This window comes from Leclercia barmai (assembly GCF_049312895.1).
GTDB lineage: Bacteria > Pseudomonadota > Gammaproteobacteria > Enterobacterales > Enterobacteriaceae > Enterobacter > Enterobacter barmai.
The window spans coordinates 170,471-226,706 of sequence record NZ_JBMNWZ010000004.1; the positions used below are offsets into that span (position 1 = coordinate 170,471).

A 56,236-nucleotide genomic window follows, 5' to 3' on the forward strand; every position below is an offset into this window, starting at 1 on the left:
GCGGAAAAAACCCGCGTAGAGTACCGGAAAGTACATTTTTTATCATTAACTAAAACGGCCATTATAGGGAGGGCACCGGGTGGCCAGTATAACCACTCTTTTTCTCTATATTTTTCAATCGGATAATTAATCAGTTTTATCGTTAAGAACAATAACTAAAAGAGGTTAGTCCATTTGGTTATTTATTATTTCCATCCCTTCTTTAATTGTTATGATCCGCGCCGTTAACCTTACACTCTGTTCTGTCTTTCAGATAAAAATTCAGCTTTGCTACTGGAACATAACGACGCATGACAACACAGGCCCCACCTTCAAATTTGCTTCCCCTGAACCCGGAGCAACTGGCACGCCTGCAGGCGGCCACCACTGATTTCTCGCCCACCCAGCTTGCCTGGGTATCCGGTTATTTCTGGGGAATGCTCAATCAACAGCCGGGGGCTGTGGCGAGTGCACCGGCTGCGGCCGTTGAGATCCCGGCGATTACGCTTATCTCCGCCTCGCAAACCGGCAATGCCCGCCGCGTGGCTGAAGCCCTGCGTGACGATCTGCTCGCAGCCAAACTGAACGTGAACCTGGTGAACGCCGGGGATTATAAATTTAAGCAAATCGCGTCAGAAAAACTGGTTGTCGTTGTGACCTCTACCCAGGGCGAAGGTGAGCCGCCTGAAGAAGCGGTTGCGCTGCATAAGTTCCTGTTCTCGAAAAAGGCGCCAAAACTGGCGGGCACCGCCTTTGCGGTCTTCGGCCTGGGCGACTCCTCCTACGAATTCTTCTGCCAGTCGGGCAAAGATTTTGACAACAAGCTGGCCGAACTGGGCGCTGAACGCCTGCTGGATCGCGTTGATACCGACGTTGAATACCAGACCGCGGCGGCCGAATGGCGCGCACGTATTGTCGATGTGCTGAAAGCCCGCGTTCCGACCGAGACGCCAGCCCAGGCGGCAGCCACTGCCACTGGCGTGGTCAACGACATTCACACCAGCCCGTACACCAAAGAAGCCCCGCTGACGGCGAGCCTGTCGGTGAACCAGAAAATCACCGGTCGTGATTCTGAAAAAGACGTGCGCCACATCGAAATCGATCTGGGCGACTCCGGCCTGCGCTACCAGCCGGGCGATGCCCTGGGTGTCTGGTACCAGAACGATCCGGCCCTGGTGAAAGAGCTGGTTGAGCTGCTGTGGCTGAAAGGCGACGAGCAGGTCACCCTGGACGGCAAAACGCTGCCGCTCTCTGAAGCGCTGCAGTGGCATTTCGAGCTGACCGTGAATACCGCGAACATCGTGGAGAATTACGCCACCCTGACCCGCAGCGAATCCCTGCTGCCGCTGGTGGGCGACAAAGCCAAACTGCAACACTACGCAGCCACGACGCCCATCGTCGATATGGTTCGTTTCTCGCCAGCCCAGCTGGATGCTGAGGCGTTAACCAGCCTGCTGCGTCCGCTGACGCCGCGTCTGTACTCTATCGCCTCCGCGCAGGCCGAGGTGGAAAGCGAAGTTCACGTCACCGTAGGGGTGGTGCGTTACGACATCGAAGGGCGTGCCCGTGCCGGTGGCGCATCAAGCTTCCTGGCGGATCGCGTGGAAGAAGAGGGCGAAGTGCGGGTCTTTATCGAGCACAACGATAACTTCCGTCTGCCTGCCAACCCGGAAACCCCGGTCATTATGATTGGTCCGGGCACCGGCATCGCGCCGTTCCGCGCCTTTATGCAGCAGCGTGCTGCCGACGAAGCGCCGGGCAAAAACTGGCTGTTCTTCGGCAACCCGCACTTCACCGAAGATTTCCTCTATCAGGTGGAGTGGCAGCGCTACGTTAAAGAGGGCGTGCTGAGCCGTATCGATCTGGCCTGGTCCCGCGATCAAAAAGAAAAAATCTACGTACAAGACAAACTGCGCGAACAGGGCGCAGAGCTGTGGCGCTGGATCAATGACGGTGCCCACATTTATGTCTGCGGCGACGCCAATCGCATGGCGAAAGACGTTGAGCAGGCTTTGCTGGAAGTGATTGCTGAATTCGGTGGCATGGATACTGAATCGGCGGATGAATATTTAAGTGAGCTGCGCGTCGAGCGCCGTTATCAGCGAGATGTCTACTAATGAGCGAAAAACATCCTGGCCCTCTGGTGGTCGAAGGCAAACTGTCTGATGCCGAGCGCATGAAGGTTGAGAGTAACTACCTGCGCGGCACCATTGCCGAAGATTTAAATGACGGTCTGACCGGCGGTTTTAAAGGCGACAACTTCCTGCTGATCCGTTTCCACGGTATGTACCAGCAGGACGATCGCGATATTCGCGCCGAGCGTGCTGAACAGAAGCTGGAGCCGCGTCATGCGATGCTGCTGCGCTGCCGTCTGCCGGGTGGGATCATCACCACCAAACAGTGGCAGGCGATCGACAAGTTCGCCCATGACAACACTATCTACGGCAGCATCCGTCTGACCAACCGTCAGACCTTCCAGTTTCACGGCATCCTGAAGAAGAACGTGAAGCCGGTACACCAGATGCTGCACTCCGTCGGGCTGGACGCGCTGGCAACCGCCAACGACATGAACCGTAACGTGCTCTGCACCTCCAACCCGTACGAGTCCGAGCTGCACGCTGAAGCCTACGAGTGGGCGAAGAAGATCTCCGAGCATCTGCTGCCGCGTACCCGCGCCTATGCTGAGATCTGGCTCGACCAGGAGAAGGTCGCGACCACGGACGAAGAGCCGATCCTCGGTCAGACTTACCTGCCGCGTAAGTTCAAAACGACGGTGGTGATCCCGCCGCAGAACGATATCGATCTGCACGCCAACGACATGAACTTTGTGGCGATTGCCGAGAACGGCAAGCTGGTGGGCTTTAACCTGCTGGTGGGCGGCGGTCTCTCTATTGAGCACGGGAACAAGAACACTTACGCCCGTACCGCGAGCGAGTTTGGTTATCTGCCGCTGGAGCACACCCTGGCGGTGGCGGAAGCGGTCGTCACTACCCAGCGCGACTGGGGTAACCGTACCGATCGTAAAAACGCCAAGACCAAATACACCCTCGAGCGCGTGGGCGTTGAGACCTTCAAAGCCGAAGTGGAGCGTCGCGCCGGCATTAAGTTTGAGCCGATCCGTCCGTACGAATTCACCGGTCGCGGGGATCGCATCGGCTGGGTTAAAGGTATCGACAATAAATGGCACCTGACGCTGTTTATTGAAAACGGCCGTATCCTGGATTATCCGGGCCGTCCGCTGAAAACCGGCCTGCTGGAGATCGCGAAGATCCACAAAGGTGAATTCCGTATCACCGCCAACCAGAACCTGATTATTGCCGGCGTGCCGGAAAGCCAGAAGGCGAAGATCGAGAAGCTGGCGCGGGATCATGCCCTGATGGACGCAGTGAAGCCGCAGCGTGAAAACTCCATGGCCTGCGTGTCGTTCCCGACCTGTCCGCTGGCGATGGCCGAAGCCGAACGCTTCCTGCCGTCATTTACTGACAAAGTGGAAGCGATTCTGGAAAAACACGGCATTCCGGATGAGCATATCGTGATGCGCATCACCGGCTGCCCGAACGGCTGTGGCCGCGCGATGCTGGCCGAGCTGGGTCTGGTGGGTAAAGCGCCGGGTCGTTACAACCTGCACCTGGGGGGTAACCGCAGCGGAACGCGTATCCCGCGTATGTATCGCGAGAACATCACGGAACCTGAAATTCTCAACTCAATTGATGAGTTAGTCGGGCGCTGGGCGAAAGAGCGCGAAGCGGGTGAAGGCTTCGGCGACTTTACGGTGCGTGCGGGCATCATTCGCCCGGTGCTCGATCCCGCCCGGGATTTCTGGGAGTAATACCGCACGGGTTTTGTAGGCCGGGCAAACGCAGTGCCGCCCGGCAAAACAGGCAAATGAGGTTCCTATGTCCGTACTCGATCTAAACGCCCTTAACGATCTGCCAAAAGTCGAACGCATTCTGGCGCTGGCCGAAACCAACGCGCAGCTGGAGAAGCTGGACGCCGAAGGGCGCGTCGCCTGGGCGTTGGAAAACCTGCCGGGTGAACACGTGCTCTCGTCGAGCTTTGGTATTCAGGCGGCGGTCAGCCTGCATCTGGTGAATAAGATCCGCCCGGACATTCCGGTGATCCTCACCGATACCGGCTACCTGTTCCCGGAAACCTACCAGTTTATTGATGAGCTGACGGACAAGCTCAGGCTGAATCTGAAGGTCTATCGCGCAGAGCAGAGCCCGGCCTGGCAGGAGGCGCGCTATGGTAAGCTGTGGGAGCAGGGCGTTGAGGGCATTGAGAAATATAACGCCATCAACAAAGTCGAGCCGATGAACCGGGCGCTTTCTGAACTCAACGCCAAAACCTGGTTTGCCGGTTTGCGCCGGGATCAGTCCGGTAGCCGGGCGTCACTGCCGGTGCTGGCGATCCAGCGTGGCGTATTTAAAGTGCTGCCGATTATCGACTGGGACAACCGTACCGTTTACCAGTACCTTCAGCAGCATGGCCTTAAGTATCACCCGCTGTGGGATCAGGGCTATCTGTCGGTGGGCGATACCCATACCACCCGTAAATGGGAGCCGGGTATGGCAGAAGAAGAGACCCGCTTCTTTGGCCTCAAGCGCGAGTGCGGATTGCACGAAGGGTGATTGTTGTGCCCGGTGGCGGCTACGCCTTACCGGGCCTACATTCGAGCTCCCTGTAGGCCCGGTAAGCGCAGCGCCACCGGGCAAAAGACCTCAGGCCTTCCCCGCCTTCGCCAATTCCTTCACCAGCGGCAGCATCACCCGCACCACGTCCCGGCTGCGGTGTTCAATCCGCTTCGGCAGTGCCTGGTCGATGTGTTGCAGATTATCCAGCCTGACGTCATGCCAGCTGGTTCCTTCCGGAAACGCCTTCGATTTTGCCCGCTGCTGATAACCATCCTTTTTGCCCAGGGACCAGTTGGTCGCTTCGACATACAGCACCGGGATCCCGGCTTTGTCGAACACCTCGCCATCATTGCAGCAGCCGGTTCCTTTCGGATACGCGGCGTTGCCGCCCGGGTTGGTGGCAGCATAGATGCCGTGGGCGCGGGCAATGGCCAGTGCCCGGTCGCGGGTTAGCTTGCGCACCGGCCCGGGCGTGGTTTTGCCGCTGTTGAAATAGAGCTTATCCCCCACGATTAAGTTATCGAGGTTGATCACCAGCAGGGTGTTTTTCTTCTCTGCCGCGCTCATGCGTTTGAGGACATTCTCGGCGCCCAGCCGCCCCTCTTCTTCGCCGCTGGTGGCGATAAAGCGGATGCTGTACTGGGTGGGAATATCTTTCAGCTGGTCGGCCAGCTCCAGCATCACCCCGACGCCAGCGGCGTTGTCATCAATACCCTGTAAGGTCAGGCCGCCGAGGTTGTTGTCGGCATCGCTGTCGCTCATCGGGGCGTAAGTATCGAGATGCGCCAGAATAATAATCTGCTGGGCGGCTTTACCTTCGTGGGCAGCAATCACGGTGCTGCCGGTCACGTTGTGCCAGTTCTTGCTCAGATTACGGGAGGTATAGATGTAGCGGCTCTGAAAGGTGCGGATATCGCTCTGGTAGCCCATACCGGCGAACTGCTGGCGCACATAGTCAGCGGAGAGCATTTCAGCGGGGGTGCCGGTCATCCGACCCGGGAAAAAGGTGGCAATATGACGCGCCTGCGTCGCGGCAACTTCGCCCAGAGGCTGGGTCTTAGCCTGAACCGTTCCGATTAAGCAAACGCCGAGCGCCAGGGCAACGTATCGGTGGCGCATTGCGGAAAACATAGTGAGTCCTTAAAAAAATAACGCAAAATTTTAACGCGCTTAGTATGAAACTGTGACTGCGCTTACACAATTTGATTTGCTCTTAAATGCCCGGAATCACGCGCGTTAAGCACTTTTTGATATGAGCTTTTCCAGGGCGTTATTCCATTGAGTAACTACTCATTCCAATTCGTAATTTCATTCGCCCGTAGTCGCCCCCTATAGTCCCACTATTCCTGGTTGTTAGCGAGTTGTAGCATTGTGGATTACCTTCCTTTATTCGCTGCCGTAAAAGACCGCCCGGTGCTGGTTGTCGGCACCGGCGAAATCGCTGAGCGCAAAATTGCCTTTTTACACCGGGCTGGCGCGCGCGTGCAGGTTGTCGCCGAAGCGGATTTTGCTGAGTCGCAAATCGACAATGTGGTGCTGGTCATTGCCGCCACCGATAACCGGGCTCTCAACCAGCGCGTCTCGGATGCTGCCCATGCTCGTCACCGTCTGGTGAACGTGGTGGACGACCAGCCGCTTTGCTCCTTTATCTTTCCGTCTATTGTGGACCGCTCGCCGCTGCTGGTGGCTATCTCCTCTGGCGGCACAGCTCCGGTGCTGGCCCGCGTACTGCGGGAAAAAATCGAAGCGCTGCTGCCGACAAGCCTGGGCCGGATGGCCGAGAAGGCCAGCTACTGGCGCAACCACCTGAAAACCCGCCTGACCAGCGTGACGGAACGCCGTCGCTTCTGGGAGCGCGTGTTTCGCGGGCGCTTTGCCAGCCTGATGCAGGCCGGTAATGAGACGGCGGCGCAGCAAATTCTCGAAGACGAGCTGGATAACCCGGGCAGCACCAGCGGGGAGATCATCCTCGTCGGTGCGGGGCCGGGTGATGCTGGCCTCCTGACCCTGCGCGGTTTGCAGGTGTTGCAGGATGCGGACGTGGTGTTCTATGACCATCTGGTGAGCGACGGCGTGCGCGAGTTGATTCGTCGCGACGCTGAGCAGATCTGCGTAGGCAAACGCGCGGGCGGACACGCTGTTCCCCAGCACGACACCAACCAGATGCTGATTGCGGCGGCCAGAGAGGGCAAAACCGTGGTGCGCCTGAAAGGGGGCGATCCCTTTATCTTTGGTCGCGGCGGCGAAGAGCTGCAGGCGGCAGCCGAAGCGGGTGTGCCTTTCCAGGTTGTGCCGGGGATCACCGCAGCCTCGGCGGTCACGGCCTATGCCGGTATTCCGCTCACGCACCGCGATTACGCCCAGAGCGTCACCTTTGTCACCGGCCACTACAAGGCCGACAGCACCCCGTTTGACTGGACGCATCTGGCGCAAAGCCGTCAGACCCTCGCCATCTACATGGGCACCATGAAAGCGGCGGAAATTAGCGAACAACTGATTCGCCACGGGCGCGATGCGACTACGCCTGTGGCGGTGATATCCCGCGGCACGCGCGTCGATCAGCACGTGACCACCGGAACACTACAACACCTTGCAAGCCTCGCGAAAGACGCCCCGATGCCCGCCCTGATTGTGGTGGGGGAAGTGGTGCAGCTGCACAGCACGCTCGCCTGGTTTCAAAACACTACCGACACCGAAGGGTTTGGCTCTTCGGTCGTAAATTTGGCTTAAGGAACGGTTATGGATCAAAAACGACTGACGCACTTGCGGCAACTGGAAGCGGAAAGTATTCATATTATCCGCGAAGTGGCCGCTGAGTTTGCTAATCCGGTAATGATGTACTCCATCGGGAAAGACTCCAGCGTGATGCTGCACCTGGCGCGTAAAGCGTTTTACCCGGGCACGCTGCCGTTCCCGTTGCTGCATGTGGATACCGGCTGGAAATTCCGCGAGATGTATGAGTTCCGTGACCGCACCGCCAAAGCGTACGGCTGCGAACTGCTGGTGCATAAAAACCCGGAAGGGGTGGCGATGGGCATTAACCCGTTCGTGCACGGCAGCGGTAAACACACCGATATCATGAAAACCGAAGGGCTGAAGCAGGCGCTGAACAAATACGGCTTTGATGCCGCGTTCGGCGGCGCCCGCCGCGATGAAGAGAAATCCCGCGCCAAGGAGCGTATCTACTCCTTCCGCGATCGCTTCCATCGCTGGGATCCAAAAAACCAGCGTCCGGAGCTGTGGCACAACTACAACGGCCAGATTAACAAAGGCGAAAGCATTCGCGTGTTCCCGCTCTCCAACTGGACCGAGCTGGATATCTGGCAGTACATCTATCTGGAAAATATCGAGATCGTTCCTCTGTATCTGGCGGCTGAACGCCCGGTGCTGGAGCGCGACGGCATGCTGATGATGGTGGATGACGATCGTATCGATCTGCAGCCTGGCGAAGTGATCAAAAAGCGGATGGTGCGTTTCCGTACCCTCGGCTGCTGGCCGCTGACCGGCGCGGTGGAGTCTGACGCGCAGACGCTGCCTTCGATCATTGAAGAGATGCTGGTCTCAACCACCAGCGAGCGACAGGGGCGCGTGATTGACCGCGACCAGGCAGGCTCGATGGAGCTGAAGAAACGTCAGGGTTATTTCTAAGGAGCCGCCATGAATACCACTATTGCTCAACAGATTGCCAATGAAGGCGGCGTCGAAGCCTACCTGCACGCCCAGCAGCACAAAAGTTTGCTGCGTTTCCTGACCTGCGGCAGCGTGGACGACGGGAAAAGCACCCTGATTGGCCGTCTGCTGCACGATACCCGTCAGATCTATGAAGATCAGCTCTCATCACTGCACAACGACAGCAAGCGTCACGGCACCCAGGGTGAGAAACTCGATCTGGCCCTGCTGGTGGATGGCCTGCAGGCGGAGCGCGAGCAGGGCATCACCATCGACGTGGCCTATCGCTATTTCTCCACCGAGAAGCGTAAATTTATTATCGCCGACACCCCAGGGCATGAGCAGTACACCCGCAATATGGCGACCGGCGCCTCCACCTGCGACCTGGCGATCCTGCTGATCGACGCCCGTAAAGGTGTGCTGGATCAGACCCGTCGCCACAGCTTTATTTCCACGCTGCTTGGGATCAAACACCTGGTGGTGGCGGTCAACAAGATGGACCTGGTCAACTTCAGCGAAGAGAAGTTTAACGAGATCCGCGAAAGCTACCTCACCTTTGCCGAGCAGCTGCCGGGCAACCTCGACATCCGCTTTGTGCCGCTGTCGGCGCTGGAAGGGGATAACGTGGCGTCCCAGAGCGTCAGCATGCCGTGGTACAGCGGCCCGACGCTGCTGGAAGTGCTGGAGACCGTTGAGATCCAGCGCAGCGTGGAAACGCAGCCGATGCGCTTCCCGGTGCAGTACGTGAACCGCCCGAACCTCGATTTCCGTGGCTTCTCCGGCACTATTGCCTCCGGCAACGTGCAGGTCGGCCAGCGCGTGAAAGTCCTGCCATCCGGCGTGGAATCAGCGATTACCCGTATCGTTACCTTTGACGGCGATCTGCAGGAAGCCGGGGCAGGGGAAGCGGTAACGCTGGTGCTGAAAGACGAAATTGATATCAGTCGCGGCGACCTGCTGGTAGATGCGCAGGAGACGCTGCCTGCGGTGCAAAGCGCCTCCGTGGATGTGGTGTGGATGGCTGAACAGCCGCTGAGCCCGGGCCAGAGCTACGACATCAAGATTGCCGGCAAGAAAACCCGCGCCCGCGTGGACGGCGTTCAGTACCAGGTCGACATCAACAACCTGGCGCAGCACAGCGTCACTGAACTGCCGCTGAACGGCATCGGGCTGGTGGATTTCACCTTCGACGAACCGCTGGTGCTGGATCGGTATCAGCAGAACCCGGTGACCGGGGGCTTAATCATTATCGACCGTCTGACCAACGTCACCGTTGGCGCAGGAATGGTGCGCGAGCCTAAATCGCAGGCGAGCGCGGTGCCGTCGGAATTCAGCGCCTTTGAGCTGGAGCTGAACGCGCTGGTACGTAAACACTTCCCGCACTGGGGCGCGCGCGATCTGCTGGGAGGCAAGTAATGGCGCTGCATGATGAGAACGTCGTCTGGCATCCTCATCCGGTCACGGTGGCCGAACGCGAACAACTCCACGGTCATCGTGGGGTTGTGCTGTGGTTTACCGGGCTCTCGGGCTCCGGTAAGTCCACCGTCGCGGGCGCGCTGGAAGAGGCGCTGCACAAACTTGGCGTCAGCACCTATCTGTTGGATGGCGACAACGTGCGCCACGGGCTGTGCAGCGATCTCGGCTTTAGCGATACGGATCGCAAAGAGAACATCCGTCGGGTGGGCGAAGTGGCCAGCCTGATGGCCGATGCCGGGCTGGTGGTGTTAACCGCCTTTATCTCACCGCATCGCGCCGAGCGGCAGATGGTGCGTGAGCGGGTGGGTAACAGCCGCTTCATTGAAGTGTTTGTTGATACCCCGCTGGAAATCTGCGAACAGCGCGATCCGAAAGGGCTCTACAAAAAGGCCCGCGCCGGCGAGCTGAAGAATTTCACCGGCATCGATGCGGTCTACGAAGCGCCGGAAACCCCGGATATCCACCTTGAAGGTCAACAATTGGTAACAAATTTAGTAGGCCAATTATTAGACCTGCTCCGGCAGGGCGATATTATCAGATCCTGAGATGGTATTGAGGGGAGCGAATAACTCCCGTCAATATGTCACGGTCACAGGATCAGCTATGCGGAACAGCGAAAACTACATCATCACCGGGTCGGACACAGTATCGGCAAATGACGAGACGACCTGGTCTTTTCCTGGGGCGTTTGTCGGCTTTGCGTCATGGCTGATGGCACTGGGGATCCCTTTCCTGTTTTACGGCAGCAACACGCTGTTTTTCTTCCTTTATACCTGGCCTTTCTTCCTTGCACTGATGCCCGTTGCCGTTGTGGTGGGGATCGCGCTGCACTCTCTGCTTAACGGCAAGCTGCTCTACAGTTCGCTTTGCACCGTGATGACGGTGGTGGCAATGGTCGGACTGTTATTTTTGTGGCTCATGGGATAAGTTCATCCATAATTCAAACCGTAACCAACTATGTGACATTGTTGGCTTGCGCGAATCTGCAAAAAAAATGTGGTACATTTGCCCGCAATGTTGCGGCATCTCTGTAGCCCCGATGTAGAGTCGTGGGGAAAGTTATGGGATGATGATGCCGTTTTTCAGGGGGCAGGATGGGTAAACTTACGCTGCTGTTGCTGGCTCTGCTGGTCTGGCTTCAGTATTCGCTGTGGTTCGGTAAGAACGGCCTTCACGATTACAGTCGCGTCAGCGATGACGTGACGGCGCAGCAGGCTACAAACGGCAAACTTAAAGCGCGAAACGATCAACTGTTTGCGGAAATTGACGATCTCAATGGCGGCCAGGAAGCCATTGAAGAGCGCGCGCGCAACGAACTCAGCATGACTAAGCCGGGCGAAACCTTCTATCGTCTGGTGCCGGATGCGTCTAAACGCAACCAGGGCTCAGTACAAAACACTCGATAATCAGGCCCAGGATTACGCCATGGCAGTAACTTTTTCGAACGTATGCGCCGTTGTGCCAGCCGCCGGGTTTGGCCGGCGCATGCAGACTGAATGTCCTAAACAATACCTTTCAATTGGCGATAAAACGATCCTTGAGCACACCGTGGCGGCGCTGCTGGCGAACCCACGCGTGACGCGGGTCGTTATCGCTATCAGCCCGGGCGACGCCCGCTTTGCCGCGCTACCGCTCGCAGCTCACCCGCAGGTGACCGTGGTTGACGGCGGCGCAGAGCGTGCCGATTCGGTGCTGGCGGGATTGCAGGCCGCCGGTGACGCGCAGTGGGTGCTGGTGCATGATGCGGCGCGTCCGTGTCTGCATCAGGACGATCTGGCGCGGCTGCTGGCGATCAGCGAAACCAGCCGCGTGGGCGGCATTCTGGCGACGCCGGTTCGCGATACCATGAAACGCGGCGAGCCGGGGCTGCAGGCCATCGCGCACACCGTGGAGCGCGTCGATCTCTGGCATGCGCTCACGCCGCAATTTTTCCCCCGCGAGCTGCTGCACGCCTGCTTAACCCGTGCGCTGAACGAAGGCGCAACTATCACCGACGAAGCTTCGGCGCTGGAGTACTGCGGTTTTCACCCGGAACTGATTGAAGGGCGCGCAGATAATATAAAAGTGACGCGCCCCGAAGATTTACAGCTGGCAGAATTTTATCTTACCCGTTCGACCCATCAGGAGAAGGCATAATGCGAATTGGACATGGTTTTGACGTACACGCCTTTGGCGGCGAGGGCCCAATTATCATTGGCGGCGTACGCATCCCTTATGAAAAAGGACTGCTGGCGCATTCTGATGGCGATGTTGCCCTGCACGCGTTAACCGACGCGCTGCTGGGTGCGGCGGCGCTGGGCGATATCGGCAAGCTGTTCCCGGACACCGATCCGGCCTTTAAGGGCGCCGACAGCCGTGAGCTGCTGCGCGAAGCCTGGCGCCGTATTCAGGCCAAAGGCTACACCCTCGGCAACGTGGACGTGACCATTATTGCCCAGGCCCCGAAAATGCTGCCGCACATCCCCCAGATGCGCGTGTTTATTGCCGAAGATCTCGGCTGCCATATGGACGATGTCAACGTCAAAGCGACCACTACCGAGAAGCTCGGCTTTACCGGTCGCGGTGAAGGCATTGCCTGTGAAGCCGTGGCGCTGCTGGTGAAGGCGGCCAAATGATCGACTTCGACAACCTGACGTACCTGCACGGTAAACCGCAGGGCACGGGCCTGCTGAAGGCCAATCCGGAAGATTTCGTGGTGGTAGAAGATCTGGGCTTTGAGCCGGACGGCGAGGGCGAGCACATTCTGGTGCGGATCCTGAAAAACGGCTGCAACACCCGTTTTGTCGCCGAGGCGCTGGCAAAGTTTCTGAAAATTCACGCCCGTGAAGTGAGCTTTGCCGGCCAGAAAGACAAACACGCCGTCACGGAACAGTGGCTCTGCGCCCGGGTACCGGGTAATGGGATGCCCGATTTAAGCCAGTTCCAGCTTGAAGGCTGTCAGGTGCTGGAATACGCCCGTCACAAGCGCAAATTGCGTCTCGGAGCGCTTAAGGGCAACGCCTTTACCCTGGTGCTGCGCGAGGTGAGCAACCGCGATGAGGTTGAACAGCGTCTGACGGCAATCAACGAGCAGGGCGTGCCGAACTATTTCGGCGCACAGCGTTTTGGCATTGGCGGCAGTAACCTGCAGGGCGCCCTGCGCTGGGCGCAAAGCAATGCCCCGGTGCGGGATCGCAATAAACGCAGTTTTTGGTTGTCGGCAGCCCGCAGCGCGTTGTTTAATCAAATCGTCAGCGAGCGGCTGAAAAAAACAGACGCGAATCAAGTTGTTGTCGGCGATGCGCTACAATTAGCGGGACGCGGCAGCTGGTTTGTCGCCACTGATGAAGAAATGAGCGATGTGCAGGCGCGCGTCAATGCGAAAACTCTGCTGATCACTGCGGCCCTGCCGGGTACCGGCGACTGGGGTCCGCAGGGTGATGCGCTGCGTTTTGAGCAGGCTGCCATCGCCGATGAAACAGAGTTATGCTCACTGCTGGTGCGGGAAAAAGTCGAAGCGGCACGCCGGGCGATGCTGCTCTATCCGCAACAGTTGAGCTGGAACTGGTGGGATGACGTAACCGTCGAGCTACGTTTCTGGCTGCCGGCTGGCAGCTTTGCCACCAGTGTTGTCAGGGAACTTATCAACACTTCGGGTGACTATGCGAATATTGCTGAGTAACGATGACGGGATCCATGCGCCAGGCATTCAGACGCTGGCTAAAGCGCTACGTGAGTTCGCCGAGGTGCAGGTGGTGGCTCCCGATCGTAACCGCAGCGGTGCCTCTAACTCGTTAACCCTCGAGTCGTCTCTTCGCACCTTTACCTTCGACAATGGCGATATCGCCGTTCAGATGGGCACTCCAACCGACTGTGTCTTTCTGGGCGTCAATGCGCTGATGCGTCCCCGCCCGGACGTGGTGGTCTCCGGCATCAATGCCGGACCCAACCTGGGCGATGACGTGATCTACTCCGGAACGGTAGCCGCCGCAATGGAAGGACGCCACCTTGGCTTTCCTGCCCTGGCTGTCTCGCTCAACGGCCATCAGCACTATGACACCGCCGCCGCAGTCACCTGCGCCATTCTGCGGGCCCTGAGCCGCGAGCCGCTGCGCACCGGACGCATCCTCAATATCAACGTGCCGGATCTGCCGCTGGATGAAATCAAAGGCATCCGCGTGACGCGCTGTGGCAGCCGCCACCCGGCGGATAAAGTGATCCCGCAGGAAGATCCGCGCGGCAACACGCTGTACTGGATTGGCCCGCCGGGCGAAAAACACGATGCCGGGCCGGATACTGATTTTGCCGCCGTGGATGAAGGCTACGTTTCCGTCACCCCGCTGCACGTAGATTTGACCGCGCATAACGCGCAGGATGTGGTTTCAGGCTGGCTGGATCGTGCCGGGGTGAGCTCGCAATGGTAAGCAATCGTGTACAAACTCTTCTGAATCAATTACGCAGTCAGGGTATTGCTGACGAGCGGGTGCTGGACGCCATCTCGCGGGTGCCGCGGGAAAAGTTCGTGGATGAGGCGTTTGAGCACAAAGCATGGGAAAACGTCGCGTTACCGATAGGGCAGGGGCAAACTATCTCCCAGCCGTATATGGTGGCGCGCATGACAGAGCTGCTGGAGCTGACCCCGGACTCGCGGGTGCTGGAGATTGGCACCGGTTCGGGATACCAGACCGCCATTCTGGCGCACCTGGTGCATCATGTCTGCTCGGTTGAACGCATCAAAGGGCTGCAGTGGCAGGCGCGCCGTCGCCTGAAGCAGCTCGATTTACACAATGTTTCTACCCGTCACGGGGATGGCTGGCAGGGCTGGAAGGCACGTGGCCCGTTTGATGCCATTATCGTGACGGCTGCACCGCCTGAGATCCCGGATGCGCTGATGGCGCAGCTGGATGACGGCGGGATCCTCGTTTTACCGGTGGGCGATGAACATCAGCTGTTGAAGCGTGTTCGTCGACGGGGCAACGAGTTCATCATCGATACCGTAGAAGCCGTACGTTTCGTGCCTCTGGTGAAAGGAGAGCTGGCCTGAGACTCGGATTATTCCAGGGTTTTTCAGGCAAATTCAGCGTATGGTGTGGCGCAAAACGTTGTGACACTACGGTAATTTTAAGTCACTGGTAACTAAAAATAATCCTGGGGGATAAATGAGCGCGGGAAGCCCAAAATTCACCATCAGCCGTGTTGCGGCATTGTCACTGGTTTCCATCTGGCTGGCCGGTTGTACATCGAATAATGCCCCTGCGCCTGTCAGTTCGGTTGGCGGCAGCAATGGTACCAGTACGGGCAATCCATCCGGCGGCATGCTGATCACCCCTCCACCGAAGATGGGTACCCCGGCGGCACAGCAAACTCCGCAAATCCAGCCTGTTCAGACACCGGTTACCCAGCCAACTCAGATTCAGCCAGTGGATCAGCCTGTTCAGACCGAAAATGGCCGCATTGTGTATAACCGTAAGTATGGGAACATTCCGAAAGGAAGCTATACCGGCGGTAGCACGTACACCGTAAAACGCGGCGATACCCTCTTCTATATTGCCTGGATCACCGGGAACGATTTCCGTGACCTTGCGCAACGAAATAACGTCCAGGCCCCGTATGGCCTGGAAGTTGGCCAGACGCTGCAGGTGGGTAACGCAACGGGTAAACCGCTCACGCCTGGCAACACCGTTTCTGCGGCTGACGTAACGGCGCAAAATAACAGTGTGATGCCTGTGCAAAAATCAAGCACAGTGGTTGCGTCGCAACCGACAATTACGTATTCTGAGGATTCAGGTGAACAGAGTGCTAACAAGATGTTGCCGAATAATAAGGGGACTGCGACCGTTGTCACAGCGCCCGTTACGGCACCTGTGGTTAGCTCTACCGCACCCGTTGCCAGCAGTGTGACGTCCAGCTCAACGATTTCGTCGTGGCGCTGGCCGACTGAAGGCAAGGTTATCGAGAACTTTTCTTCCTCCGAGGGGGGAAATAAAGGGGTCGATATCGCAGGGAGTAAGGGACAGGCTATTATCGCGACCGCAGATGGTCGTGTTGTATACGCCGGTAACGCTCTGCGCGGTTACGGTAATCTTATTATCATCAAACACAACGATGATTACCTGAGTGCCTACGCCCATAACGATACGATGCTGGTCCGGGAACAACAAGAAGTTAAGGCGGGGCAAAAAATAGCTACTATGGGTAGCACCGGAACCAGTTCTACACGCTTGCATTTTGAAATTCGTTACAAGGGGAAATCCGTAAACCCGCTGCAGTATTTGCCGCAGCGATAATTTGGCGGGACATATCTTTTGATATGTTGCGCCCAGGGATCACGGGTAGGAGCCACCTTTATGAGTCAGAATACGCTGAAAGTTCATGATTTAAATGAAGACGCGGAGTTTGATGAGAACGGAGCAGAGGCTTTTGACGAAAAAGCCTTAGTAGAAGAGGAACCCAGTGATAACGATTTAGCTGAAGAAGAGCTGTTATCGCAGGGCGCCACACAACGTGTGCTGGATGCGACTCAGCTTTACCTTGGGGAGATTGGTTATTCCCCACTGTTAACAGCCGAAGAAGAAGTTTACTTCGCGCGCCGGGCATTACGTGGTGATGTGGCTTCACGTCGTCGCATGATTGAAAGTAACCTGCGTCTGGTGGTTAAGATTGCCCGTCGTTACAGCAATCGTGGTCTGGCTCTGCTGGATCTGATTGAAGAGGGCAACCTTGGGCTGATCCGCGCAGTAGAGAAATTTGACCCAGAGCGTGGGTTCCGTTTCTCAACTTATGCGACCTGGTGGATCCGACAGACCATCGAACGGGCAATCATGAACCAGACCCGTACGATCCGACTGCCTATTCACATTGTTAAAGAGTTGAACGTCTATCTGCGTACCGCACGCGAGTTGTCCCATAAGCTGGACCACGAGCCAAGCGCGGAAGAGATTGCCGAACAGCTTGATAAACCTGTTGATGATGTCAGCCGTATGCTGCGTCTCAACGAGCGTATTACCTCCGTCGACACCCCGCTGGGTGGCGATTCCGAGAAAGCGCTGCTGGACATCCTGGCCGATGAAAAAGACAACGGTCCGGAAGACACCACGCAGGACGATGATATGAAACAGAGCATCGTCAAATGGCTGTTCGAACTGAACGCCAAACAGCGTGAAGTGCTGGCACGTCGTTTCGGTCTGCTGGGGTATGAAGCTGCGACACTGGAAGATGTCGGTCGTGAAATCGGCTTGACCCGTGAACGTGTTCGTCAGATTCAGGTTGAAGGTCTGCGTCGCCTGCGTGAAATCCTGCAGGGGCAAGGTCTGAATATTGAAGCGCTGTTCCGCGAGTAAGCACCTTTTCGTCAAAAAAGGCCCGTCGAGAGACGGGCCTTTTTCTTTTGTGTCACGGTTGCGCGGTTTCGTGCAGCAGACGCCACGTAATGGCATCGCCTTCCTGATTCAGAACGGCGCTGGACCAGCGCACGTTTACCGGCTGATCCGGGCGGGTCTGCGTTTCACGGTAGTGAAGCACCGCGCCGTTGTCCCAGGTCTGTAATGTCGTTAAATCATCAATCGCAATTTTCAGTCCCGGACGGCTGCCGCGCTGGTCTTCAAGGAAACGCGCCAGCGCGGGATAATCCAGGTGTGCGCCGCTTGGGGCGATCATCAGGAAGTCCTCGCGAAAACGGGCGAGCAGGGCATCGAGATCGCCTTCTCCCTGGCCTAACCAGTTTTCTAACGCGATGTGAGCATCGATAATTTCGTTTTCGTAGCAGGTCACTCTTTCTCCTTAAACATCATTTGTGGACTAAATGCCTGATAAAAAAGCCGGGTGGCGGCTACGCCTTACCCGGCCTACAAAAGTTTCGTAGGCCCGGCAAGCGCAGCGCCGCCGGGCGATACAGCCCGCACGTTTCCGTAGGCCCGGCAAGCGCAGCGCCGCCGGGCAATACAGACCGCGGAGATCTACACTAAATTCTTCAACCGATAGATCCACTCCAGCGCCTGACGCGGCGACAGGGAATCCGGGTCAAGGTTCTCCAGCGCTTCCAGGGCCGGGGAGGTCTCTTCCGCAGGCACCAGCAACGACATCTGCGTGCCGTCCACCTGGGTGGCCGCCGCGTTTGGCGCCAGGCTCTCCAGCTCGCGCAGTTTCTGGCGCGCACGCTTGATCACCTCTTTCGGCACGCCTGCCAGCGCCGCCACGGCCAGGCCGTAACTTTTGCTCGCCGCGCCATCCTGCACGGTGTGCATAAAGGCGATGGTATCGCCGTGCTCCAGCGCATCCAGATGAACGTTCGCCACTCCCTCCATTTTCTCCGGCAGCTGCGTCAGCTCGAAGTAGTGGGTGGCAAACAGGGTCAGCGCCTTAATCTTATTGGCCAGGCTTTCGGCACAGGCCCATGCCAGCGAGAGCCCGTCATAGGTAGAGGTTCCGCGGCCAATCTCATCCATCAGCACCAGGCTGTATTCCGTGGCGTTGTGCAGAATGTTGGCGGTTTCGGTCATCTCCACCATAAAGGTGGAGCGACCGCTCGCCAGATCGTCCGCTGCGCCTACGCGGGTAAAGATGCGATCCACCGGGCCAATCTCCACCTTTTGCGCCGGAACGTAGCTGCCGATGTAGGCCAGCAGGGCTATCAGCGCGGTCTGGCGCATATAGGTACTTTTACCGCCCATGTTCGGCCCGGTAATGATCAGCATCCGGCGCTGCGGCGACAGGTTCAGCGGGTTGGCGATAAACGGTTCGTTCAGCACCTGCTCCACCACCGGATGTCGCCCCTCGGTAATGCGTACGCCCGGCTTATCGGTAAAGGTCGGGCAGCAGTAGTTCAGCGTCTCGGCGCGCTCTGCCAGGTTGACCAGCACGTCCAGCTCCGCCAGCGCAGCGGCGCTCTGCTGTAAATCCGCAAGGTGCGGCATCAGCATGTCGAACAGGGCGTCATACAGCTGCTTTTCCAGCGCCAGGGCTTTACCCTTGGAGGTGAGCACCTTGTCTTCGTACTCTTTCAGCTCAGGAATAATGTAGCGCTCGGCGTTTTTCAGCGTCTGGCGGCGCACGTAGTGAATAGGCGCCAGATGGCTCTGCCCGCGGCTGATCTGAATGAAGTAGCCGTGGACCGCGTTGTAACCCACTTTCAGGGTGTCCAGCCCGAGCCGCTCGCGCTCGCGGATCTCCAGTTTATCCAGATAATCCGTCGCGCCATCGGCCAGCGCGCGCCACTCGTCCAGCTCTTCGTTGTAACCGGGGGCGATAACGCCGCCGTCGCGCACCAGTACCGGCGGGGCATCGATGATGGCCTTTTCCAGTAGCTCGCGCAGTTCGCTAAATTCACCCATGGTGTTGCGCAGTTTCTGCACCGGGGCGCAGTCGATCTCCGCCAGCTGGCTGCGCAGTTCAGGCAACTGCTGGAAGGCATGACGCATGCGGGCTAAATCGCGCGGGCGAGCGGTACGCAGCGCCAGTCGCGCCAGAATACGCTCCAGATCGCCGACCTGACGCAGCACCGGCTGCAGCTCGCTGTAGCGATCCTGCAGTGCGCCAATGGTCTGCTGACGCCCGGTCAGCGTGGCGGTATCGCGCACCGGCATGTGCAGCCAGCGTTTGAGCATGCGGCTGCCCATCGGGGTGACGGTGCTGTCGAGCACCGAGGCCAGCGTGTTTTCCACGCCGCCGGAGAGGTTCTGGGTGATCTCCAGATTGCGGCGGGTGGCGGCATCCATAATGATGCTGTCCTGCTGGCGCTCAATGGTGATGGAGCGGATATGCGGCAGGGCGGTGCGCTGGGTATCTTTGACGTACTGCAGCAAACAGCCCGCGGCGCATAGGCCGCGCGGCGCGTTTTCAACGCCAAAGCCGGTCAGATCGCGGGTGCCAAACTGCAGGTTGAGCTGCTGGCGCGCGGTGTCGATTTCGAACTCCCACAGCGGACGGCGGCGCAGGCCGCGACGGCCTTCCAGCAGCGCCATCTCGGCGAAATCTTCGGCATACAGCAGTTCCGCAGGATTGGTGCGCTGCAGCTCGGCGGCCATGGTTTCGCGGTCGGCCGGTTCGCTCAGGCGAAAGCGCCCGGAGCTGATATCCAGCGTGGCATAGCCGAAGCCTTTGCTGTCCTGCCAGATGGAGGCGAGCAGATTATCCTGGCGCTCCTGCAACAGCGCTTCATCGCTGATGGTGCCAGGGGTGACGATGCGCACCACCTTGCGCTCAACCGGGCCTTTCGAGGTGGCCGGATCGCCAATCTGTTCACAGATGGCGACCGACTCCCCCTGATTCACCAGCTTCGCCAGGTAGTTCTCTACCGCATGGTGCGGAATACCGGCCATCGGGATAGGTTCACCTGCCGAGGCTCCGCGTTTGGTCAGGGAGATGTCGAGCAGCTGCGAGGCGCGTTTCGCATCGTCATAAAACAGTTCGTAAAAGTCGCCCATCCGGTAAAAAAGCAGGATCTCCGGATGCTGAGCTTTCAGCTTCAGATACTGCTGCATCATCGGGGTATGGGCGTCAAAATTATCAGTAGTGGTCATGGAATGATGATGTCCATTTCTTTGAAAATAGTGCGTTTCAGGCGACGTCAGGGTCGTGTAATGGCGCTATTGTCGCATGAAAAAAAGACCCGGCGCAGCAAAATGTCGCGACTTTACGAGGCCTCTTCCGCAACCAGTTCAATCACTAATTTCCCCTGTTCCACCTGCACCCGTACCCGGGAGTGGGTTTTAAAACCAGCCTCCTCCAGCCAGTCGCCCTTTAAGCTCAGCGCGGCGTGTACGCTGTAGCGCGTCGGGATCTTGGTCTTGCGATCTTCGTGACGCTTTCTGAAATAGCCCACGGTGAGCTGACGGTGGGGTCTGGAAATACAGATATCTGACATAAAAACTCCTTTTTCTCAGGCAAGGATCCGGTGATAAAACACCTGTATAAAATGCCAGTAAAACACGCTGGCGACAAATGCATAACTGCGAGGCGTCTTCAGGAAATGGAATGTAAAAGATGAAATCGGGCTGAACATCGGATTTGAAAGGCGTATTATTGATACAACTTATAATCAGGTATCAGGCTATGTCAGGAAAACGCATCGCACGCGAGAAAGAGACCATCCGTAAGATGATCGCGCTGTATGAAAAGCAGTGCCCGCAGGCGTCGAAAGAGGCGGGACACTACGCGGCGCTGAACGAGTACGCCGACAAGCGGCTGGATAAATGCGTCTTTGGCGAAGAGAAACCGGCCTGCAAGCAGTGCCCGGTCCACTGCTATCAGCCGGCTAAACGTGAAGAGATGAAACAGGTGATGCGCTGGGCGGGGCCGCGCATGCTGTGGCGTCACCCGATTTTAACCGTGCGCCATCTGATCGACGATCGCCGCCCGGTGCCTGAGCTTCCGGAAAAGTACCGCCCAAAAAAATAATCCCTCAGCCTTGGGGTCTGCGCATCGGGCGGCAGATAACCACCATGGCGATGGCGCTGCACAGCGGGAACACCGCCAGCACCAGCCACGGAACGATCGCCCCGACGGACGGGGTCAGCGCCTGGTCGAGCAGATCGCCAAGCAGTAAATTCCCCGCGAGTACCGCACAGCCGCCTGCGGTGGCCAGTGCGCCATAGTGCGCGCCTAAGGTCGACTCGCTGGCAAACCATGGCACCACGTCTTTCCCCGCAGGCACCAGCAGCATCTGCCCGGTGGTCAGCAGCGTGACAAAGCAGGCCGCAGGCAGCAGACGCAGCAACCCGGTTGATGGTTCTGAGGACGCAAACAGCGCGACGCTCAGAAACGCGCTTGCTATAAGCAAAAATCCCACCGGCATGATGCGCACTGCGCCTACCCGCCGGGCAAAGCGCGCCAGCGGCAGCTGAAAGAGGATCACCAGCCCGGATGCCAGCATAAACAGCGGGCCGAGATCTTTCTCGCTGCCGCCCGCGCGCTGGATCTCCACCGGCAGCGCCAGATAGAGCTGGTTATAGCTTAACAGCCAGCTGCTCCAGGCGATGATAAAGGCCACGAACCGCGGCTGGCGAAAGGTGGTCCACCATGGCGTGATGTGCAGCGCCTGGTTTTTGTGTGTCCCCGCAGGCAGACAGAAGAACAGCACAATCAGCGCCACCACAAAGACCGCGGCACCCGCCAGCGCCACCTGGCGAAAACCGAGACCGGTGAGCAAAGCACCCGCGACCGGGCCGAGCACTGCCCCCAGCTCGCCGCACACCGCAAACAGGGCGAACCACTCGGCGCGGCTGCGTTTGCCCTGCGCCTCGCTGCGGGTTCCGGCTTTTGCCAGTAACGCTTCGATGGAGGGGGAGAAGAGCGCGCCGCCGATCCCGGTGAGGCACGCCCCGGCGATAATCACCGGCAGGCTGTAACCAAAGGCCAGCAGCAGATAACCCACCACCCGCACGACGCAGCCGCACAGAATAATGACGCGCGCGCCGTAGCGGTCGGAGAGGGCACCGCCGACGATAAACATCCCCTGCTGCGAGAAGGTGCGCAGCCCGAGCACCAGGCCGATAAGCCCCCCGGAGAGCAGCATATCGTCGCGCAAAAAGATCGCCAGGAAGGGGACGACGGCATAAAAACCAATGTTGAAAACAAACTGGCTGCCCAGCAGAACGGGCGGCCAGAGTTGCGTGGCGGGACGAATCACTGTCACCTGTTACCTCGCCTCAGACGAGGAAGTGGATATGTTTTTTGCCATGGTCGGGGGAGAGTTCAATACGGGTTTTCACCCGGAATATCTCCCACAGCAGCTCTTCGGTCAGGATCGCCTGCGGCGTACCGCTGGCCACCACGCGCCCTTTCTGCATCACGATGAGCGCATCGCAGAACATGGAAGCGTGGTTAAGATCGTGAATGGCGACGATGCTGGTGACCGGAAGCTGGCTGATTAACTGCATCAGCTGCATCTGATGGTGGATGTCGAGGTGGTTGGTGGGTTCATCCAGCAGGATTTCGGTCGGCATCTGCGCCAGCGCCCGGGCAATGTGCACCCGCTGGCGCTCACCGCCGGAGAGGCTCAGCCAGCCCTGCTCGCTGTGATGCAGCATATCCACCGTCTTCAGCGCCTGGGTGACCGTTTCGTCATCCTGCGCTGTCCAGCCGGAGAACGGGGAGTGGTGCGGAATACGCCCCAGCTTCACCACGTCACGCACGCGCATGTTGGCGTCGGTCATGCCGTGCTGTTCCACAAAAGCGACCCGACGGGCGAGCTGCTTTTTCGGGATGCCGGTGATGCTTTTGCCGTCCACCGCGACGGTGCCGCTATGGGGGCGGCGTAAACCGGCCAGGATCCGCAGCAGCGACGATTTGCCGGAGCCGTTTGGCCCCAGCAGGCCCACGGTCTGCCCCTGGGATACCGCCAGCGAGACATTATCGACAATGACCTTTTTACCCACCTTCCAGGTGATATTTTCAGCAGTGATGCTCATCACTTATTCCTTGAACGATAGATAATCACGGCAAAGAACGGCACGCCCACCAGCGCGGTGACGACGCCGACTGGCAGGCTTTGCGGGGCGATCAGCAGTCGGGAGGCGATATCCGCCAGCACCATCAGGATGGCACCCGCCAGCGCGCTGGCGATAAGCAGCGTGCGGTGCAACGGCCCAAAGAAGAAGCGCATCATGTGCGGTACCACCAGGCCGACAAAGCCGATGGAGCCCGCCATGCTGACGATGGTTGCCGTCATTAAGGCGGTGACGATAAACAGGATCAGGCGTACCCAGGGCACGGCGATCCCGAGCGAGGCGGCGGCATCGTCGCCAAAGGTGAAGGCGTCCAGCGCCCGGGCGTAATAAAGACAGATCGCCAGACCCACCAGCACCGCAACCAGAACCAGCTGGAATTCCGGCCATCTCACGCCGCTAAAACTGCCCAGCAGCCAGAACATCACGTCACGCGCCTGCTGCGCGCTGGCCGAGGTGCTGACGGTCCAGGCGGTAATGGCGTTAAACAGCTGTGAGGCGGCGACCCCGGCAAGAATAGTGCGCTCGCTGCCGCCACGGGCGCCGTTGGTCAGCAGGGCCACAAACGCGAAGGCGGTAAACGCCCCGGCAAAGGCCCCGGCGGAAAGGGTAACGGCACCGCTGCCAATGCCCAGCACCACCACGGAGACCGCACCGGTTGACGCCCCGGCTGAAACGCCCAGCACGTAAGGTTCGGCGAGGGCGTTTTTCAGCAGGCTTTGCAGCACCGCGCCGCAGATAGCCAGACCGGCACCGCAGCAGGCCGCTACCAATGCCCGGCTCAGGCGAAAATCCCAGATCACGCTCTCGTAGATGCGATTGAGCGGCTCCGCGGTTAAGCCCATTTTATTGGTAATGGCGTAGAACACGCTCTGCAGGGGGATTGCCAGTTCCCCCACGCTGACGCCAAAGGCGATAACCAGCAGCAGCGCCACCACTGCCAGGAGACCCGACGCCGGCCTCAGCCAGTTCAGCCGGGTCTGTTGAACCACGGCGGTCATTAATTCAGTCCCATCTTTCTGAGCTGTTCAGCAATCTGTTCCGCGCCGTAGATGGTGCGGATGGTCGGGTTCATGGCCTGGCCGTCCATCACCACGATGTGACCTTTCTTCACCGCATCCAGCTGGCTGACGGCCGGATCGCTCTTCAGGAATTTGATTTTTTCCTCGGCGTTATCCAGCGCCCAGCGGTTGCGGTCGAGGCTGGAGACCACGATCACGTCCGGGTTAGCGGCGATAATGCTCTCCCAGCCGACGGTCGGCCATTCGGTTTCGGAGGTGATGGCGTTGTGGCCGCCCAGCACGTTGGCGATAAAGCCGGAGGCGCTGTTTTTCCCGCCGACGTAGGCGTCAGAGGAAGGAGAGGAGCTGGAGAACCAGAAGACAAACGACAGGTCTTTTTTGCTTTTGCTGAATTCAGCGCGCAGGTCGGCTTCGCGCTTTTTGAAATCGGCGATCAGGGCTTGACCGCGATCTTCGACGTTGAAGATTCTGGCGAAATCTTCGATCTCTTTATACAGGAAGCTCATGTCCCACAGCTTCTGGCGGCTGCCGTACATATCGCCAATCTCTTTTTTGGTGGCGCACATGCCCGGCGACATGTAGCTGTTCACGCCGACGGTGGCGAGATCTTCGCGTTTGGCGACTTTACTCTCTGGCCCCAGCAGCAGCGGCAGCTGCGCCGGAACGAAGTCCGGGTTTTGCGCCAGGATGGATTCCAGAGTCGGGATCTCGACGGTCAGCGTTTTGACTTTCTTGTTCTTTTCAGCGAGCTCAGGCAGCACTTTGGTCGGCCAGAAGGCGCTGGCGGCGACCTTATCTTCCAGGCCCAGCAGCAGGAGAATCTCTACGGTGTTCTGGCCCAGCGCGACCACGCGTTCCGGTGCTTTAGTGAAGGTTTCTTTATATCCGCAATTCTCAATCGTCAGAGGGTATGTGGTCGCAAAGGCAGAACCGGCTGTCGCGATCAGCAATCCTAATGCGCTGATGACCTTTTTCATGAAACGCTATCCTTCATTAATTTATCTATGACAGCCGGAAGCCTGGCTGAGAATGAATATCATTTATTACGGCGGAGTTTTATACAATGATATATTCATGGTGTCAATGAATGATAGTAACGCACTGAAATTATAAATATTGGATGGGTTTTGTAGGCCGGGCAAGCAGAGCGCCGCCCGGCAAAAAGGGCGGGTTAATCGAGATCGGCACCGTTGCTGGCGATCACTTTTTTATACCACCAGAACGATTTTTTGCGTTTGCGATCGAGGGTACCGTTGCCGGCATCATCGCGATCGACATAGATAAAGCCGTAGCGCTTGCTCATCTCGCCCGTTGACGCGGCCACCAGATCGATACAGCCCCAGCTGGTGTAGCCCATCAGCGGAATGCCGTCTTCTATCGCCTCGCCCATCGCGCGGATATGCTCCCGCAGGTAGCTGATGCGGTAGTCGTCATTGATCTCGCCGTTGGCGTCAATCTCATCCTTCGCCCCCAGACCGTTCTCCACCAGGAACAGCGGCTTCTGGTAGCGGTCGTACATCATGTTCATGGTGATACGCAGGCCCAGCGGGTCGATGCCCCAGCCCCACTCGCTCACCTCGATGTGCGGGTTACGCAGGGATTTAACGATGTTGGCCGCGCTGGTGTTGTTGGCATTCATGTCCGCCGAGGCGCAGCGCGAGGCGTAATAGCTGAACGAGACAAAATCGACGGTGTTTTTCAGCAGCTCGTCATCGCCCGGGTCTTTGACAATCACCACCCCTTTTTCGCGGAACACGCGGGCTGAGTAGGCCGGGTAACTGCCGCGGGCCTGGACGTCGATAAAGAACAGGTTTTCACGATCTTTTTCCAGCGCCATCCACACGTCTTCCGGTTTGCAGGAGTACGGGTAGAAGTTGCCCCCCGCCAGCATGCAGCCGACCTGATGCTCCGGGTTGACTTCGTGGGCGATTTTGGTTGCCAGCGCGCTGGCAACCAGCTCGTGGTGCGCCGCCTGGTACTTCACCTGATCTTCGTTTTCACCTTCCTCAAACACCAGCCCGGCACCGGAGAACGGGCTGTGCAGCATAATGTTGATCTCGTTGAAGGTGAGCCAGTACTTCACCAGCCCGTTAAACTCCTCGAAACAGGTGCGCGCATAGCGGGCGAAGAAGTCGACCATCTTGCGGTTGCGCCAGGAGCCGTATTCGGTGACCAGATGCATCGGCACGTCGAAGTGGCACAGGGTCACCAGCGGCTCGATGTTGTACTTTTTGCACTCCTCGAATACCGCCCGGTAAAAGGCAATCCCTTCTTTATTAGGCAGCGGTTCGTCGCCGTTCGGGTAGAGACGGCTCCAGGCAATCGAGGTGCGGAAAACCGTAAAGCCCATCTCGGCCATTAAGGCGATATCTTCCTTATAGCGATGGTAAAAATCGATCGCGTCGTGGCTGGGATAGAACTCGTCGTCACGCAGCGAAAAGCGTTTTTCCTTGCCGACCTTCACCGCCAGACGGTTGGCGCCGTGGGGGATCATGTCGACGGTGGTCAGGCCCTTGCCGCCTTCGCGGTACGCGCCTTCGCTCTGGTTAGCGGCCAGTGCGCCGCCCCATAAAAATCCTTGTGGAAAAACTGACATTCTTACCTCGCTATAAATTTATGCTTGTGCTGCTTTGGCCTGAACCGGTGCGGATTGCAGCGCGCGGGCTTTTTCTGCTTCGTCTTCAACCGGGATATCTTCAAAGCCCAGGATCAGGGTCAGCACGAAAGAGAGCACCACGGCCAGGGCCATCACCCCGAATACCCAGACGATGGACATCGGGTTAGCCGGGTCAAAGAACTGGACGCTGGTAAACAGGCCAGGTGCCGCCATCGAATGGCTGGCAAGCCCGGCGATCCCGGCGACGGCACCGCAGATAAAGCCGCTGATCAGGCTCGCAATGAGCGGACGTTTCAGGCGAACCGCCACGCCGTACAGCGCCGGTTCAGAGATCCCCGCCATAATGGCGGAAGCCGCTGCCGCCAGCGCCGTCTGGCGCAGTTCCGGGTTTTTCGTTTTCCATGCGACCGCCAGCGATGAACCGCCGAGGGACAGGTTGGCGCCGATTTCAGACGGCATCACCATTCCCTCTTTGCCGGTTTCGGCAATGGTCTGAATGATGGTTGGGGTAAAGACGCGGTGCATCCCGGTCATCACCAGCAGCGGCCACAGCGCGCCCATGATGGCGACAGAGAGCCAGCCCAGATAGCCATGAATGGTGTAAACCAGCGCGGAGATGGCGCTACCGATCCAGATCCCCAGCGGTCCAATCAGGACGATGGCGAGCGGGGCGGCGATCAGGACGATCAGCATCGGCTTCAGGAAGTTTTTGGTAACGGCTGGGGTAATTCTGTCTACCCAGCGCTCGATATACGACAGGCACCAGGTCATGACCAGCGCCGGGATTACCGTGTAGGTGTATTTCACCGCCGTTACCGGCACAAACGCGAACTCAACGTGCTCGCCCTGCGCCGCTTTGGCCATCAGCTCGATAAAGCTTGGGTGAACCAGCACGCCCGCAATGGCGATCGCCAGCGACATGTTGGTCTTAAATTTCACGGCAGCAGAGGCGGCCACCATCAGCGGCAGGAAGAAGAACGCGCCGTCGCCGATCACCGTCAGAATGGTCAGCGTCGGTTCGCCTTTGGTCAGCACGCCGGTCATCTCAAGGATCATCGCCAGCAGTTTGACCATCGACCCGCCGATGATCGCCGGGATCAGCGGAGACATGGTGCCGATCAGCGCATCAAGAATGCCCGCGCCAACGCGTCTGAAGGTCAGCTTTTGCGGCCCCTGCGGCGCGGCAGGCTGTAGCCCGGCGGGCAGCAGGCTCACCACCTCGCGGTACGCCTGAGAAACGGTATTGCCGATGATCACCTGGCACTGGTTGTCGTTGCGCACTACCCCCAGCACGCCGCTGATGCTCTTAAGCGTGGCGCTGTCGATCAGGCTCTCGTCTTTCGCCACGAAGCGCAGCCGGGTCATGCAGTGGGTGACGGCGACGATGTTGTCTTTGCCGCCGAGCGCGCTGACAACGGCATTAGCCAGCGCAGCATAGTTTTTGGCCATCGGGTTGTATCCTGTTTTATCAGTAAGGTACGTCTTCATCGGGGTGAGCGATGAAACTTATATAGGAAACCGGTTCCACAAAATCATGAAGAGTTTCATGTGATCAAACAAGATCACGTTTTAGCCATTTTTTAGATTCGTGACGGCGATCACCTGTGACGTGAAAAAGCCTGCGATCCACGCTGCGACAATTTTCACGCGGTGCAGTACACTGCCGCTCATCAGATTCAGACGGAACAGATGCATGACCACGATGCTGGAAGTGGCGAAGCGGGCAGGGGTCTCGAAGGCGACGGTTTCCCGGGTGCTTTCGGGCAATGGCTACGTGAGCCAGGAGACAAAAGACAGGGTTTTTCAGGCGATTGAAGAGAGCGGCTACCGGCCCAACTTGCTGGCGCGCAACCTGGCGACCAAAAGCACGCAGACCCTCGGGCTGGTGGTGACCAACACCCTCTACCACGGGGTCTATTTCAGCGAACTGCTGTTCCACGCGGCGCGAATGACCGAGGAAAAAGGGCGTCAGCTGATCCTCGCCGACGGCAAGCACAGCGCCGATGAAGAGCGGGCCGCGATCCAGTATCTGCTGGATATGCGCTGCGATGCGATCATCATCTATCCGCGTTTTCTCAGCGTCGATGAGATGGACGAGATCATCCAGAAGCACGAGCAGCCGGTGATCGTGCTCAACCGTCGTCTGCGCAAAAACAGCAGCCACTGCGTCTGGTCAGATCACAAAGCCTCCAGCCAGGCGGCGGTATCAACCCTTATCGAACAGGGGCATCGCGACATCGCGTTTATTACCGGATCGCTGGATTCCCCCACCGGGATTGAACGTCTTTCCGGTTACAAAGACGCCCTTGCTGCCCACCGTATTCCCCTGCGCGAATCGCTGATTGTCGAAGGCAAATGGAACCCGGCCAGCGGCGCGGCTGGCGTGGCAACCCTGCTGGTGCGCGGCGAGCGCTTTACCGCGCTGGTGGCGAGTAATGACGATATGGCGATTGGCGCCATCAAACAGCTTCACGACAGCGGGGTTGCCGTACCGGAAACGGTATCGGTAATAGGTTTCGATGACATTGCGATGGCGCCGTACATTGTGCCGTCGCTCTCCAGCGTGCGCGTGCCGGTGACCGAGATGGTGAAAGAGACCATCAGCCGTCTGATCTTTATGCTCGATGGCGGGGACTTCACCTTCCGCCAGACCTTCGCCGGAGAGCTGATCCTGCGGGATTCCGCCATCCCCGGTCCGCACCGCTGATCTACAGGGCGGCCGGGGGCAGCCAGGCGCGGGTAAAGTCCAGCCAGCCGCCCGCGGTCAGCACCATATCCTGCACGTTTTCCAGGGCGTTGATCCGGTAGCGATAGTGGAACAGCGGCGTGCAGCGGCCTTCCGCCAGCAGGCGCTGGAAAAAGGGCGTCAGGTGCGCGTCAAACTGCGCTTCGCTGTGGCTGTTTTGCATCAGGCGCGCTTTCTCCTGCTGCCAGCGATCCTCCCCAAGCGCCGTAGCCCAGGCTGGCTCATAGATAAACCACTCCGCCAGCGCAAACCCGGCCATCCCGGTCGCCAGATGATCCCCCAGCAGCAGATCGGCATCCGCCAGCGTATCGGGGGCATACCAGCCGTCACGATCTTTCCAGTCGGTGTGCAGCTCGCAGCCGCGCTGATGCAGCTGAACCCGCCACTTCTCTGCCAGTTCGCGCAGTTCCGGCGTGTTGTAGCACACCAGCCTCAAATGGGGCGGCAGCACGATATCGGGTCCGGCTTGCAGGTCGGGAACCTGCAAGCCGGGAAGAATTTCGGTCTGCGTCTGGAGATCTTCTCGCCAGTCGAAGCACTGCTGGTTGAGGGTCAGCAGGCTCTGGCGCAGCCAGGCGGCAAGCGCGGTGGGCAGTTTCGCATTGACCATCAACCACGCAAATCCACCGCTGGTGGAGGTGACCGCTTCCTGCGGGGCGTTGCCTTTACCCACCGTTATCCATGCCGGTTTATCGGTCGCCATGCCGGTACGCCAGAACTCAATGGCGTGCAGCAGCGGGTGGCCGGCAAAGTACCAGGGCTGGCGCTCGAGGCGCAGAAAATGCGAGTGGTGGCGGGCAATGGCGAACGGCCCTGCACCCACCTCAGGCTGTCGGGGATGCGGCAGACGGCAGACAGGATGCGCCAGGCGATGAGCCAGCAGGGCATCCGGCGCATGCAGGTAAACCGCCAGGCACCAGGGGGCAGCGAGAGTGACCGCGTCGATATGCAGTAACCCGCTGTTGCGGGCCGGATCGCCCAAAAGCTGCTGGACCGCGCTCAGGATGTCGTCATCGCTGACCGGCTGGCCGTTATGCCAGTGCGCGCCGCTGCGCAGGTAAAAATGCCAGCGCAGGCCGTCGTCAGAGCAGGCCCAGTGGTGTGCCAGGTCGGCAACCGGCTGCGCCTGGCCTGGTTCATAGCGGGTTAATCCGGCGTGGACCGCGCAGATGATATGTTGCTCGGCGCGCCGTCGGTGGAGCGCCGGATGCAGCGAGGTGAGCGGGCGGTACCAGGGGATGCGCAGCGTCGGCTGGTGCTTGAGCCATTTGCCGCCGAGAAACGGGGTGATGATGTGGTGCAGGCTGGCCGGGTCGCCGTCCGCCAGCTGTAATGCGCTCTGATAATCTCCTTTCTCCAGGCAGGCATGCATCAGCGGGGCGCTGAGTTCGCTGGTGGTGACCAGACAGTGCAGGGTGGCGCGATGCCCGCGCCCCGCCTGGGCGCGCCAGCTTAGCCAGCCGCTTTCGGCCAGCTGGCGCAGCAGCGTGCGGGCGTGGCGTTCGCTGCACAGCGCCACCTCGGCCACTTCGGCGAGAGTGGTGAGCTCAGGCTCTGCGCCGTAGTGCTGATACAGCCGTTGATACTGACGGATCTTCTGGAGCTGGCGCATGGCGGCATCCCTGACAATGGCGTTGAGAAGAGTGTAGGGTTTTTTGCGGGATAATAAACAGTGCGGTTTGTTTTGCCGGGTGGCGGCTACGCCTTACCCGGCCTACAAAACCTTTGGTTCATGCAAGGCAATCAACGCTTGCTGACCGGCATCATAAGCTCGCGCAGGCGCTCAACGCGCGCTTCCGGGCTGAGATACAGCCAGCGAAACAGAATATGTTCATGTTGCTTTACCTGCCTGAACCAGGCAGCGAGATAGTTAATTTCTTTGGTGAAGTTGGCCATTTGTGTGGTCTCCGGCTAAGGAATACCGCTACAGCGTAGGCCCGAAAACAGGATTAAAACAGGACGCGGTTTTACAGCTGTTCCGCATTAAAAAAGCCCCGGGCACCGGGGCTGCAAATTGCAAAGACTGACAAGCATACAACGAGAAAGAGCAAGAGTTTGAGGGTTAAACCGGTAATGCTTTCAGCAGGGCGAAGGCCTCCTTCATGCGATCTTCACTGACCACGAAGGCGCGTAAATTGCCCTCGCTGTCGGCGCCTTTCGCCACCATTCCCTGCGCTTCGATGGCTAGCTGCCAGTTCAAATCCTGACGCTGGGTTTCGCCCGCCAGATGCAGCGGGAGTTCCGGCGTTTTGACCTTCACCAGCATGGCGGGCAGTTTCAGCGGCGTGTTGGCCCCGAGCAGGTTCTTCGCCAGATACATAGCGCTTAACTGGATCGGCTGCAGGAACGGCAGCACCTGACCGTTAATTTCGGCGCAGTCGCCCAGGGCATAGACGTCCGGCTGGGTGGTTTGCAGATAGCTGTCGACCTTCACCCCGCGGTTTGTTTCGGCCCCCGCACGCTGGGCCAGCGCGGTTTCCGGACGCAGGCCGGTGGCGGCAATCACCACATCCACCTCAATGCAGCGGTCGCGGTCCAGCAGGGCGCAGATCCCGTTATCGGTTTGGCTCAGGCTTTGCAGCTGCGATTTTAACTGCAGATGCACGCCCATATCGGTCAGCCGATGTTGTAAGCGACTGCTCACTTCGGCTGGCATCAGCGCCGACAGAATGCTGGCGGAATGGTCAACCAGGGTGACCGCTTTCCCGGCCCGGCAAAAATCCATCGCCAGTTCACTGCCGATAAGCCCCGCGCCGACAATCATCACGCGCTGTGCGTCACGCAGGGTGGTTTCACAGGCCCGGTACTCCATCTGGCTGTTCAGGGTCAGCATCAGCTCGCGACCGGGAACGGGCGGCACAAAGGCCGAAGCCCCGGTGGCCAGAACCAGTTTGTCATAGGACCACTGGTTATCTTTGCCTTTCACCACGTGCGCTGCGGCATCGATGTCGGTGACCCAGGTATACGGGAACAGGCGCAGATTGAACTGTTCGGCAAACTCCCCCGCCGTCTGGCGGGTGAGGTCGTCGGCATGCTGGCGCTGGCTGATAACGTGGCTTAAGTCTGGCTTGTTGTACTCATCCATACTGTCCGCGGCGATCAGCGTCAGTGGAACGTTCGCATCCTGTTTCCGGATATTTTTCACCAGCTGGCGGGCGGCGAAGCCCGAGCCGATAATCACGATCCCGTGGCTCATTTTGCCTCCGTTGCCAGTTCGTCAAAGACGTCTTTACCGAGGGAACATTCCGGGCACAGGAAGTTATCCGGTACCTCGCTCCACGGCGTGCCTGGCTGGACATCCTGCATGGGCTCGCCGGTTGCCGGATCGTAGATCCACTGGCAGACGCTGCACTGCATGCGCGGGCCAAGATCAGCCGCTGCCGCGGCGGCACAGGCGCTCTGAGCTGGTGTAGCCTGGCGGGTCGCTTCCGGCAGTGGAGCGAGCGCCCACTGACGTGCAATGTCGCGGCCATGCTGGCGGCAGACTTCCAGCGCATCCAGATCCGGACGCCACTTCGCCTTCAGGCTCATGGACATCTCAAAACCGGCGTCCTGCAGACGGGTGGAGAGACGGTCTACCGCGCCGCCGCTCCAGCCGTGGGAGCCAAAGGCGCTGGCGCGTTTGTTACGAAAGCGCAGGCCGGTCATCTCCTCCACCAGGCCGGCGATTTTCGGCATCATCACGTTGTTCATAGTGGACGTCCCCACCAGCACGCCTTTGGAACGGAAGACGTTGGTCAGAATGTCGTTCTTGTCGCTGCGGGCCACGTTGAAAATCTTCACCGCCACGTTCGGGTCAACTTCGTTGATGCCCTGGGCAATGGCGTCGGCCATCATGCGGGTGTTGTTCGACATGGTGTCGTAGAAAATGGTGATGCGATCTTCCTGATAGTCCGCCGCCCATTTCAGGTACAGCTCGACGATCTGGGTTGGGTTGTCGCGCCATACCACCCCGTGGGAGGTAGCAATCATATCCACCGGCAGGTTAAAGCCGAGGATTTCGGTAATTTTTGGCGTGACCAGACGGCTGAACGGGGTCAGGATATTGGCGTAGTAGCGCTGGCACTGCTCGAACAGTTCGGCCTGATCCACTTCGTCATTGAACAGACGCTCGTCGCAGTAGTGCTGGCCGAAGGCGTCGTTACTGAACAGCACCGCATCGCCGGTCATGTAGGTCATCATGCTGTCCGGCCAGTGCAGCATCGGGGTTTCAACGAAGATCAGCTGTTTGCCGTTGCCGATATCCAGTGAGTCGCCGGTTTTTACCACGTTGAAATTCCACTCCGGGTGATGATGATGACCGGTGATGGAGTCGATGGCGTTAGCGGTGCAGTAGATTGGGGTGTCCGGGATGCAGGACATCAGTTCGGTCAGCGCCCCGGCGTGGTCTTCTTCCGCATGGTTAATGATGATGTAGTCGATATCGGCCAGGTCGATTTCGCTGCGCAGGTTCTGCACGAACTCACGGCTGAATTTATGATCGACGGTATCGATCAGGACGTTTTTGTCTTCCCGGATGAGATAGCTGTTGTAGCTGCTGCCGCGCAGCGTTTTGTATTCCGTCCCGTGAAAATCACGAACTTCCCAGTCACGTTGACCCACCCAATGAATATTATTTTTAACCAGAATAGACATAGCAACCTCAACTTAATACAGCGAAATTAAACGAAAGATGTAAGGGTAATTGCAGGTTGCGTGCCAGTTTTTTAACTCATTAATTCATAACGCTTTTAAAAATAATACCGCTTTAAGGGTAGTCAATTTGACTATCTCTGATACAGTCAATATGACATTATGCATTGTCAAAATGACAGTGAGGCGAGAATGAGTTTTTCTGTAGAGGTGCTGGCGAAAATCGCCATTGAATTACAGAGCGGAATCGGTCATCAGGATCGCTTTCAGCGGCTGATCTCCACCCTGCGCCACGTGCTGGATTGCGATGCCTCGGCGCTGCTGCGCTATGAAGGGCGGCAGTTTATTCCGCTGGCCATCGACGGGCTGGCGCAGGACGTGCTGGGGCGGCGCTTTACCCTTGAGGGCCATCCCCGGCTGGAGACCATCGCCCGCGCCGGGGACGTGGTGCGTTTCCCGGCCGACAGCGACCTGCCCGATCCTTACGATGGCCTGATCCCCGGCCAGGAGAGCCTGAAAGTGCACGCCTGTATCGGCCTGCCGCTGTTTGCCGGGCAGAACCTGATCGGTGCCCTGACCCTCGACGGCATGTCGCCGGACCAGTTCGATACCTTCAGCGATGAAGAGCTCCGTCTGATTGCCGCCCTGGCCGCCGGGGCGCTGAATAATGCCCTGCTGATTGAACAGCTGGAGAGCCAGAACAGCCTCTCCACCCGCCCGGCGGGATTTGAACCGGTGAAAAGCACCGAGATGATCGGCCTGTCGCCGGGCATGATGAGCCTGAAAAAAGAGATTGAGATCGTCGCCGCCTCTGACCTCAACGTGCTGATCGAGGGCGAAACCGGCACCGGTAAAGAGCTGGTGGCAAAAGCCATTCACGAGGCCTCTCCCCGGGCGGTAAATCCGCTGGTCTATCTCAACTGCGCCGCGCTGCCGGAGAGCGTGGCGGAGAGCGAGCTGTTCGGTCACGTGAAAGGGGCCTTTACCGGCGCCATCAGCAACCGCAGCGGCAAGTTTGAAATGGCCGATAACGGCACGCTGTTCCTTGATGAGATTGGCGAGCTGTCCCTGGCATTGCAGGCCAAGCTGCTGCGCGTGCTGCAGTATGGCGATATCCAGCGGGTGGGCGACGACCGAAGCCTGCGGGTTGACGTGCGGGTGCTGGCCGCCACCAACCGCGATCTGCGCGAAGAGGTGCTGGCCGGGAACTTCCGTGCCGACCTGTACCACCGTCTGAGCGTGTTTCCGCTTTCGGTGCCGCCGCTGCGCGAACGTGGCGAAGATGTGGTCCTGCTGGCGGGCTATTTCTGCGAGCAATGCCGGCTGCGGATGGGATTATCCCGGGTGGTGCTGAGCCCGGGTGCCCGCGCGCATCTGCTGAGCTACGGCTGGCCGGGAAACGTGCGCGAGCTGGAACATGCCATTCACCGGGCGGTAGTGCTGGCCCGGGCGGCGCGGGCAGGGGATGAAGTGGTGATCCACGCCCGGCATTTTGCCCTGCATGATGAGAGCACGCCCGTGACGATGACTGAAACGCCGGTGATTGCGAACCAGAACCTGCGCGAAGCGACGGAGGAATTTCAGCGTCAGATGATCGCCCGGACGCTGGATCAGAACAGCCGCAGCTGGGCGGCGAGCGCGCGGGCGCTGGAGACAGACGTCGCCAACCTGCACCGGCTGGCTAAACGTCTGGGTCTGAAGGGCTAGAGAATGCCTGCCTGGTAGAAATCCTGCAGGTTAATGGCGCCGCACAGGCGGCCATTGCCGTCCACTACCGGCGCGGCGGTGATCTTGCGCTTCATCAGCTGCTCTTTGGCTTCAATGGCGCGGCTTTCGGCGTTCAGGGTCAGGCCGCCGGTGGTCATAGCGTTGCTGACCGCAATCTCCAGCTTGCCGCCGCCCACCAGCCAGCGGCGCAGGTCGCCGTCGGTGAAGACCCCTTTGACCTGCTGGTCGTCATCGCAGACCGCCACCAGCCCCAGCCCGGTACGGCTCAGCTCCAGCATCGCATCCATCACGCTGGTGTTGAGTTTCACCTGCGGGATGGCCTCGTCGGTACGCATCAGGTGATGCACCTTATTCAGCAGACGCGCCCCAAGCGCCCCGGCCGGGTGAGAGCGGGCAAAATCTTCTTCATTAAAGCCGCGCGCCTGCATGACCGCCATCGCCAGCGCATCGCCCATCATCAGTGTGTTGACGGTGCTGGAGGTCGGGGCGAGGTGCATCGGGCAGGCTTCGCGCTCAACCGAAATATCCAGCGTGGCTTTGGCGGCCAGCGCCAGCGGCGAGCGGGATTTGCCGGTCATCGCCAGCAGCGCCACCGATTTTTCCTGCAGACGGGGGAGGATAAGATCCAGCTCTTTTGCCGAGCCGGAGTAGGAGATAAACAGCAGCACGTCGCGGCTTTCGATCATCCCCAGATCGCCGTGCAGCGCTTCAGCGGGATGAACAAAAAAGGACGGCGTGCCGGTGCTCGCCAGCGTGGCGGCAATCTTCTTACCGATATGCCCGGATTTACCGATGCCCGAGACAATCACTTTCCCTTCGCACTGAATAATGGTGTTGGCCGCGCGCACGAACTCCTCGCCCAGACGGTCCGGCAGGCGGCTGGCTTCCTGCAGTTCCAGCAGTAAGGTCTGGCGACCCGCGTTTAACAGAAAATCACTCATCTCTCTCTCCGGTTACAATCACGTCGATTCCTTTCTCTTCCAGCGCTTTTTTGAACGCCGGATCGATACCCGCGTCGGTGATCAGCTTATCGACGCTCTCCAGGCTACAGACAATATTCGGGCTTTTACGGCCAAACTTCGACGAGTCCGCCATCAGGATCACCTCCCGGGCGGCGTTGCACATCGCTTTACTGACGCTGAACACTTCGTTGAAGGTCGTCACGCCCGCGTTCAGATCGATGCCGTCGGTGCCCATAAACAGCCGGTCGAAGCTGAAATGATCGAAGGCGTTTTCAGCCAGCTGGCCGTGAAACGAGGCGGATTTTTTACGGAAGGTGCCGCCGGGCATCAGGATGGTCTGTTCGTTATCGAATTCGGACAGGGCGTTGACGATATGCAGGCTGTTGGTCATTACCGTGATGTTATTAAAGCGGCTCAGCATCGGCACCATCTGCAGGACCGTACTGCCTGCATCGAGGATAATCGAGTCGCCGTCGTGGATAAATTTTACCGCGGCGTCGGCGATCAACGCTTTCTGATGGGTGTTGATCAGCGTCTTGTGATCGATAGGCGGGTCGGCCTCGTCTTTATTCAGCACCACGCCGCCATAGGTGCGGATCACCGCCCCGGAATTTTCCAGAATCACCAGGTCCTTGCGGATCGTGGTGCCGGTGGTGTCAAAGTAGTGGGCCAGATCCTCAACCGAGCACTTTCCCTGTTTTTGCAGATGGTCGAGTATGGCCGCCTGCCGCTGGCGGGGTTTCATAGGCGTTGAATTCCTCAGGTTGCGAAATGATAATTTCGCAAGCTTATAACGTTCACAACGAAATTATCCATGTTTCAATTTAAGCGCTAATGATAGTGCATCCTGGCAGAGTGAATCATTGGGAAAGATCACATCGGGCTCTAATTCCTGCCACGACATGCCGTTGATTGCCTGGATTTTAGTCGGACGGGCAAAGACCGTCATCCCGCGCATGATCAGGGAGTCGCAGACGTTGTTGTTTTCATCCAGCGCGATGGCGACGATCACCCGGGGTTTGAAGCGTCCGCCGGAACGCCCGACGCCCACGCCACCACGCTGGCACAGCGCGTCAAACGCGCGGTTAAAGCGGTGGATTTGCCAGCCGCCGAGTGCCAGCTGGCCGAGCCAGGCGATAACGGCGACGGTAATCAGAGTAGTGACCATGTGTAGCTCCTGTGGAATTGCCGGGTGGCGGCTGCGCCTTACCCGGCCTACGGTTGGCTTCTCCAGGCCCGGTAAGCGAAGCGCCACCGGGCGTTTATGCACAATCAGAACATCACCTGCCCGCCGGTGACATTTATCGACTGCCCGGTGCAATAAGATGCTTTCGGGCTGGCGTAAAACAGCAGCATATTCAACACGTCCTGGTAGTCGCACCCGCGCTTCAGCGGCACCTTATCGATGTAATACTGCTCCACCTGATCCTCATGAATGCCCAGTTTGGTCGCGTACTGCGGCAGCAGGGACTGGAACATCGGCGATTTCAGCAGGTTGCCGAGCATCAGCGAATGCACGGTGATGCCGTACTCCGCCAGATCCAGCGCCAGGGACTGCGTCAGCCCCACACCGCCGAACTTAGCCGCGCTGTAGCCGGAGTTGTGCTTGCTGCCCACTTTGCCGGATTTGGAGTTGATCTGAATGATGCGCCCGGCAATGCCGTCGCGGATCATCAGGCGCGAGAACTCCCGGGCGCAGAGGAAATAGCCCACCAGGTTCACCTGCAACGAGCGGTCGAAATCCCCCAGCGCCACGTCGCTGATAAACGCCGCTTTGGCGATCCCGGCGCTGTAGACCAGCAGGTCGGTGCGACCAAAAATCTCGTCCACGCCGCGGGCGAGGGCCAGCACGCTCTGCTCGCTGGTGGCATCAGCGCCAAAGCCCCAGGCCATCCCCTGACCGAACTCGGTGTTGATGGCGTCCGCCACGCGGGCGGCTTTTTCACTCTGAATATCGACAACCGCCACGCGGTAACCTTCTGCGGCAAGCCCACGGCAGAGGAACTCGCCTAAGGTTTGTCCTCCACCAATGACAACGGCAACCTGACTCATATTTCTCTCCTTAATTACGCAACAAACTTTAATGTGCAGCCTGGGGTAACAGCCTGCGGAACCGGGCCATTCACGTGAACCGTGCCGGGATATTCCGCCTGCGGCTGGCCGTCAAAACGCAGGGTGATGTGGCCCAGCTCGCGCAGGTTCTGTCCGGCCACGTCGCCGACGGCGGTCACGGCATAGCGCGTCTCACCCAGCTCCAGATGGCTGCCGGCCTTCAGTTCGCCGTTCATCTCGCCGTGGCAATGGATAAAGCAAAACTCTTCGATATCTGCCGGGGCCCCTTCACGGAAGGTAATCAGCATCTGGTCGCAGAGCGCATCCGGGGCGCTCTGGCCGATACGGGTAATGGTGGTCTGGTAAATCACGCTCATCACATAAACCTCTTATTGATAAATAAAGCCGGAGACGAACCAGGCAATCAGCACCGTTGGCGCGCCGGTCAGGAAGCGGCTCACCAGCACCGAAGGCACGCCGACGCGGACGGTGTCCTGGCGCGCTTCGGCCAGCGACAGTCCCACCGGGATAAAATCGCAGGCGGCCTGGGCGTTAATGGCAAACAGCGCGGGCAGGGCGAGGTGCGGGGGAATATTGCCGAGCCCGATCTGCACGCCAATCAGCACGCCAATCACCTGGGCGATGACCGCGCCGGGGCCGAGGAACGGCGACAGCAGCGGGAAGGAGCAGATCAGCGCCAGGGTCACCAGCCCGAGTGGATGGCTGGCCAGCGGGGCCAGGCCGTGGGCGATCCAGTCCCCAAGGCCGGAAGCCATGATGATGCCGATCAGCGCCGAAACGAAGGCCATGAACGGCAGGATGGTTTTCAGCACCGTATCGATGGTGTCGCGCCCGGACTGGAACAGCACGGCAACCGCGGAGCCCATCCCCATGCCTACTTTTGCCAGCAGGCCGTCGCTCTGCTCGGTGATCTTCTTGCTGGTGTCGTATTCGCGCGGCGCGCTCTTTTTCGCCGCAGCGGTGCCGTCTATCAGCGTGATGTTCTCTTCCTTAACCCCAGAGACGTAAATGTCCTCCAGGATATGCTGCGCCAGCGGGCCGGATTTGCCCGTCGAATGAATATTGACGGTGGGAATGCGCCGTTTCGGGTAGATGCCACAGCGCAGGGTGCCGCCGCAGTCGATCACCGCCACGCCGATCTCCGCTTCCGGCGGCTCGCCCTCCTTAAAGCCGTCCACCGCTTCCCAGCCGGTGAGTTCGCGCAGCTTGTCGACAATAGCCGGGCGGGTGCCCGCAGTGATATAGACGATCTTTTTCTCGCCGCTGGCGTCGAGCTCCAGCGGGCCGCCCCAGCCCCCAACGCCTTTTTCAATCCGGATACGGGTCATGCTGTGGCTCCCTTAAGCTGGACGTTCTGTTCAAGCTGAATGCCCATTTTCTTTTCGAAAATGGCGGTCGTGAGATCGGTCACCCAGCCGCGGAAGAAGTTGGTTACCAGGCCGACCAGCAGGTAGCTTACCGCCAGCGGGCCGAGCGGCAGGCCGAGGGTGGTCAGGCCGCTGGCGATCCCCAGATAGACGAACAGTTCGCCGGGGTTGATGTGCGGAAACAGCCCGTTCATCGAGTGGCAGCTGTAGGATGCCGCTGCGTAGTAGCTCGGTTTATAGCGCTCGGGCATAAAGCGTCCGAGGCTCAGGGTCATGGGGTTGCAGAACACAAAGGTGCCGATGCAGGGCAGCAGCAGGTAGCGGGACACGGGATTACCGGCGCAGCGCTGGGCCAGCTTTTCGATCCGGTGCTGGCCGATAAAGTTGATTAGCGCATTCATGATCACCAGCAGGCTGATCAGCAGCGGCAGAATGCCGGTGACCATGCTGGTAAAGACCTCGCCACCTTTCTGAAACAGCCCGATAAACCACTCGGCGCCGTGGGTGATGGTTTCTATCATTGTTTTCTCCTGTAGGGTGAGTTCTCTCTGGTGGAGTAATAATAATCACTTTGAAAGGTTTTAAAGTGTTAAACAGATCTCACAATGAAAGAAAAATGGATTATTTTGAAAGATAATGGGCGAGGCGAGGGTTGCATGGTTCAGAAGAGAACGAATTTGCCTTTAAGCGCGTAAAGATTTTGCCGGGTACGCGTGCGCCCCTTCCTTGAGGCATCCCGGATGCTTTACCATACTTGCCACTTATCGAATTCGTTGAATGGATGTGTCATGTTTAAGCGTCGTTACGCAGCGCTACTCCCTGCGCTTATCCTGCTCTCTGCCTGCAGTAGTAAACCGAAGTCCGAAGAGGTTCAGCAAACGGCGGGAGCGCCTTCCGGCGGCTTCCTGCTGGAACCCCAGCATAACGTGATGCAGATGGGGGGCGACTTTGCCAACAACCCTGCGGCGGAACAGTTCATCGACAAAATGGTGAGCAAGCACGGGTTTAATAAAGCCCAGCTGCAGGAGATCCTCTCCCAGGCGAAACGTCTGGACTATGTGCTGCGACTGATGGATCGTCAGGCGCCGACCACCCAGCCCCCGGCCGGGCCGAACGGAGCGTGGCTGCGCTATCGCAACCAGTTTATTACTCCGGACAACGTGCAAAACGGCGTGGCGTTCTGGAATCAGTATCAGGATGCGCTGACCCGCGCCCAACAGGTTTACGGCGTGCCGCCGGAGATCATCGTCGGGATTATCGGCGTGGAGACCCGCTGGGGCCGGGTGATGGGCAAAACCCGCATTCTCGATGCGCTGGCGACCCTCTCCTTTAACTACCCGCGTCGCGCGGAGTACTTCTCCTCCGAGCTGGAGACCTTCCTGCTGATGGCGCGCGACGAGCAGGACGATCCGCTGGATCTGAAAGGCTCCTTTGCCGGTGCGATGGGCTACGGCCAGTTTATGCCGTCCTCTTATAAGCAGTACGCGGTTGATTTCAACGGGGACGGTCACATCAACCTGTGGGATCCTGAAGATGCGATTGGCAGCGTTGCCAACTACTTCAAAGGCCACGGCTGGACGCAGGGCGAGCCGGTAGCCATCCTCGCAAACGGCCAGGCGCCGGGTCTGGAGAACGGCTTCAAAACCAGCTACAGCGCGGCACAGCTTACCGCCGCCGGGTTAACGCCACAGCAGCCGCTGAATGGCAATCAAAAGGTCAGCCTGCTGCGTCTGGATATTGGTACCGGGTATCAGTACTGGTACGGTCTGCCAAACTTCTACACCATCACCCGCTACAACCACAGCACGCACTATGCGATGGCGGTCTGGCAGCTGGGGCTCGCGGTATCCCAGGCACGGGCGTCATCCCCGTTCAGTTAAGGGATAAAAAAGTGAGTGGCTCATGCCACTCACTTTTAAACTTTAGCACATTGGCAGGTTATTTTTTCTGAAGCCCCCTCGTAAAACCTCCACCTCATCCTCATATCTACAGACTAAAGTGCTATCTTGTGCTGCATGTTTTTCAGGAGCCAAAACGACATGACTGACCATGAATTGATGCAGCTCAGTGAGCGGGTAGGGCAGGCGCTGAAACAGCGCGGCGCAACGGTAACGACGGCTGAGTCCTGTACCGGCGGCTGGGTGGCGAAAGTCATCACCGATATTGCGGGCAGCTCCGCCTGGTTTGAACGCGGATTTGTCACCTACAGTAATGAAGCAAAAGCGCAAATGATTGGGGTTCGCGAGCCCACGCTTATCGAACATGGCGCGGTCAGTGAACCGGTGGTCATCGAGATGGCGATTGGCGCGTTACGTGCTGCTCGTGCGGATTATGCTATTTCTGTTAGTGGTATCGCCGGGCCGGACGGTGGCAGTGCGGAAAAGCCTGTCGGGACGGTCTGGTTTGGCTTTGCGACCGCGCAGGGCGAGGGGATTACCCGCCGGGAGTGCTTCAGCGGCGACCGGGAAAGCGTGCGCCGTCAGGCAACAGAATATGCGTTAAAAACGCTCTGGCAACAATTTCTACAAAACACTTGATACTGTATGAGCATACAGTATAATTGCCCCAACAGAACAGAAATCCACGGTGAAGCGCAGTTGTTTCACCCGGCATGAGAGGAAAAAATGGCTATCGACGAAAACAAACAGAAAGCGTTGGCGGCAGCACTGGGCCAGATCGAAAAGCAATTCGGTAAAGGTTCCATCATGCGCCTGGGTGAAGATCGTTCCATGGATGTAGAAACTATCTCCACCGGTTCGCTTTCTCTGGATATTGCACTGGGTGCTGGCGGCCTGCCTATGGGTCGTATCGTAGAGATCTACGGGCCAGAATCCTCCGGTAAAACTACCCTGACTTTACAGGTTGTGGCTGCTGCACAGCGTGAAGGTAAAACCTGTGCCTTTATCGATGCCGAGCACGCGCTGGACCCGGTCTACGCACGTAAGCTGGGCGTGGATATCGACAACCTGCTGTGTTCCCAGCCGGATACGGGTGAGCAGGCGCTGGAAATCTGTGACGCACTGGCACGCTCTGGCGCCGTTGACGTAATCATCGTCGACTCCGTTGCAGCGCTGACCCCGAAAGCAGAAATCGAAGGCGAAATCGGCGACTCTCACATGGGCCTCGCGGCACGTATGATGAGCCAGGCGATGCGTAAGCTGGCCGGTAACCTGAAGCAGTCCAACACGCTGCTGATCTTCATCAACCAGATCCGTATGAAGATTGGCGTGATGTTCGGTAACCCGGAAACCACCACCGGTGGTAACGCGCTGAAGTTCTACGCCTCTGTGCGTCTGGATATCCGCCGTATCGGTGCCGTGAAAGACGGTGAGAACGTGGTGGGTAGCGAAACCCGCGTGAAGGTTGTGAAGAACAAAATCGCTGCGCCGTTTAAACAGGCTGAATTCCAGATCCTCTATGGTGAAGGTATCAACTTCTACGGTGAGCTGGTTGACCTCGGCGTGAAAGAGAAGCTGATTGAGAAAGCGGGCGCCTGGTACAGCTACAACGGCGACAAAATTGGTCAGGGTAAAGCGAATGCTATCTCCTGGCTGAAAGAGAACCCGGCGGCAGCCAAAGAGATCGAGAAGAAAGTACGCGATCTGCTGCTGGGCAATCAGGACTCTAAACCGCAGTTCGCGGTTGATGGTCAGGACGTTGAAGAAACCAACGAAGATTTCTGATAATCGAGTGTAATAAAAAGGTCGCTTAATGCGGCCTTTTTGCTTTTTGACTGCAGCAGGTTTATCTATGAATGAATCCCCGGCACGTCGTCCTGCCTATAACCGCCTGCTGGATCGGGCGGTACGCATTCTTGCCGTCCGTGACCACAGCGAACAGGAACTTCGTCGCAAACTCTCCGCGCCCGTTATGAGCAAAAACGGACCCGAAGCCATCGATGCGACGGAAGAAGATTACGACAAGGTGATCGCCTGGTGCTATGAACATGGCTATCTGGACGATATCCGCTTCGTCTCACGCTTTATTGCCAGCCGTAGCCGCAAGGGCTATGGCCCGGCACGTATCCGCCAGGAGCTAAATCAAAAAGGTATCGCGCGCGAAATCAGCGAAAAGGCGATGCGTGAATGCGAAATTGACTGGTGTGAACTGGCGCGGGAACAGGCGGTGCGGAAGTACGGCGAACCGCTGCCGCGTGAGTTTTCAGAAAAAGTTAAAATCCAGCGCTTTTTGCTCTACCGCGGGTATCTTATGGAAGATATTCAGGAGATCTGGCGTAATTTTACTGATTGAACGCATGCGGGATTTTACTTCCCTCTAAAGAAAACTTATCTTATTCCCACTTTTTCCAGTAGCTGGTCCGTCCAACAAAGGTTGTGTAGTGGCCCGCTGTGACATTTCGTTAGCTTGATTTCAGGATAATTATGAGCAAGAGCACCGCTGAGATCCGACAGGCGTTTCTCGATTTTTTCCATAGTAAGGGACATCAGGTTGTTGCCAGCAGCTCCCTGGTACCGAACAACGATCCAACTTTACTGTTTACCAACGCCGGGATGAACCAGTTCAAGGATGTTTTCCTTGGTCTCGATAAGCGTAATTATTCCCGCGCGACCACCTCCCAGCGTTGCGTACGTGCGGGTGGTAAACACAACGATCTGGAAAACGTCGGTTATACCGCGCGTCACCACACCTTCTTCGAGATGCTGGGTAACTTCAGCTTCGGCGACTATTTCAAAAATGACGCAATCCAGTACGCATGGGAACTGCTGACCGGTGAAAACTGGTTCAACCTGCCGAAAGAGCGTCTGTGGGTTACCGTCTACGAAACCGACGATGAAGCCTATGAAATCTGGGAAAAAGAGGTCGGTATTCCGCGCGAACGTATTATTCGTATCGGCGACAACAAAGGCGCACCTTACGCCTCTGATAACTTCTGGCAGATGGGCGACACCGGTCCATGCGGTCCGTGCACCGAAATCTTCTACGATCATGGCGATCACATTTGGGGCGGCCCTCCGGGTAGCGCAGAAGAAGATGGCGACCGCTATATCGAGATCTGGAACATCGTCTTCATGCAGTTCAACCGTCAGATCGACGGCACCATGGAGCCGCTGCCGAAGCCATCCGTCGATACCGGTATGGGTCTGGAGCGTATTGCCGCAGTACTGCAGCACGTTAACTCCAACTACGACATCGATCTGTTCAGCACCCTGATTAAGTCCGTTGCCAAAGTGACTGGCGCGACCGATCTGAGCAACAAATCCCTGCGCGTTATTGCCGACCATATCCGCTCCTGTGCCTTCCTGATCGCTGACGGCGTGATCCCATCGAATGAAAACCGTGGCTACGTGCTGCGCCGCATCATTCGTCGCGCGATCCGTCACGGCAACATGCTGGGCGCGAAAGACACCTTCTTCTATAAGCTGGTGGGTCCGCTGGTTGACGTCATGGGCGCTGCCGGTGAAGAGCTGAAACGCCAGCAGGCGCAGGTTGAGCAGGTTCTGAAAACCGAAGAAGAGCAGTTTGCCCGTACGCTGGAGCGTGGTCTGACTCTGCTGGACGACGAACTGTCTAAGCTTAAAGGCGACACCCTGGATGGCGAAACCGCCTTCCGTCTGTACGACACCTATGGCTTCCCAGTTGACCTGACGGCAGACGTTTGCCGCGAGCGCAACATCAAAGTTGACGAAGCGGGCTTCGAAGCCGCAATGGAAGAACAGCGCCGCCGCGCGCGTGAGTCCAGCGGTTTTGGTGCCGACTACAACGCGATGATCCGCGTTGATGGCAGCAGCGAATTCGAAGGCTATGAGCATCTGGAAACCAACGGCACAGTGACTGCCCTGTTTGTTGACGGCAAAGCCGTGGACAGCATCAGCGCGGGCCAGACTGCCGTTGTGGTTCTGGATAAGACCCCGTTCTACGCTGAATCTGGCGGTCAGGTTGGCGATAAAGGCGAGCTGAAAGGCAATGGCTTCAGCTTTGCGGTCAGCGACACGCAAAAATACGGTCAGGCGATTGGTCACCAGGGTACCCTGGCATCCGGCGAACTGAAAGTGGGCGAGGGCGTTCAGGCTATCGTTGACGAAGCGCGCCGCGCACGTATTCGTCTTAACCACTCCGCGACGCACCTGATGCACGCCGCGCTGCGCCAGGTTCTGGGCACGCACGTTGCGCAGAAAGGCTCGCTGGTGAATGACAAAGTGCTGCGTTTCGACTTCTCGCATTTTGAAGCGATGAAACCGTCTGAAATCCGTGCGGTGGAAGATCTGGTCAATGCCCAGATCCGCCGTAACCTGCCTATCGAAACCAACATCATGGATCTCGACGCGGCAAAAGATAAAGGCGCAATGGCGCTGTTCGGCGAGAAGTATGACGAACGTGTACGCGTGCTGAGTATGGGTGATTTCTCCACCGAACTTTGTGGTGGTACGCACGCCAGCCGTACGGGCGACATCGGTCTGTTCCGTATTCTGTCCGAATCCGGTACAGCGGCAGGCGTTCGTCGTATCGAAGCGGTCACCGGTGAAGGCGCGATTGCCAGCCTGCATGCCGAGAGCGATCAGCTGCACGACATCGCACAGCTGCTAAAGGGCGACAGCCAGAACCTGGGCGAGAAAGTGCGCAGCGTAATGGAACGCACCCGTCTGCTGGAAAAAGAGCTGCAGCAGCTGAAAGAGCAGGCTGCGGTTGCCGAGAGCGCAAACCTCTCCAGCAAAGCGGTTGAAATTAAAGGCGTTAAGCTGCTGGTCAGCGAACTGGCGGGCGTTGAGCCGAAAATGCTTCGTACCATGGTCGACGATCTGAAGAACCAACTCGGTTCAACGGTTATCGTTCTGGCAACGGTAGCGGAAGGTAAGGTTTCTCTGATTGCGGGCGTATCTAAGGACGTGAGCGACCGTGTGAAAGCAGGGGAACTGATTGGTATGGTCGCCCAGCAAGTGGGTGGCAAAGGTGGTGGTCGTCCAGACATGGCGCAAGCCGGCGGTACGGACGCAGCAGCCCTCCCGGCAGCACTAGCCAGTGTAGAAAGCTGGGTAAGTTCGAAACTGTAATAACTACAAAGCGTACTCAGACGCCATAACGACGACGTTATGGCGTACTGCGCTCTACGCTATCGATAATGATAAAGTCAGGTTGAGTTTGTGTATATCGGCTAAACTTACGTTTAACAGATTGTGATGCCGTGACTACCTACACATTACGTGTTTGTCATCGCTTACTTTTTGGCGTTATATGATGGATAATGCCGGGATACAAGAGACCCGACTCTTTTAATCTTTCAAGGAGCAAAGAATGCTGATTCTGACTCGTCGAGTTGGTGAGACCCTCATGATTGGGGATGAGGTCACCGTGACAGTTTTAGGGGTGAAGGGCAACCAGGTACGTATTGGTGTGAACGCCCCTAAGGAAGTCTCTGTTCATCGTGAAGAGATCTACCAGCGTATCCAGGCTGAAAAATCCCAGCAGTCCAGTTACTGATATTATCGCGTCTCGCTGTCTGGCGAGACGCAACCCTCCTGTCATTCTCCCTTCTTAAAGTTACCGTTTTGTTTCGTTCGCTCTGTTTTTAACCACTCCCAACGCTTTTACTTCGGCAAAATCCATCTTTCTTCATGTAGAAGAGTGCAGAAAGAAGCGCAAAATCCGTTTATAAAACACCCTCTTTGCGGGTTTTACATGCGAATTGCCTGTGATTTGTGCAAACGATAAAAGCTTGTGGAAAATTGTTTGACTTATAAGTCCCAGAAAGTAATATATGCGCCACGCAGCGACGAGAAGCTCTTAACGAGTTACTCGAAGCACTCGAAAGAGGCGTTGTGTGGTGAGGTGGCCGAGAGGCTGAAGGCGCTCCCCTGCTAAGGGAGTATGCGGTCAAAAGCTGCATCCGGGGTTCGAATCCCCGCCTCACCGCCATTTTGCATCCGTAGCTCAGCTGGATAGAGTACTCGGCTACGAACCGAGCGGTCGGAGGTTCGAATCCTCCCGGATGCACCATCTATTACTTCATATTGCTTTAGAAGTGATATGAATATCGAGCAGTACAGTAGTAAATCCCGATGCATCCGTAGCTCAGCTGGATAGAGTACTCGGCTACGAACCGAGCGGTCGGAGGTTCGAATCCTCCCGGATGCACCATTTACTATTCCTGAAAGCAGTATCCTGATGCATCCGTAGCTCAGCTGGATAGAGTACTCGGCTACGAACCGAGCGGTCGGAGGTTCGAATCCTCCCGGATGCACCATCTTATCCGAGATAACAGCTATATTGTTGTTTCAAGGTCTGCGAGATAATCGCAAGCACCAGGGAGGATAACGTTGCTTTAGCAACGGCCCGAAGGGCGAGGCGCAGCCGAGTAATCCTCCCGGATGCACCATCTACTGTTTCAAAAAGCATTTCCCCGATGCATCCGTAGCTCAGCTGGATAGAGTACTCGGCTACGAACCGAGCGGTCGGAGGTTCGAATCCTCCCGGATGCACCATCTTCTCCGAGATAACAGCCATACTGTTGTTTCATGGTCTGCGAGATAATCGCAAGCACCAGGGAGGATAACGTTGCTTTAGCAACGGCCCGCAGGGCAAGGCACAGCCGGGTAATCCTCCCGGATGCACCATCCTTTCGATATTCCCTTTGTAGTTTATTTCTTCAGCACTCCCAATCTAAAGCCCGCCAGAAGCAGCGACAAAACGCCTTGTTTACGTTAAAGTAACGCTTTGTAATCCTTTCGCGAGAGCACGATGTACGCACAGTATGACGGTTTGATTTTCGATATGGATGGCACCATCCTGGACACCGAGCCAACGCATCGCAAAGCCTGGACAGAAGTCCTGGGCCGATACGGTATGCGTTTCGACTTACAGGCGATGATTGCCCTCAACGGATCTCCAACCTGGCGTATTGCGCAGGCCGTGATTGAACTGAATCAGGCCGATCTCGACCCACACCTGCTCGCGCGTGAAAAAACCGATGCGGTTAAAGCCATGCTGCTGGACACCGTGCGTCCTTTACCCTTAATTGAAGTGGTGAAGGAGTGGCACGGACGTCGTCCTATGTCCGTCGGCACGGGCAGCGAAAGCGCTATCGCTGAGGCTCTGCTCAATCACCTTAGTCTGCGCCACTATTTTTCTGCCGTGGTCGCGGCCGATCATGTTAAAAACCACAAGCCTGCCCCTGACACCTTCCTGCTTTGCGCAGAGCTGATGGGTGTGCCACCGGCGAAGTGCGTCGTGTTTGAAGATGCCGATTTCGGTATTCAGGCGGCACGGGATGCCGGTATGGCCGCGGTGGATGTTCGCTTACTGTGAGTGACGCGCTGTCACTTGCTTCCTTATTCGCCAGCAGTTTTTTAAGTGCCACGATCCTGCCCGGAAACTCGGAAGTGGTGCTGGTGGCGATGCTCTTGTCCGGCGTCAGTCAGCCCTGGTTGCTCGTGTTAATAGCAACAATGGGTAATAGCCTTGGAGGGCTGACTAACGTTATTCTTGGGCGATTCTTTCCGCTACGCAAAACGTCGCGCTGGCAGAAAAAGGCAGTCGGCTGGCTAAAACGCTATGGCGCTGCCACGCTTTTATTAAGCTGGATGCCGGTAATCGGTGATTTACTGTGCCTGCTGGCGGGATGGATGCGCATCTCCTGGGGGCCCGTGCTCTTTTTTTTATGCCTCGGCAAGGCGTTGCGCTACATTCTTGTAGCGGTTGCAACTTTGCAGGGTATGACGTGGTGGCACTAATTGGACTGTTTGTGACCAGAAACCATTACAATTATGCTAAATAAAATGATTTTGACAGGCGGGAGGTCGAATTGATCCCGGACGTATCACAGGCACTGGCCTGGCTGGAAAACCACCCTCAGGCTCTGAAGGGTATTCAGCGCGGTCTTGAGCGCGAAACGCTGCGCGTTAATGCAGATGGCAGTCTTGCAACGACGGGCCATCCGCAGGCGCTAGGTTCGGCGCTGACCCATAAGTGGATCACTACTGATTTCGCCGAAGCGCTGCTTGAGTTCATTACACCGGTAGACGGCGAAATTGACCACATGCTGAAAATCATGCGTGACATTCACCGCTACAGCGCCCGCAATCTGGGTGATGAGCGGATGTGGCCGCTGAGCATGCCTTGCTATATCAAGCAGGGGCAGGATATTGAACTGGCGCAGTATGGCACGTCTAATATTGGCCGTCTGAAAACGCTCTATCGCGAAGGGTTAAAAAACCGCTACGGCGCGCTGATGCAGACGATTTCTGGCGTGCACTACAACTTCTCCTTGCCGATGGCATTCTGGCAGGCGAAGTGCGGTGAAACGGATAAAGAAGCAATTTCCGCAGGCTATTTCCGCCTGATTCGTAACTACTATCGCTTCGGCTGGGTCATCCCGTATCTGTTCGGTGCATCCCCGGCGATTTGCTCCTCTTTCCTGCAGGGCAAACCGACTACGCTGCCGTTTGAGAAAACCGAATGCGGCATGTACTACCTGCCGTACGCTACCTCATTGCGCCTCAGCGACCTGGGTTATACCAATAAGTCGCAAAGCAATCTCGGAATTACGTTTAACGATCTGCACGAGTATGTGGCAGGATTGAAGCGGGCGATCAAAACGCCATCGGAAGCCTACGAAGAGATCGGTCTTGAGAAAGACGGTAAGCGTCTGCAAATCAACAGTAACGTTCTACAGATTGAGAACGAACTGTACGCGCCTATCCGTCCGAAACGCGTCACGCGCAGCGGTGAAACGCCGTCGGATGCGTTACAGCGCGGCGGGATTGAGTACATCGAAGTACGCTCCCTGGATATCAACCCGTTCTCGCCGATTGGCGTGGATGAGCAGCAGGTGCGCTTCCTCGATCTGTTTATGGTCTGGTGCGTGCTGGCGGATGCGCCTGAAATGAGTTCTGACGAACTGCTTTGCACCCGCACGAACTGGAACCGGGTGATCCTCGAAGGGCGCAAGCCTGGCCTGACGCTGGGCATGGGTTGCCAGACGGCACAGTTCCCGCTGCAGCAGGTAGGTAAAGATCTGTTCCGCGATCTCAAACGCGTCGCCCATACGCTCGACAGCGTTTACGGTGGCGATGAGTATCAAAAAGTTTGCGAGCAGCTGGTGGAAAGTTTCGATAATCCTGACCTGACATTCTCGGCACGCATTCTGCGTTCTATGATTGATCAGGGCATCGGTGGCACCGGTCGCGCGCTGGCGGCGGAGTATCGCGATATGCTGCGCCAGGAGCCGCTGGAAGTGTTAAGCGAAGCGGATTTTGCTGCGGAACGCGAAGCGTCACTGGTGCGTCAGAGTGAGATTGAGGCGGCGGATACCGAGTCGTTTGCTGAGTACCTGGCTAAACAGGCCTGACAGAAAAGAAAAAGGCCACATCGCTGTGGCCAAAATAACATCTCTGAAGAACAGGGATGATGATAACAAATGCGCGTCTTTCATATACTCAGACTCGCGTTGAACAGAAGAGTTCATTTTTTTTATAAAAAATCACTATCGGAGGTGACGTATGCCGTTATTAGATAGCTTTACTGTCGACCATACCCGTATGGAAGCACCTGCTGTACGCGTTGCGAAGACCATGCATACCCCGCACGGCGACACGATCACTGTATTCGACCTGCGTTTCTGCGTACCGAATAAAGAAGTGATGCCGGAAAAAGGTATTCATACCCTGGAGCACCTGTTCGCCGGTTTCATGCGCGATCACCTGAACGGCAACGGCGTTGAGATCATCGATATCTCTCCAATGGGCTGTCGTACCGGCTTCTATATGAGCCTGATTGGTGTACCAGAAGAGAAACGCGTCGCAGATGCGTGGAAAGCAGCGATGGAAGACGTGCTGAAGGTGAAAGAGCAGAATCAAATCCCTGAGCTGAACGTTTACCAGTGCGGCACTTACCAGATGCACTCTCTGGAAGAAGCGCAGGATATTGCCCGTCACATTCTTGAGCGTGACGTTCGCGTGAACAGCAACGACGAACTGGCGCTGCCTAAAGAAAAGCTGCAGGAACTGCACATCTAGTCATTTACCCGGCCTGCCATCGTGGCGTGCCGGGTGTTTTATAATTACCATTGTAATTAGTTTCTTTATAAATTCCCAAAAAACCAACTCTCGTTGTTAATCCTTTTCTATATGTCTATTATTGCGAGCATAACAGGGTAGTTATTTGTATATATCATGCCTGTGAATAATTGCCTGGCAATTATTAAGTTCTAATAATTTTAGCTGTGCTTATATTCATGGAATGGATAATGATTCAGAGGGATTTATGAAATTTTACTTTGCCGGTTCCGCAGTTCTTTTGTCTGTCTTTTTGCTTTGCGGATGCAGTTCCGCCCCTAACTCTAAAACGCCTACCATCGCAAAAGCCCCGGAAGAGCGTAAGCAGGAGGTACAGTGCTATCAGGAGTTCTCCGCGCTGCAAAAACTGGACCCTAATGCCTACGAATCTTACCGCCAGCAGTTCGACAGCATTAACAAAAACTATAAAATTTATGAGGCTAACAAATCTCTTGTCGATAATAATGCCTCTGAAGTCATGCTGACCGAAATTAACAAAAAACTCTCTCTGGTTTGCGTCAGGATCCGCAATACCGTCTATTCCAATATGATGAAACGCGCAAATGAAATGAATCAGTTATGAATAAATACTTTAGTGCAGCGCTTTGCTGCGGATTATTGTTTGCGGCTGGAAAATCATATTCTTCAGGCACAGAATTACTGGAACAGCTGAGCCGGGAGAAAATTATCGGTACTGATTCCGTTAATCCTTTTAGTGCACCTGAAGCGACACCATCCCGGCCAGACGCCCCTTCGAAAGCGACACCGGCATTGCCAAAAGTAAAGCCTGTGTGCGTTGCTGATACCACACCTCGTCAGCTGGCGGCAAAGGATGCACTAAATGCTGCTGTGGCGCGGGAAAAAATCGTGCGCCTGAACGCCGAGTTACAAAAAGCGAATGATCATCTCGCCAGCCTCAATCAGCAGCTGGCTGCTGTTGAACAGCAAAAAGCCGCCCTCGAAAAGGCGGCAACCGCGCAACGCGAAAGACCGGCACCGGCAGCGCCACTGTCAAATGCCAGTGCGCAGACGCTGGCGCTGGAAAGCGTTATCGCAACGCTCAACCTGGCCGCTGAGGGTGAGAAAGCCCGTTCAGCGCAGCGTGAAGCGTTGCTAAAAAAAACGATCGACCATCGCGATGAGCTAAGTAAACAGCTTACTGACCTGCAGGGTCAGAAAAAGAGTCTTGAGGATCAGCTGGCATCCCTGATGACCAGCAGCAGCGACGGCCAGAAGAAAAGCGCTGAGCTGAACGGACAACTGAGCAAAGCCACCGCCCGCAGCGATGAGTTGAGCAAACAGCTTGCAGAACTGCAGGGGCAGAAAAAGAGCCTTGAGGATCGGCTGGCCGCACTCAAGACCAGCGCCACCGGCGATCAATCGAAAAGCACGCAGATGGCTGAGCAGCTGAATAAAGCAAACGCACAGATCACCACGCTGCTAAAAGAACTTACCGACCTCAAACTGCAGAAGAAAGAGCAGGAGCAGCAGCTGGCATCCCTGATGACCAGCAGCAGCGACGGCCAGAAGAAAAGCGCTGAGCTGAACGGGCAACTGAGCAAAGCCACCGCCCGCAGCGATGAGTTGAGCAAACAGCTTGCAGAACTGCAGGGGCAGAAAAAGAGCCTCGAGGATCGGCTGACTGCGCTGAAGAGCAACAGCACGGGCGATAAGCAAAAAAACATTGAGTTGACGGAAAAGCTGAATGAAACCACGGCGCAGTCTACCGCGCTTACCCAACAGTTAGCGGAGATGAAAAAGGCGTCGAGCGCGCTGGATAGCCAGGTAGCAACGCTGACGAAGCAGAAGCTGGACGCGGAAACGGCGCTCAAAAACGAGCGGCAAAAGCACGAAATCTTTACCAGCCAGCTAGAAGATGCGAAAACCGTTATCGCCACGCAGCAGGCGCAGCTGGCAAGTCTGAAAGCAGAATCGGGTGCAGATAAAGAGAGCAGCAGCCAGACGGCAAGTAAGCTTAAGAGCGCTGACGAAGCCCTGGCCAACCTGAAAAAACAGCTTGAGGCGTCGCAGGCAGAAGTGGCTGCGCTTAAGGCTAAACCCGCCGAAACTCCACCCGTCGCCACGGCTAACGTCATTAAAATAGATGCGAAGACAGCAAAAGATACGCGTACCAGCTACGCCGTCGGGACATGGTATGGCGACAGCGCCACGCGCGAAAAAGAGAAGATGACAAGCCTCGGTAAGACGCTGGATCTTCCCGCCTTTATGCAGGGTTTTAACGACTCGGTTAATAAAAAGCCTCAGATGACGCCGGATAAGCTCTCCAGCGAACTGATCGGGCTTGATAAGCTGCACAAAAAGCAGTTTGCCGCGACGCAAAGTGAAAATGAAAAGCAGAGCAAAGCGCTCATGTTAAAGGCGGCAAAAGAGCCTGGCGCGGTCAAGGTAGCGGATGGTTCCGTTTACAGGATAGTGCAGAAGGGTGAAACGCCGTTGATCCTCGCCGATAACGAGCTCATCACCGAACTGGATGAAGTGCTCGGTACCGGGAAGGTTATCTCCAGTAAAGAGCTGCGCGCCAGCCGGGTGAAAGATCTTCCTCCTCTGTTCCAGACGGTTGTCAAAAAGATGGGGCTGGGCGGGGTGGCAAAAATCCACATCCCGGCGAAGCAGGCCTACGGTGAAGCCGGTGTGCCTGGGTTTGTGCCGCCTGGCACTATATCCATCATTACCATTAAAATTGTCGGCGTGAAGTAGCATTAACGACAGGCATAAAAAAACGGATCTGCATGCAGATCCGTTTTTATTTTCAGACAGGCCACTCAGTGGGCGCCGCCGCCCCCGCCTCCCGCCCCGAATGGCGGTTTGGCGAACCAGATCAGCCCCAACAGCACAATGAACACCCCAGCCGATAACCAGAAAATCTCGTTGGCCGAGATAATCAAGCCCTGCGCGGTGATCTGCTGCGCGATCCACCCGGATGCCTGCTGCTCGGTCATGCCCATTCCCTGCAGCTGGCTGTAAACCTCCTGCGCCTGGGGATTAAACACATTAACCGACTCGGTCAGCTGCGCATGGTGTAACGACTCCCGGTTGGTCCACATGGTGGTGGTCATCGAGGTCCCAATGGAACCCGCCAGCGTACGCATAAAGTTCGACAGACTCGACGCCGCCGCCATCCTTTCCGGCGGCAGACCGGAGAGGGTGATGGTGGTCAGTGGCATAAAGAAGCAGGCCACGGCAAAGCCCTGAATGAACTGCGGCCACGCCGATGCGCCAAAGTCCATACCCGGCTCAAAGGTATAGGCGCGCCAGTAGAAGCACACCGCATACATAATGAAGCTGAAGGTCACCAGCCGACGCATATCGAGTTTATGGGCAAAGCGGCCGATAATCGGCGACAGCAGAACCGGGATCACCCCGACCGGTGCCGACGCCAGCCCCGCCCAGGTGGCGGTATAGCCATACACCTCCTGCAACAGCTGCGGCAGCAGAACAATCGCGCCGAAGTAGAGCATATAGGCAAGGCTGATACACAAACACCCTATGGTGAAGTTGCGCGACTTAAAGAGCGACAGATCGACTATCGGGTTATCGTCCGTCAGCTCCCACACAATCAGGAAGCTGAGCGCCACCACCGCCACGACCGTCAGAACGATGATCTCCTGCGAGGCGAACCAGTCCAGCTCTTTCCCGCGATCGAGCATGATCTGCAGGCTGCCGATGCCCAGCACCAGCAGCGCCAGCCCGACGCCGTCAATACGCCGTTGCTCGGTACGAGTTTCGCGACCGCGCAGCGACTGCAGGGTCAACAGCACCACCACCGCACCAATCGGCACGTTGATAAAGAAGATCCAGCCCCAGTGGTAGTTATCGCTGATGTAGCCGCCCAGAATCGGGCCGCAGATCGGGGCGACAATCACCGTCATCGACCACAGCGC

General features: G+C 57.5%; 54 protein-coding genes and 5 tRNA genes (1 of these 59 only partly in view). 36 read left to right on the plus strand and 23 right to left on the minus strand.

All coding sequences use genetic code 11. The features are described from left to right. The first annotated feature begins 290 nt into the window (after window positions 1-290). From cysJ to cysH, 3 genes are all read left to right on the plus strand, one after another. A complete protein-coding gene (cysJ, locus tag ACOYA6_RS16535; RefSeq protein WP_138370555.1) occupies window positions 291-2,096 on the plus strand; it encodes an NADPH-dependent assimilatory sulfite reductase flavoprotein subunit in 1,806 nt (601 codons plus the stop codon). Continuing rightward, window positions 2,096-3,808 carry an assimilatory sulfite reductase (NADPH) hemoprotein subunit gene (cysI, locus tag ACOYA6_RS16540; RefSeq protein ID WP_422655023.1) on the plus strand — a complete coding sequence of 571 codons (1,713 nt, stop codon included), beginning with the start codon at window positions 2,096-2,098 and terminating at the stop codon, window positions 3,806-3,808. The genes cysJ and cysI overlap by 1 nt, the downstream gene beginning before the upstream one ends. Window positions 3,809-3,875: 67 nt before the next feature. Continuing rightward, window positions 3,876-4,610, plus strand: a complete 735-nt coding sequence (gene cysH, locus ACOYA6_RS16545) for a phosphoadenosine phosphosulfate reductase (RefSeq protein WP_422655024.1) — start codon at window positions 3,876-3,878, stop codon at window positions 4,608-4,610. Window positions 4,611-4,700: 90 nt separating this feature from the next. On the opposite strand, the gene ACOYA6_RS16550 is transcribed toward cysH, so the two are convergent. Beyond that, complete coding sequence (locus ACOYA6_RS16550) at window positions 4,701-5,744, minus strand: aminopeptidase (protein ID WP_422655025.1); 1,044 nt, start codon at window positions 5,742-5,744, stop codon at window positions 4,701-4,703. 240 nt (window positions 5,745-5,984) lie between these two features. Here ACOYA6_RS16550 and cysG point away from each other — a divergent pair, with 240 nt between their 5' ends. The 11 genes from cysG to ACOYA6_RS16605 all read left to right on the plus strand — a co-directional run bounded on the left by cysG (window position 5,985) and on the right by ACOYA6_RS16605 (window position 14,781). After that, window positions 5,985-7,343 carry a siroheme synthase CysG gene (cysG, locus tag ACOYA6_RS16555; RefSeq protein ID WP_422655026.1) on the plus strand — a complete coding sequence of 453 codons (1,359 nt, stop codon included), beginning with the start codon at window positions 5,985-5,987 and terminating at the stop codon, window positions 7,341-7,343. Between the two features lie 9 nt (window positions 7,344-7,352). Further along, window positions 7,353-8,261: a sulfate adenylyltransferase subunit CysD gene (cysD, locus tag ACOYA6_RS16560; protein ID WP_039029949.1), complete on the plus strand. Its 909-nt coding sequence runs from the start codon at window positions 7,353-7,355 to the stop codon at window positions 8,259-8,261. A gap of 9 nt (window positions 8,262-8,270) precedes the next feature. Continuing rightward, window positions 8,271-9,698, plus strand: a complete 1,428-nt coding sequence (gene cysN, locus ACOYA6_RS16565) for a sulfate adenylyltransferase subunit CysN (protein ID WP_039029950.1) — start codon at window positions 8,271-8,273, stop codon at window positions 9,696-9,698. Continuing rightward, window positions 9,698-10,303: an adenylyl-sulfate kinase gene (gene cysC, locus ACOYA6_RS16570; protein ID WP_422655027.1), complete on the plus strand. Its 606-nt coding sequence runs from the start codon at window positions 9,698-9,700 to the stop codon at window positions 10,301-10,303. The genes cysN and cysC overlap by 1 nt, the downstream gene beginning before the upstream one ends. Before the next feature lie 58 nt (window positions 10,304-10,361). Then, a complete protein-coding gene (locus tag ACOYA6_RS16575; protein WP_039029952.1) occupies window positions 10,362-10,685 on the plus strand; it encodes a DUF3561 family protein in 324 nt (107 codons plus the stop codon). A gap of 167 nt (window positions 10,686-10,852) precedes the next feature. Next, window positions 10,853-11,164, plus strand: coding sequence for a cell division protein FtsB (gene ftsB / locus ACOYA6_RS16580; RefSeq protein ID WP_039029953.1), 312 nt, complete (start codon window positions 10,853-10,855; stop codon window positions 11,162-11,164). A gap of 19 nt (window positions 11,165-11,183) precedes the next feature. After that, entirely contained in the window at window positions 11,184-11,894 is a 711-nt protein-coding gene (gene ispD, locus ACOYA6_RS16585) for a 2-C-methyl-D-erythritol 4-phosphate cytidylyltransferase (RefSeq protein ID WP_039029954.1), read from the plus strand. Continuing rightward, entirely contained in the window at window positions 11,894-12,373 is a 480-nt protein-coding gene (gene ispF / locus ACOYA6_RS16590; RefSeq protein WP_006811766.1) for a 2-C-methyl-D-erythritol 2,4-cyclodiphosphate synthase, read from the plus strand. The genes ispD and ispF overlap by 1 nt, the downstream gene beginning before the upstream one ends. Continuing rightward, on the plus strand, window positions 12,370-13,419 hold the full coding sequence (truD, locus tag ACOYA6_RS16595; RefSeq protein ID WP_223074756.1) for a tRNA pseudouridine(13) synthase TruD: 1,050 nt from the start codon (window positions 12,370-12,372) through the stop codon (window positions 13,417-13,419). The genes ispF and truD overlap by 4 nt, the downstream gene beginning before the upstream one ends. Further along, entirely contained in the window at window positions 13,400-14,161 is a 762-nt protein-coding gene (gene surE / locus ACOYA6_RS16600) for a 5'/3'-nucleotidase SurE (RefSeq protein ID WP_039029956.1), read from the plus strand. Before truD ends, surE begins: the two co-directional genes overlap by 20 nt. Continuing rightward, complete coding sequence (locus ACOYA6_RS16605; RefSeq protein ID WP_039029957.1) at window positions 14,155-14,781, plus strand: protein-L-isoaspartate(D-aspartate) O-methyltransferase; 627 nt, start codon at window positions 14,155-14,157, stop codon at window positions 14,779-14,781. The genes surE and ACOYA6_RS16605 overlap by 7 nt, the downstream gene beginning before the upstream one ends. A 66-nt stretch (window positions 14,782-14,847) precedes the next feature. On the opposite strand, the gene ACOYA6_RS16610 is transcribed toward ACOYA6_RS16605, so the two are convergent. Next, window positions 14,848-15,054, minus strand: coding sequence for a hypothetical protein (locus ACOYA6_RS16610; RefSeq protein ID WP_231568129.1), 207 nt, complete (start codon window positions 15,052-15,054; stop codon window positions 14,848-14,850). Here ACOYA6_RS16610 and nlpD point away from each other — a divergent pair. After that, the gene (gene nlpD / locus ACOYA6_RS16615; RefSeq protein WP_231568132.1) at window positions 14,957-16,024 is read left to right on the plus strand and encodes a murein hydrolase activator NlpD; all 1,068 of its coding nucleotides are present in this window, start codon (window positions 14,957-14,959) and stop codon (window positions 16,022-16,024) included. The genes ACOYA6_RS16610 and nlpD overlap by 98 nt on opposite strands. Window positions 16,025-16,084: 60 nt before the next feature. Beyond that, complete coding sequence (gene rpoS, locus ACOYA6_RS16620) at window positions 16,085-17,077, plus strand: RNA polymerase sigma factor RpoS (RefSeq protein WP_039029959.1); 993 nt, start codon at window positions 16,085-16,087, stop codon at window positions 17,075-17,077. A gap of 52 nt (window positions 17,078-17,129) precedes the next feature. Here the strand turns inward: rpoS and ACOYA6_RS16625 are convergent, their stop codons facing one another. From ACOYA6_RS16625 to ACOYA6_RS16635, 3 genes are all read right to left on the minus strand, one after another. Then, window positions 17,130-17,507, minus strand: a complete 378-nt coding sequence (locus ACOYA6_RS16625; protein WP_223074757.1) for a DUF4440 domain-containing protein — start codon at window positions 17,505-17,507, stop codon at window positions 17,130-17,132. A gap of 185 nt (window positions 17,508-17,692) precedes the next feature. After that, window positions 17,693-20,254 (minus strand): DNA mismatch repair protein MutS, encoded by a 2,562-nt coding sequence (gene mutS / locus ACOYA6_RS16630; RefSeq protein ID WP_422655028.1) that lies wholly within the window; start codon window positions 20,252-20,254, stop codon window positions 17,693-17,695. Window positions 20,255-20,367: 113 nt separating this feature from the next. Then, a complete protein-coding gene (locus ACOYA6_RS16635; RefSeq protein WP_139563519.1) occupies window positions 20,368-20,598 on the minus strand; it encodes a SymE family type I addiction module toxin in 231 nt (76 codons plus the stop codon). 188 nt (window positions 20,599-20,786) lie between these two features. On the opposite strand from ACOYA6_RS16635, the gene ACOYA6_RS16640 reads away from it, so the two are divergent. Beyond that, entirely contained in the window at window positions 20,787-21,131 is a 345-nt protein-coding gene (locus ACOYA6_RS16640) for a nitrous oxide-stimulated promoter family protein (protein ID WP_039029963.1), read from the plus strand. Window positions 21,132-21,135: 4 nt separating this feature from the next. Here ACOYA6_RS16640 and ACOYA6_RS16645 read toward each other — a convergent pair whose 3' ends face one another. The 6 genes from ACOYA6_RS16645 to ascF form a co-directional block, all read right to left on the minus strand. Next, complete coding sequence (locus ACOYA6_RS16645; RefSeq protein WP_422655029.1) at window positions 21,136-22,368, minus strand: MFS transporter; 1,233 nt, start codon at window positions 22,366-22,368, stop codon at window positions 21,136-21,138. Between the two features lie 13 nt (window positions 22,369-22,381). Then, entirely contained in the window at window positions 22,382-23,143 is a 762-nt protein-coding gene (eitC, locus tag ACOYA6_RS16650; protein WP_138370565.1) for a siderophore ABC transporter ATP-binding protein EitC, read from the minus strand. After that, window positions 23,143-24,180 carry a FecCD family ABC transporter permease gene (locus ACOYA6_RS16655; protein ID WP_139563516.1) on the minus strand — a complete coding sequence of 346 codons (1,038 nt, stop codon included), beginning with the start codon at window positions 24,178-24,180 and terminating at the stop codon, window positions 23,143-23,145. The genes eitC and ACOYA6_RS16655 overlap by 1 nt, the downstream gene beginning before the upstream one ends. Next, window positions 24,180-25,178, minus strand: a complete 999-nt coding sequence (gene eitA / locus ACOYA6_RS16660; protein WP_039029967.1) for a siderophore ABC transporter substrate-binding protein EitA — start codon at window positions 25,176-25,178, stop codon at window positions 24,180-24,182. Before eitA ends, ACOYA6_RS16655 begins: the two co-directional genes overlap by 1 nt. A 194-nt stretch (window positions 25,179-25,372) precedes the next feature. Beyond that, window positions 25,373-26,797, minus strand: a complete 1,425-nt coding sequence (locus ACOYA6_RS16665; RefSeq protein ID WP_138370567.1) for a 6-phospho-beta-glucosidase — start codon at window positions 26,795-26,797, stop codon at window positions 25,373-25,375. Between the two features lie 18 nt (window positions 26,798-26,815). Next, window positions 26,816-28,267, minus strand: coding sequence for a PTS cellobiose/arbutin/salicin transporter subunit IIBC (gene ascF / locus ACOYA6_RS16670; protein ID WP_039029969.1), 1,452 nt, complete (start codon window positions 28,265-28,267; stop codon window positions 26,816-26,818). A gap of 244 nt (window positions 28,268-28,511) precedes the next feature. On the opposite strand from ascF, the gene ACOYA6_RS16675 reads away from it, so the two are divergent. Beyond that, window positions 28,512-29,525 (plus strand): LacI family DNA-binding transcriptional regulator, encoded by a 1,014-nt coding sequence (locus ACOYA6_RS16675; protein WP_422655030.1) that lies wholly within the window; start codon window positions 28,512-28,514, stop codon window positions 29,523-29,525. Between the two features lies 1 nt (window position 29,526). On the opposite strand, the gene ACOYA6_RS16680 is transcribed toward ACOYA6_RS16675, so the two are convergent. From ACOYA6_RS16680 to norV, 4 genes are all read right to left on the minus strand, one after another. Next, window positions 29,527-31,176, minus strand: a complete 1,650-nt coding sequence (locus ACOYA6_RS16680) for an SgrR family transcriptional regulator (RefSeq protein WP_422655031.1) — start codon at window positions 31,174-31,176, stop codon at window positions 29,527-29,529. A 131-nt stretch (window positions 31,177-31,307) separates the two neighbouring features. After that, window positions 31,308-31,460 carry a hypothetical protein gene (locus ACOYA6_RS16685; protein WP_176556479.1) on the minus strand — a complete coding sequence of 51 codons (153 nt, stop codon included), beginning with the start codon at window positions 31,458-31,460 and terminating at the stop codon, window positions 31,308-31,310. A gap of 166 nt (window positions 31,461-31,626) precedes the next feature. Then, window positions 31,627-32,760 (minus strand): NADH:flavorubredoxin reductase NorW, encoded by a 1,134-nt coding sequence (gene norW, locus ACOYA6_RS16690; RefSeq protein WP_422655032.1) that lies wholly within the window; start codon window positions 32,758-32,760, stop codon window positions 31,627-31,629. Continuing rightward, window positions 32,757-34,199 (minus strand): anaerobic nitric oxide reductase flavorubredoxin, encoded by a 1,443-nt coding sequence (gene norV, locus ACOYA6_RS16695; protein WP_039029973.1) that lies wholly within the window; start codon window positions 34,197-34,199, stop codon window positions 32,757-32,759. Before norV ends, norW begins: the two co-directional genes overlap by 4 nt. Window positions 34,200-34,388: 189 nt before the next feature. Here norV and norR point away from each other — a divergent pair, with 189 nt between their 5' ends. Continuing rightward, window positions 34,389-35,903: a nitric oxide reductase transcriptional regulator NorR gene (gene norR, locus ACOYA6_RS16700; protein ID WP_039029974.1), complete on the plus strand. Its 1,515-nt coding sequence runs from the start codon at window positions 34,389-34,391 to the stop codon at window positions 35,901-35,903. On the opposite strand, the gene gutQ is transcribed toward norR, so the two are convergent. The 7 genes from gutQ to srlA form a co-directional block, all read right to left on the minus strand. Beyond that, window positions 35,900-36,865 carry an arabinose-5-phosphate isomerase GutQ gene (gene gutQ, locus ACOYA6_RS16705; protein ID WP_422655033.1) on the minus strand — a complete coding sequence of 322 codons (966 nt, stop codon included), beginning with the start codon at window positions 36,863-36,865 and terminating at the stop codon, window positions 35,900-35,902. The genes norR and gutQ overlap by 4 nt on opposite strands. Further along, entirely contained in the window at window positions 36,858-37,631 is a 774-nt protein-coding gene (srlR, locus tag ACOYA6_RS16710) for a glucitol operon DNA-binding transcriptional repressor SrlR (RefSeq protein WP_039029976.1), read from the minus strand. The genes gutQ and srlR overlap by 8 nt, the downstream gene beginning before the upstream one ends. Before the next feature lie 63 nt (window positions 37,632-37,694). Beyond that, window positions 37,695-38,054 (minus strand): transcriptional regulator GutM, encoded by a 360-nt coding sequence (gene gutM, locus ACOYA6_RS16715; protein WP_422655034.1) that lies wholly within the window; start codon window positions 38,052-38,054, stop codon window positions 37,695-37,697. Window positions 38,055-38,158: 104 nt separating this feature from the next. After that, on the minus strand, window positions 38,159-38,938 hold the full coding sequence (gene srlD / locus ACOYA6_RS16720) for a sorbitol-6-phosphate dehydrogenase (protein ID WP_422655035.1): 780 nt from the start codon (window positions 38,936-38,938) through the stop codon (window positions 38,159-38,161). A 14-nt stretch (window positions 38,939-38,952) separates the two neighbouring features. Further along, window positions 38,953-39,315 carry a PTS glucitol/sorbitol transporter subunit IIA gene (gene srlB / locus ACOYA6_RS16725; RefSeq protein ID WP_422655036.1) on the minus strand — a complete coding sequence of 121 codons (363 nt, stop codon included), beginning with the start codon at window positions 39,313-39,315 and terminating at the stop codon, window positions 38,953-38,955. Between the two features lie 12 nt (window positions 39,316-39,327). Beyond that, window positions 39,328-40,287 carry a PTS glucitol/sorbitol transporter subunit IIB gene (srlE, locus tag ACOYA6_RS16730; protein WP_422655037.1) on the minus strand — a complete coding sequence of 320 codons (960 nt, stop codon included), beginning with the start codon at window positions 40,285-40,287 and terminating at the stop codon, window positions 39,328-39,330. Continuing rightward, complete coding sequence (gene srlA / locus ACOYA6_RS16735; protein WP_039029981.1) at window positions 40,284-40,847, minus strand: PTS glucitol/sorbitol transporter subunit IIC; 564 nt, start codon at window positions 40,845-40,847, stop codon at window positions 40,284-40,286. The genes srlE and srlA overlap by 4 nt, the downstream gene beginning before the upstream one ends. A 267-nt stretch (window positions 40,848-41,114) precedes the next feature. Between srlA and mltB the strand changes: the two genes are divergently transcribed. From mltB to ACOYA6_RS16820, 17 genes are all read left to right on the plus strand, one after another. Further along, entirely contained in the window at window positions 41,115-42,206 is a 1,092-nt protein-coding gene (gene mltB, locus ACOYA6_RS16740) for a lytic murein transglycosylase B (RefSeq protein WP_171029970.1), read from the plus strand. A 159-nt stretch (window positions 42,207-42,365) separates the two neighbouring features. Next, entirely contained in the window at window positions 42,366-42,863 is a 498-nt protein-coding gene (pncC, locus tag ACOYA6_RS16745; protein WP_139563510.1) for a nicotinamide-nucleotide amidase, read from the plus strand. Window positions 42,864-42,950: 87 nt separating this feature from the next. Further along, a complete protein-coding gene (recA, locus tag ACOYA6_RS16750; RefSeq protein ID WP_039029984.1) occupies window positions 42,951-44,009 on the plus strand; it encodes a recombinase RecA in 1,059 nt (352 codons plus the stop codon). 67 nt (window positions 44,010-44,076) lie between these two features. Further along, a complete protein-coding gene (gene recX, locus ACOYA6_RS16755) occupies window positions 44,077-44,577 on the plus strand; it encodes a recombination regulator RecX (RefSeq protein ID WP_039029985.1) in 501 nt (166 codons plus the stop codon). A gap of 131 nt (window positions 44,578-44,708) precedes the next feature. Further along, window positions 44,709-47,336 (plus strand): alanine--tRNA ligase, encoded by a 2,628-nt coding sequence (gene alaS, locus ACOYA6_RS16760; RefSeq protein ID WP_422655038.1) that lies wholly within the window; start codon window positions 44,709-44,711, stop codon window positions 47,334-47,336. A 241-nt stretch (window positions 47,337-47,577) separates the two neighbouring features. Continuing rightward, window positions 47,578-47,763 carry a carbon storage regulator CsrA gene (gene csrA / locus ACOYA6_RS16765; RefSeq protein WP_000906486.1) on the plus strand — a complete coding sequence of 62 codons (186 nt, stop codon included), beginning with the start codon at window positions 47,578-47,580 and terminating at the stop codon, window positions 47,761-47,763. 342 nt (window positions 47,764-48,105) lie between these two features. Beyond that, window positions 48,106-48,198, plus strand: a tRNA-Ser gene (locus ACOYA6_RS16770). Window positions 48,199-48,202: 4 nt separating this feature from the next. Beyond that, window positions 48,203-48,279 (plus strand) — tRNA-Arg (locus ACOYA6_RS16775). 64 nt (window positions 48,280-48,343) lie between these two features. After that, a tRNA-Arg gene (locus ACOYA6_RS16780) sits at window positions 48,344-48,420 on the plus strand. Window positions 48,421-48,449: 29 nt separating this feature from the next. Next, a tRNA-Arg gene (locus tag ACOYA6_RS16785) sits at window positions 48,450-48,526 on the plus strand. A gap of 161 nt (window positions 48,527-48,687) precedes the next feature. Next, window positions 48,688-48,764, plus strand: a tRNA-Arg gene (locus ACOYA6_RS16790). A 256-nt stretch (window positions 48,765-49,020) separates the two neighbouring features. Next, the gene (yqaB, locus tag ACOYA6_RS16795) at window positions 49,021-49,587 is read left to right on the plus strand and encodes a fructose-1-phosphate/6-phosphogluconate phosphatase (RefSeq protein WP_039029987.1); all 567 of its coding nucleotides are present in this window, start codon (window positions 49,021-49,023) and stop codon (window positions 49,585-49,587) included. Next, window positions 49,584-50,012, plus strand: a complete 429-nt coding sequence (locus tag ACOYA6_RS16800; RefSeq protein WP_325932720.1) for a YqaA family protein — start codon at window positions 49,584-49,586, stop codon at window positions 50,010-50,012. The genes yqaB and ACOYA6_RS16800 overlap by 4 nt, the downstream gene beginning before the upstream one ends. A gap of 71 nt (window positions 50,013-50,083) precedes the next feature. After that, window positions 50,084-51,628: a glutamate--cysteine ligase gene (gene gshA, locus ACOYA6_RS16805; RefSeq protein ID WP_422655039.1), complete on the plus strand. Its 1,545-nt coding sequence runs from the start codon at window positions 50,084-50,086 to the stop codon at window positions 51,626-51,628. 151 nt (window positions 51,629-51,779) lie between these two features. Beyond that, entirely contained in the window at window positions 51,780-52,295 is a 516-nt protein-coding gene (gene luxS / locus ACOYA6_RS16810) for an S-ribosylhomocysteine lyase (protein ID WP_039029990.1), read from the plus strand. Between the two features lie 247 nt (window positions 52,296-52,542). Next, the gene (locus ACOYA6_RS16815) at window positions 52,543-52,917 is read left to right on the plus strand and encodes a hypothetical protein (protein WP_052246182.1); all 375 of its coding nucleotides are present in this window, start codon (window positions 52,543-52,545) and stop codon (window positions 52,915-52,917) included. A gap of 206 nt (window positions 52,918-53,123) precedes the next feature. Further along, window positions 53,124-55,052: an FKBP-type peptidyl-prolyl cis-trans isomerase N-terminal domain-containing protein gene (locus ACOYA6_RS16820; RefSeq protein ID WP_422655040.1), complete on the plus strand. Its 1,929-nt coding sequence runs from the start codon at window positions 53,124-53,126 to the stop codon at window positions 55,050-55,052. Window positions 55,053-55,117: 65 nt separating this feature from the next. Here ACOYA6_RS16820 and emrB read toward each other — a convergent pair whose 3' ends face one another. Then, window positions 55,118-56,236, minus strand: the 3' portion of a protein-coding gene (emrB, locus tag ACOYA6_RS16825; RefSeq protein ID WP_039029992.1) for a multidrug efflux MFS transporter permease subunit EmrB. The gene runs 429 nt beyond the window's last position; 1,119 of the gene's 1,548 nt are visible here — the last part of the coding sequence; its start codon lies beyond the right edge, outside the window; its stop codon occupies window positions 55,118-55,120.

Excerpts from the sequence above, each read along its gene's own strand:
- srlB (WP_422655036.1), bottom strand. The coding sequence starts at position 39,315 with ATGAGCGTGATTTACCAGACCACCATTACCCGTATCGGCCAGAGCGCC.
- ACOYA6_RS16640 (WP_039029963.1), top strand. The coding sequence starts at position 20,787 with ATGTCAGGAAAACGCATCGCACGCGAGAAAGAGACCATCCGTAAGATG.
- ACOYA6_RS16550 (WP_422655025.1), bottom strand. The coding sequence starts at position 5,744 with ATGTTTTCCGCAATGCGCCACCGATACGTTGCCCTGGCGCTCGGCGTT.
- cysH (WP_422655024.1), top strand. The coding sequence starts at position 3,876 with ATGTCCGTACTCGATCTAAACGCCCTTAACGATCTGCCAAAAGTCGAA.
- cysI (WP_422655023.1), top strand. The coding sequence starts at position 2,096 with ATGAGCGAAAAACATCCTGGCCCTCTGGTGGTCGAAGGCAAACTGTCT.
- gutQ (WP_422655033.1), bottom strand. The coding sequence starts at position 36,865 with ATGAGTGATTTTCTGTTAAACGCGGGTCGCCAGACCTTACTGCTGGAA.
- ACOYA6_RS16815 (WP_052246182.1), top strand. The coding sequence starts at position 52,543 with ATGAAATTTTACTTTGCCGGTTCCGCAGTTCTTTTGTCTGTCTTTTTG.
- yqaB (WP_039029987.1), top strand. The coding sequence starts at position 49,021 with ATGTACGCACAGTATGACGGTTTGATTTTCGATATGGATGGCACCATC.
- ACOYA6_RS16680 (WP_422655031.1), bottom strand. The coding sequence starts at position 31,176 with ATGCGCCAGCTCCAGAAGATCCGTCAGTATCAACGGCTGTATCAGCAC.
- ACOYA6_RS16675 (WP_422655030.1), top strand. The coding sequence starts at position 28,512 with ATGACCACGATGCTGGAAGTGGCGAAGCGGGCAGGGGTCTCGAAGGCG.
- norR (WP_039029974.1), top strand. The coding sequence starts at position 34,389 with ATGAGTTTTTCTGTAGAGGTGCTGGCGAAAATCGCCATTGAATTACAG.
- surE (WP_039029956.1), top strand. The coding sequence starts at position 13,400 with ATGCGAATATTGCTGAGTAACGATGACGGGATCCATGCGCCAGGCATT.
- luxS (WP_039029990.1), top strand. The coding sequence starts at position 51,780 with ATGCCGTTATTAGATAGCTTTACTGTCGACCATACCCGTATGGAAGCA.
- ACOYA6_RS16605 (WP_039029957.1), top strand. The coding sequence starts at position 14,155 with ATGGTAAGCAATCGTGTACAAACTCTTCTGAATCAATTACGCAGTCAG.
- csrA (WP_000906486.1), top strand. The coding sequence starts at position 47,578 with ATGCTGATTCTGACTCGTCGAGTTGGTGAGACCCTCATGATTGGGGAT.
- gutM (WP_422655034.1), bottom strand. The coding sequence starts at position 38,054 with ATGGTCACTACTCTGATTACCGTCGCCGTTATCGCCTGGCTCGGCCAG.
- ascF (WP_039029969.1), bottom strand. The coding sequence starts at position 28,267 with ATGGCCAAAAACTATGCTGCGCTGGCTAATGCCGTTGTCAGCGCGCTC.
- eitA (WP_039029967.1), bottom strand. The coding sequence starts at position 25,178 with ATGAAAAAGGTCATCAGCGCATTAGGATTGCTGATCGCGACAGCCGGT.
- mutS (WP_422655028.1), bottom strand. The coding sequence starts at position 20,254 with ATGACCACTACTGATAATTTTGACGCCCATACCCCGATGATGCAGCAG.
- alaS (WP_422655038.1), top strand. The coding sequence starts at position 44,709 with ATGAGCAAGAGCACCGCTGAGATCCGACAGGCGTTTCTCGATTTTTTC.
- truD (WP_223074756.1), top strand. The coding sequence starts at position 12,370 with ATGATCGACTTCGACAACCTGACGTACCTGCACGGTAAACCGCAGGGC.
- pncC (WP_139563510.1), top strand. The coding sequence starts at position 42,366 with ATGACTGACCATGAATTGATGCAGCTCAGTGAGCGGGTAGGGCAGGCG.
- recA (WP_039029984.1), top strand. The coding sequence starts at position 42,951 with ATGGCTATCGACGAAAACAAACAGAAAGCGTTGGCGGCAGCACTGGGC.
- ftsB (WP_039029953.1), top strand. The coding sequence starts at position 10,853 with ATGGGTAAACTTACGCTGCTGTTGCTGGCTCTGCTGGTCTGGCTTCAG.
- srlE (WP_422655037.1), bottom strand. The coding sequence starts at position 40,287 with ATGACCCGTATCCGGATTGAAAAAGGCGTTGGGGGCTGGGGCGGCCCG.
- ACOYA6_RS16685 (WP_176556479.1), bottom strand. The coding sequence starts at position 31,460 with ATGGCCAACTTCACCAAAGAAATTAACTATCTCGCTGCCTGGTTCAGG.
- srlA (WP_039029981.1), bottom strand. The coding sequence starts at position 40,847 with ATGATAGAAACCATCACCCACGGCGCCGAGTGGTTTATCGGGCTGTTT.
- ACOYA6_RS16575 (WP_039029952.1), top strand. The coding sequence starts at position 10,362 with ATGCGGAACAGCGAAAACTACATCATCACCGGGTCGGACACAGTATCG.
- recX (WP_039029985.1), top strand. The coding sequence starts at position 44,077 with ATGAATGAATCCCCGGCACGTCGTCCTGCCTATAACCGCCTGCTGGAT.
- cysJ (WP_138370555.1), top strand. The coding sequence starts at position 291 with ATGACAACACAGGCCCCACCTTCAAATTTGCTTCCCCTGAACCCGGAG.
- cysN (WP_039029950.1), top strand. The coding sequence starts at position 8,271 with ATGAATACCACTATTGCTCAACAGATTGCCAATGAAGGCGGCGTCGAA.
- ispF (WP_006811766.1), top strand. The coding sequence starts at position 11,894 with ATGCGAATTGGACATGGTTTTGACGTACACGCCTTTGGCGGCGAGGGC.
- cysC (WP_422655027.1), top strand. The coding sequence starts at position 9,698 with ATGGCGCTGCATGATGAGAACGTCGTCTGGCATCCTCATCCGGTCACG.
- cysD (WP_039029949.1), top strand. The coding sequence starts at position 7,353 with ATGGATCAAAAACGACTGACGCACTTGCGGCAACTGGAAGCGGAAAGT.
- norW (WP_422655032.1), bottom strand. The coding sequence starts at position 32,760 with ATGAGCCACGGGATCGTGATTATCGGCTCGGGCTTCGCCGCCCGCCAG.
- norV (WP_039029973.1), bottom strand. The coding sequence starts at position 34,199 with ATGTCTATTCTGGTTAAAAATAATATTCATTGGGTGGGTCAACGTGAC.
- rpoS (WP_039029959.1), top strand. The coding sequence starts at position 16,085 with ATGAGTCAGAATACGCTGAAAGTTCATGATTTAAATGAAGACGCGGAG.
- ACOYA6_RS16610 (WP_231568129.1), bottom strand. The coding sequence starts at position 15,054 with ATGCCGCCGGATGGATTGCCCGTACTGGTACCATTGCTGCCGCCAACC.
- srlD (WP_422655035.1), bottom strand. The coding sequence starts at position 38,938 with ATGAGTCAGGTTGCCGTTGTCATTGGTGGAGGACAAACCTTAGGCGAG.
- ACOYA6_RS16665 (WP_138370567.1), bottom strand. The coding sequence starts at position 26,797 with ATGTCAGTTTTTCCACAAGGATTTTTATGGGGCGGCGCACTGGCCGCT.
- eitC (WP_138370565.1), bottom strand. The coding sequence starts at position 23,143 with ATGAGCATCACTGCTGAAAATATCACCTGGAAGGTGGGTAAAAAGGTC.
- ACOYA6_RS16635 (WP_139563519.1), bottom strand. The coding sequence starts at position 20,598 with ATGTCAGATATCTGTATTTCCAGACCCCACCGTCAGCTCACCGTGGGC.
- ispD (WP_039029954.1), top strand. The coding sequence starts at position 11,184 with ATGGCAGTAACTTTTTCGAACGTATGCGCCGTTGTGCCAGCCGCCGGG.
- mltB (WP_171029970.1), top strand. The coding sequence starts at position 41,115 with ATGTTTAAGCGTCGTTACGCAGCGCTACTCCCTGCGCTTATCCTGCTC.
- srlR (WP_039029976.1), bottom strand. The coding sequence starts at position 37,631 with ATGAAACCCCGCCAGCGGCAGGCGGCCATACTCGACCATCTGCAAAAA.
- ACOYA6_RS16655 (WP_139563516.1), bottom strand. The coding sequence starts at position 24,180 with ATGACCGCCGTGGTTCAACAGACCCGGCTGAACTGGCTGAGGCCGGCG.